Origin of the sequence: Aquimarina sp. MAR_2010_214 (assembly GCF_002846555.1) — a bacterium.
In the GTDB taxonomy this organism is placed as follows: Bacteria; Bacteroidota; Bacteroidia; order Flavobacteriales; family Flavobacteriaceae; genus Aquimarina.
Window position 1 is genome coordinate 2,941,244 of the sequence record NZ_PJMS01000001.1, and the last position, 57,671, is coordinate 2,998,914.

50 protein-coding genes (2 of these 50 running past the window's edge) are annotated in these 57,671 nt (G+C 32.4%); 13 read left to right on the top strand and 37 right to left on the bottom strand.

From position 1 onward, the window contains the following. The 3 genes from ATE84_RS12470 to ATE84_RS12480 all read right to left on the bottom strand — a co-directional run. Positions 1 to 286: the start of a redoxin domain-containing protein gene (locus tag ATE84_RS12470; protein WP_158237242.1), read on the bottom strand. Its footprint begins 518 nt before the window's first position; the window shows 286 of its 804 coding nt (coding positions 1-286); its start codon is at positions 284 to 286; its stop codon lies beyond the left edge, outside the window. Between the two features lie 150 nt (positions 287 to 436). Then, on the bottom strand, positions 437 to 952 hold the full coding sequence (locus ATE84_RS12475; protein WP_101448271.1) for a lipopolysaccharide assembly protein LapB: 516 nt from the start codon (positions 950 to 952) through the stop codon (positions 437 to 439). 8 nt (positions 953 to 960) lie between these two features. Next, complete coding sequence (locus ATE84_RS12480; RefSeq protein WP_143273620.1) at positions 961 to 1,845, bottom strand: DUF6263 family protein; 885 nt, start codon at positions 1,843 to 1,845, stop codon at positions 961 to 963. A 175-nt stretch (positions 1,846 to 2,020) separates the two neighbouring features. On the opposite strand from ATE84_RS12480, the gene rpmH reads away from it, so the two are divergent. After that, entirely contained in the window at positions 2,021 to 2,179 is a 159-nt protein-coding gene (gene rpmH, locus ATE84_RS12485; protein ID WP_074410140.1) for a 50S ribosomal protein L34, read from the top strand. A gap of 100 nt (positions 2,180 to 2,279) precedes the next feature. Then, positions 2,280 to 5,132 (top strand): carbamoyl-phosphate synthase large subunit, encoded by a 2,853-nt coding sequence (gene carB / locus ATE84_RS12490; RefSeq protein ID WP_101448273.1) that lies wholly within the window; start codon positions 2,280 to 2,282, stop codon positions 5,130 to 5,132. Positions 5,133 to 5,311: 179 nt separating this feature from the next. Here the strand turns inward: carB and ATE84_RS12495 are convergent, their stop codons facing one another. Further along, positions 5,312 to 7,564: a TonB-dependent receptor gene (locus ATE84_RS12495; RefSeq protein WP_101448274.1), complete on the bottom strand. Its 2,253-nt coding sequence runs from the start codon at positions 7,562 to 7,564 to the stop codon at positions 5,312 to 5,314. A 701-nt stretch (positions 7,565 to 8,265) separates the two neighbouring features. Here ATE84_RS12495 and ATE84_RS12500 point away from each other — a divergent pair. Further along, on the top strand, positions 8,266 to 9,483 hold the full coding sequence (locus ATE84_RS12500) for a S8 family serine peptidase (RefSeq protein ID WP_101448275.1): 1,218 nt from the start codon (positions 8,266 to 8,268) through the stop codon (positions 9,481 to 9,483). A 106-nt stretch (positions 9,484 to 9,589) separates the two neighbouring features. Here ATE84_RS12500 and ATE84_RS12505 read toward each other — a convergent pair whose 3' ends face one another. The 13 genes from ATE84_RS12505 to ATE84_RS12565 all read right to left on the bottom strand — a co-directional run bounded on the left by ATE84_RS12505 (position 9,590) and on the right by ATE84_RS12565 (position 20,480). Continuing rightward, positions 9,590 to 9,970: a hypothetical protein gene (locus tag ATE84_RS12505; protein ID WP_101448276.1), complete on the bottom strand. Its 381-nt coding sequence runs from the start codon at positions 9,968 to 9,970 to the stop codon at positions 9,590 to 9,592. A gap of 72 nt (positions 9,971 to 10,042) precedes the next feature. Beyond that, the gene (locus ATE84_RS12510) at positions 10,043 to 10,585 is read right to left on the bottom strand and encodes an acyl-CoA thioesterase (RefSeq protein ID WP_101448277.1); all 543 of its coding nucleotides are present in this window, start codon (positions 10,583 to 10,585) and stop codon (positions 10,043 to 10,045) included. Positions 10,586 to 10,628: 43 nt separating this feature from the next. Then, complete coding sequence (locus tag ATE84_RS12515) at positions 10,629 to 10,997, bottom strand: 6-phosphogluconate dehydrogenase (protein WP_101448278.1); 369 nt, start codon at positions 10,995 to 10,997, stop codon at positions 10,629 to 10,631. Between the two features lie 2 nt (positions 10,998 to 10,999). Beyond that, on the bottom strand, positions 11,000 to 12,160 hold the full coding sequence (locus tag ATE84_RS12520) for a serine hydrolase (protein WP_101448279.1): 1,161 nt from the start codon (positions 12,158 to 12,160) through the stop codon (positions 11,000 to 11,002). 13 nt (positions 12,161 to 12,173) lie between these two features. Further along, positions 12,174 to 12,527: a hypothetical protein gene (locus ATE84_RS12525; protein WP_101448280.1), complete on the bottom strand. Its 354-nt coding sequence runs from the start codon at positions 12,525 to 12,527 to the stop codon at positions 12,174 to 12,176. 9 nt (positions 12,528 to 12,536) lie between these two features. Beyond that, positions 12,537 to 12,875 carry a hypothetical protein gene (locus ATE84_RS12530; protein ID WP_101448281.1) on the bottom strand — a complete coding sequence of 113 codons (339 nt, stop codon included), beginning with the start codon at positions 12,873 to 12,875 and terminating at the stop codon, positions 12,537 to 12,539. A gap of 25 nt (positions 12,876 to 12,900) precedes the next feature. Next, positions 12,901 to 14,247: a DNA recombination protein RmuC gene (gene rmuC, locus ATE84_RS12535; protein ID WP_101448282.1), complete on the bottom strand. Its 1,347-nt coding sequence runs from the start codon at positions 14,245 to 14,247 to the stop codon at positions 12,901 to 12,903. An 82-nt stretch (positions 14,248 to 14,329) separates the two neighbouring features. Then, positions 14,330 to 14,686, bottom strand: coding sequence for an MmcQ/YjbR family DNA-binding protein (locus ATE84_RS12540; RefSeq protein WP_101448283.1), 357 nt, complete (start codon positions 14,684 to 14,686; stop codon positions 14,330 to 14,332). A 122-nt stretch (positions 14,687 to 14,808) separates the two neighbouring features. Continuing rightward, the gene (locus ATE84_RS12545) at positions 14,809 to 15,831 is read right to left on the bottom strand and encodes a hypothetical protein (protein ID WP_101448284.1); all 1,023 of its coding nucleotides are present in this window, start codon (positions 15,829 to 15,831) and stop codon (positions 14,809 to 14,811) included. A 162-nt stretch (positions 15,832 to 15,993) separates the two neighbouring features. Continuing rightward, entirely contained in the window at positions 15,994 to 16,788 is a 795-nt protein-coding gene (locus tag ATE84_RS12550) for an ABC transporter ATP-binding protein (protein WP_101448285.1), read from the bottom strand. A 55-nt stretch (positions 16,789 to 16,843) separates the two neighbouring features. Next, positions 16,844 to 19,243 carry a gliding motility-associated ABC transporter substrate-binding protein GldG gene (gldG, locus tag ATE84_RS12555; protein ID WP_101448286.1) on the bottom strand — a complete coding sequence of 800 codons (2,400 nt, stop codon included), beginning with the start codon at positions 19,241 to 19,243 and terminating at the stop codon, positions 16,844 to 16,846. A gap of 55 nt (positions 19,244 to 19,298) precedes the next feature. Then, the gene (locus tag ATE84_RS12560; protein ID WP_101448287.1) at positions 19,299 to 19,583 is read right to left on the bottom strand and encodes a putative quinol monooxygenase; all 285 of its coding nucleotides are present in this window, start codon (positions 19,581 to 19,583) and stop codon (positions 19,299 to 19,301) included. Between the two features lie 66 nt (positions 19,584 to 19,649). After that, complete coding sequence (locus ATE84_RS12565; RefSeq protein ID WP_101448288.1) at positions 19,650 to 20,480, bottom strand: S-adenosyl-l-methionine hydroxide adenosyltransferase family protein; 831 nt, start codon at positions 20,478 to 20,480, stop codon at positions 19,650 to 19,652. A 265-nt stretch (positions 20,481 to 20,745) separates the two neighbouring features. Between ATE84_RS12565 and ATE84_RS12570 the strand changes: the two genes are divergently transcribed. Next, positions 20,746 to 21,702, top strand: a complete 957-nt coding sequence (locus tag ATE84_RS12570) for a PhoH family protein (RefSeq protein WP_101448289.1) — start codon at positions 20,746 to 20,748, stop codon at positions 21,700 to 21,702. A gap of 58 nt (positions 21,703 to 21,760) precedes the next feature. Next, positions 21,761 to 22,708: a phosphoribosylaminoimidazolesuccinocarboxamide synthase gene (locus ATE84_RS12575; RefSeq protein WP_101448290.1), complete on the top strand. Its 948-nt coding sequence runs from the start codon at positions 21,761 to 21,763 to the stop codon at positions 22,706 to 22,708. Positions 22,709 to 22,779: 71 nt separating this feature from the next. On the opposite strand, the gene ATE84_RS26180 is transcribed toward ATE84_RS12575, so the two are convergent. The 4 genes from ATE84_RS26180 to ATE84_RS12590 all read right to left on the bottom strand — a co-directional run bounded on the left by ATE84_RS26180 (position 22,780) and on the right by ATE84_RS12590 (position 27,554). Then, positions 22,780 to 22,944, bottom strand: a complete 165-nt coding sequence (locus tag ATE84_RS26180; protein WP_158237243.1) for a hypothetical protein — start codon at positions 22,942 to 22,944, stop codon at positions 22,780 to 22,782. A gap of 111 nt (positions 22,945 to 23,055) precedes the next feature. After that, positions 23,056 to 23,460, bottom strand: coding sequence for a glyoxalase (locus tag ATE84_RS12580; RefSeq protein WP_101448291.1), 405 nt, complete (start codon positions 23,458 to 23,460; stop codon positions 23,056 to 23,058). 221 nt (positions 23,461 to 23,681) lie between these two features. Beyond that, positions 23,682 to 26,750: a hypothetical protein gene (locus ATE84_RS12585; protein ID WP_101448292.1), complete on the bottom strand. Its 3,069-nt coding sequence runs from the start codon at positions 26,748 to 26,750 to the stop codon at positions 23,682 to 23,684. 66 nt (positions 26,751 to 26,816) lie between these two features. Continuing rightward, entirely contained in the window at positions 26,817 to 27,554 is a 738-nt protein-coding gene (locus ATE84_RS12590; RefSeq protein WP_101448293.1) for an outer membrane lipoprotein-sorting protein, read from the bottom strand. Between the two features lie 157 nt (positions 27,555 to 27,711). Between ATE84_RS12590 and ATE84_RS12595 the strand changes: the two genes are divergently transcribed. The 3 genes from ATE84_RS12595 to ATE84_RS12605 all read left to right on the top strand — a co-directional run bounded on the left by ATE84_RS12595 (position 27,712) and on the right by ATE84_RS12605 (position 30,402). After that, positions 27,712 to 28,602 carry a DUF72 domain-containing protein gene (locus tag ATE84_RS12595; RefSeq protein ID WP_101448294.1) on the top strand — a complete coding sequence of 297 codons (891 nt, stop codon included), beginning with the start codon at positions 27,712 to 27,714 and terminating at the stop codon, positions 28,600 to 28,602. Between the two features lie 211 nt (positions 28,603 to 28,813). Further along, positions 28,814 to 29,203, top strand: a complete 390-nt coding sequence (locus tag ATE84_RS12600; protein WP_101448295.1) for a hypothetical protein — start codon at positions 28,814 to 28,816, stop codon at positions 29,201 to 29,203. 89 nt (positions 29,204 to 29,292) lie between these two features. After that, the gene (locus tag ATE84_RS12605) at positions 29,293 to 30,402 is read left to right on the top strand and encodes a DEAD/DEAH box helicase (protein WP_101448296.1); all 1,110 of its coding nucleotides are present in this window, start codon (positions 29,293 to 29,295) and stop codon (positions 30,400 to 30,402) included. A gap of 26 nt (positions 30,403 to 30,428) precedes the next feature. Here the strand turns inward: ATE84_RS12605 and ATE84_RS12610 are convergent, their stop codons facing one another. The 4 genes from ATE84_RS12610 to ATE84_RS12625 all read right to left on the bottom strand — a co-directional run bounded on the left by ATE84_RS12610 (position 30,429) and on the right by ATE84_RS12625 (position 34,964). Further along, the gene (locus tag ATE84_RS12610) at positions 30,429 to 30,818 is read right to left on the bottom strand and encodes a response regulator (protein ID WP_158237244.1); all 390 of its coding nucleotides are present in this window, start codon (positions 30,816 to 30,818) and stop codon (positions 30,429 to 30,431) included. Further along, positions 30,815 to 33,019, bottom strand: a complete 2,205-nt coding sequence (locus ATE84_RS12615; protein WP_101448298.1) for a PAS domain-containing sensor histidine kinase — start codon at positions 33,017 to 33,019, stop codon at positions 30,815 to 30,817. Before ATE84_RS12615 ends, ATE84_RS12610 begins: the two co-directional genes overlap by 4 nt. Before the next feature lie 75 nt (positions 33,020 to 33,094). After that, on the bottom strand, positions 33,095 to 33,964 hold the full coding sequence (locus tag ATE84_RS12620) for a sensor histidine kinase (RefSeq protein WP_158237245.1): 870 nt from the start codon (positions 33,962 to 33,964) through the stop codon (positions 33,095 to 33,097). Positions 33,965 to 34,172: 208 nt separating this feature from the next. Then, a complete protein-coding gene (locus ATE84_RS12625; protein WP_101448300.1) occupies positions 34,173 to 34,964 on the bottom strand; it encodes a LytTR family DNA-binding domain-containing protein in 792 nt (263 codons plus the stop codon). A 249-nt stretch (positions 34,965 to 35,213) separates the two neighbouring features. Here ATE84_RS12625 and ATE84_RS12630 point away from each other — a divergent pair, with 249 nt between their 5' ends. Continuing rightward, complete coding sequence (locus tag ATE84_RS12630; RefSeq protein ID WP_101448301.1) at positions 35,214 to 36,452, top strand: hypothetical protein; 1,239 nt, start codon at positions 35,214 to 35,216, stop codon at positions 36,450 to 36,452. 1 nt (position 36,453) lies between these two features. After that, complete coding sequence (locus tag ATE84_RS12635) at positions 36,454 to 36,894, top strand: GNAT family N-acetyltransferase (RefSeq protein WP_101448302.1); 441 nt, start codon at positions 36,454 to 36,456, stop codon at positions 36,892 to 36,894. A 234-nt stretch (positions 36,895 to 37,128) separates the two neighbouring features. Here the strand turns inward: ATE84_RS12635 and ATE84_RS12645 are convergent, their stop codons facing one another. The 3 genes from ATE84_RS12645 to ATE84_RS12655 form a co-directional block, all read right to left on the bottom strand. Beyond that, positions 37,129 to 37,965 (bottom strand): NmrA family NAD(P)-binding protein, encoded by an 837-nt coding sequence (locus ATE84_RS12645; RefSeq protein WP_101448303.1) that lies wholly within the window; start codon positions 37,963 to 37,965, stop codon positions 37,129 to 37,131. Between the two features lie 20 nt (positions 37,966 to 37,985). Beyond that, complete coding sequence (locus ATE84_RS12650) at positions 37,986 to 38,480, bottom strand: DUF1772 domain-containing protein (protein ID WP_101448304.1); 495 nt, start codon at positions 38,478 to 38,480, stop codon at positions 37,986 to 37,988. 90 nt (positions 38,481 to 38,570) lie between these two features. Further along, positions 38,571 to 39,425 carry an AraC family transcriptional regulator gene (locus ATE84_RS12655; RefSeq protein ID WP_101448305.1) on the bottom strand — a complete coding sequence of 285 codons (855 nt, stop codon included), beginning with the start codon at positions 39,423 to 39,425 and terminating at the stop codon, positions 38,571 to 38,573. A gap of 109 nt (positions 39,426 to 39,534) precedes the next feature. Between ATE84_RS12655 and ATE84_RS26740 the strand changes: the two genes are divergently transcribed. Beyond that, positions 39,535 to 39,660, top strand: a complete 126-nt coding sequence (locus ATE84_RS26740; RefSeq protein WP_255412021.1) for a hypothetical protein — start codon at positions 39,535 to 39,537, stop codon at positions 39,658 to 39,660. Between the two features lie 79 nt (positions 39,661 to 39,739). Here ATE84_RS26740 and ATE84_RS12660 read toward each other — a convergent pair whose 3' ends face one another. Together ATE84_RS12660 and ATE84_RS12665 are read right to left on the bottom strand one after the other, a co-directional pair. Beyond that, entirely contained in the window at positions 39,740 to 41,851 is a 2,112-nt protein-coding gene (locus tag ATE84_RS12660; protein ID WP_101448306.1) for a TonB-dependent receptor, read from the bottom strand. Between the two features lie 306 nt (positions 41,852 to 42,157). Continuing rightward, positions 42,158 to 42,529, bottom strand: coding sequence for a hypothetical protein (locus ATE84_RS12665; protein ID WP_101448307.1), 372 nt, complete (start codon positions 42,527 to 42,529; stop codon positions 42,158 to 42,160). Positions 42,530 to 42,875: 346 nt separating this feature from the next. On the opposite strand from ATE84_RS12665, the gene ATE84_RS12670 reads away from it, so the two are divergent. Continuing rightward, positions 42,876 to 44,207 (top strand): cytochrome ubiquinol oxidase subunit I, encoded by a 1,332-nt coding sequence (locus tag ATE84_RS12670; RefSeq protein WP_101448308.1) that lies wholly within the window; start codon positions 42,876 to 42,878, stop codon positions 44,205 to 44,207. 2 nt (positions 44,208 to 44,209) lie between these two features. Continuing rightward, complete coding sequence (gene cydB / locus ATE84_RS12675; protein ID WP_101448309.1) at positions 44,210 to 45,286, top strand: cytochrome d ubiquinol oxidase subunit II; 1,077 nt, start codon at positions 44,210 to 44,212, stop codon at positions 45,284 to 45,286. A gap of 38 nt (positions 45,287 to 45,324) precedes the next feature. Here cydB and ATE84_RS12680 read toward each other — a convergent pair whose 3' ends face one another. The 7 genes in view from ATE84_RS12680 to ATE84_RS12710 are tightly spaced (at most 44 nt apart) and all read right to left on the bottom strand, a layout consistent with a single transcriptional unit that may run on beyond the window. Next, positions 45,325 to 46,626: a patatin-like phospholipase family protein gene (locus ATE84_RS12680; protein ID WP_101448310.1), complete on the bottom strand. Its 1,302-nt coding sequence runs from the start codon at positions 46,624 to 46,626 to the stop codon at positions 45,325 to 45,327. Between the two features lie 17 nt (positions 46,627 to 46,643). Then, on the bottom strand, positions 46,644 to 47,711 hold the full coding sequence (locus tag ATE84_RS12685) for an RICIN domain-containing protein (protein WP_101448311.1): 1,068 nt from the start codon (positions 47,709 to 47,711) through the stop codon (positions 46,644 to 46,646). Between the two features lie 44 nt (positions 47,712 to 47,755). Continuing rightward, the gene (locus tag ATE84_RS12690; RefSeq protein ID WP_101448312.1) at positions 47,756 to 49,123 is read right to left on the bottom strand and encodes a tail fiber domain-containing protein; all 1,368 of its coding nucleotides are present in this window, start codon (positions 49,121 to 49,123) and stop codon (positions 47,756 to 47,758) included. 33 nt (positions 49,124 to 49,156) lie between these two features. Beyond that, entirely contained in the window at positions 49,157 to 51,217 is a 2,061-nt protein-coding gene (locus tag ATE84_RS12695; RefSeq protein ID WP_101448313.1) for a DNRLRE domain-containing protein, read from the bottom strand. 24 nt (positions 51,218 to 51,241) lie between these two features. Then, the gene (locus ATE84_RS12700) at positions 51,242 to 53,011 is read right to left on the bottom strand and encodes a kelch repeat-containing protein (protein WP_101448314.1); all 1,770 of its coding nucleotides are present in this window, start codon (positions 53,009 to 53,011) and stop codon (positions 51,242 to 51,244) included. 5 nt (positions 53,012 to 53,016) lie between these two features. Then, positions 53,017 to 56,610 carry a hypothetical protein gene (locus ATE84_RS12705; RefSeq protein ID WP_101448315.1) on the bottom strand — a complete coding sequence of 1,198 codons (3,594 nt, stop codon included), beginning with the start codon at positions 56,608 to 56,610 and terminating at the stop codon, positions 53,017 to 53,019. Positions 56,611 to 56,620: 10 nt separating this feature from the next. After that, positions 56,621 to 57,671: the final stretch of a hypothetical protein gene (locus ATE84_RS12710; protein WP_101448316.1), read on the bottom strand. It continues 1,175 nt past the right edge of the window; 1,051 of the gene's 2,226 nt are visible here — the last part of the coding sequence; the start codon falls outside the window, past its right edge; the stop codon is at positions 56,621 to 56,623.

Sequence of the window (57,671 nt, forward strand, 5' to 3'; positions counted from 1 at the left end):
TAAGAAAAATTGGCTTTTCGTAATCCCTTAAAAGAATAGGATCTCCTTTTAGTGGATATACATTAAAGTTATCCATATAAGTTCCGCTAAGGTGATTAGTTACCAAAGAGTCAAATAAGAATTCAGCACGTTCCAGATCTTTATCTTGATAAGCAAGATCAATTTTTTGGTTATATTTTACGATATGCGCCGAAATAGCAACCGAAAATGGTATTTGTCTTTCTTCTTGAGCAAAGGAATTGCTAAAATATAAAGAGAGTATTCCTAATACTAATAATTTCTTCATTATAAATAGATTACGGTAGCTAATGTAATATAATGCCACCAAAAAAAACATTTTTTAGCTGCAAAACTTCAGCTGTTAACTTAATTAAAAAACGTTCTAAAGATTGCATTAAACTATCATTAAACGTAATTTTATGTACAATTAGTATGCCTAAATTTTCTTCATTTGCTGTTTCATCATTGTTATTTGATCTTTAAGCATATTGTGTTTGTCTAATTTTTTGGCCTCTGTAAGCAGTATTTGAGCTTCTCTTTTACGACGTTTGGTCATCGCAATACCAGCAAGGTTTAATTTTGCCACTGCAAGATCCTGATTCATCGATAATCCTAGTTTAATTGCTTTCTTAAGATACTTTTCGGCTTGCGTGATATTGGTTTGCGATAGCATAATACCAAGAAGATAGTTGTAATACCCTTGTTGTTTTACAGTAAGAGCACTTTCAGGGTTTTTGATTTTATTTAACCATTTTTTGGCGCCTTCAAAATCTTGTTTACGTAATCTTAAGAAAGCCAGGAGAATTAATTCATTTTTAAAATATAAAAAGACAAAAATTGCAGCTAATAAAATAAGCATAATTCCATTACCTACATATCCTTCTACTATCTGCCATATTGCTACTCCGGTAACGATTACTGCGATTACTAATTTTATATTTTTATTGTACATTTTTAACCTTATTTTATTGTTTTGTAGTTATTTTTAAATTCTATTGTTGTTGGTATTTTGGTATCTGGCATAGTAGAGATTAGTGTATTTCCTTTACAAATACCTTCTGCATTCCCTTCTAGCATAATTCCTGTTTTACTATTAACAGTTATCATTGTTTTTAGAGAACCCGATACAATCACAGTAGCACTAGCATTTATGTTTTCCATTTCTACTTCTGATGTGCCTGCAATTTTAGTATTCTTGTCAGTAATTGAAGTGATATTCCATTTATTTTTACTTTTCATTTTACCGGTATACTCATTTTCCCAGTTGTCACCAAGTGTAGCTTTATTTTTACCATATATGTAGGTCATTTGCTCAAAATTACCCAGTAATTGGTTATCTCCCCATTGTTGATCTAAACTGGCACGAACTTGTGTTATGGTATTAGGATCTGTAATACCGGCATTTTTAATCATATTATCGATAAGAACTTCTGTTCCTTCTAAAGCATTAATTTTACCATTTTTTTGCATTACCAAGGTAATAGGGGAGTTAATAAGTCCTTGAAAAATAAGTCCTTGCACATCGGTAGAATCTGGTGTTATAGAAGTATCCATGTCCATAAGAACTCCTAAAGAAGGAGAACTTGTTTTCATTTTTAATGTTTGGTATTTCATTTCTATATAAAACAGATTATTTTCTACTTTTTTCACTACAAAAGACATCTCTGCGCTAATATCATTTGTGATCGTTTGTTTGTTTCCAGAAATATCTTGCGTAATTATTTGTTCAGAATCCTGGCGAATTGCAAAAGAATCTCCAACATTTAAATTATATTGCAAAGTAGCTTGAGAAAAACCAGTAATTGATATTATCAATACTAATATATAAATGATTGTTTTTTTCATAAAAAAAGGATTGTGGTTTCCTTGTGCAAAGAAACTAATTTTTTTGGATAAAAAATATTTGATATTTACGTTTGTCAAAGTAAAAACTCTTTGTATATTTGCCCGCAGTTTTGAGAAGAAATTCTCAAAAAGATTAAATTAGATATTTCAAGAAGATTTATAAAGATATACAGCAATGAAAAGAACGTTTCAACCATCGAAGAGAAAGAGAAAAAACAAACACGGTTTCAGAGAGCGTATGGCTTCTGCAAATGGTAGAAAGGTGTTGGCTCGTAGAAGAGCAAAAGGAAGAAAGAAGATATCTGTTTCGTCTGAACTAAGACATAAGCACTAATGATAACGTTCATTAAAAATATTGAAGGTGTTACTTTATAGGTAACGCCTTTTTTTATATCTAATACATAATTTTTTAGGAAAAGCAATACTGTTACTACATGCCAAAAAGAGAAAAACTAAAGAGTATACTTATTATAGGATCAGGACCAATTGTTATTGGTCAAGCGTGTGAGTTTGATTATTCTGGTACACAAGCGCTGCGTTCTTTAAGAGAAGATGGGATAGAAACAATTCTGATCAATTCGAATCCTGCTACTATTATGACAGATCCTTCTATGGCGGATCATGTATACCTTAAACCATTAAATACTAAATCAATAATAGGGATTCTAAAAGAACACCCTCAGATTGATGCTGTATTACCTACTATGGGAGGACAAACTGCTCTTAATCTTTGTATTGAAGCAGATGAAAAAGGAATATGGAAAGATTTTGATGTAGAGATCATAGGAGTAGATATTGATGCTATAAATATTACTGAAGATAGAGAACAGTTTAGAGAACTAATGCTTTCTATTGGGATTCCAATGGCTCCTCAGGCAACTGCCAATTCTTATCTAAAAGGAAAAGAGATCGCCCAAGAATTTGGATTTCCTCTTGTAATTAGAGCTTCATACACACTTGGTGGAGCAGGCGCATCTATTGTTTATAAGGAAGAAGATTTTGACGAGTTATTAACGCGTGGGCTGGAGATTTCTCCAATTCATGAAGTAATGATTGATAAAGCCCTTATCGGGTGGAAAGAGTATGAATTAGAATTGTTAAGAGATAATAATGACAATGTAGTTATTATTTGTACTATAGAGAATATGGATCCTATGGGAATCCATACCGGGGATTCGATTACAGTCGCTCCGGCAATGACTTTAAGTGATAAAACTTTTCAACGTATGCGTGATATGGCAATCCATATGATGCGTAGTATAGGGGATTTTGCAGGAGGATGTAATGTACAGTTTGCAGTAAGCCCTGATGAAAATGAAGATATTATTGCGATCGAGATTAACCCTAGAGTTTCTCGTTCATCTGCATTAGCGTCAAAAGCAACAGGATATCCGATTGCCAAAATAGCTGCAAAACTGGCTATTGGATATAACCTGGATGAATTAGATAACCAGATTACCAAATCTACTTCGGCTTTATTTGAACCTACATTGGATTATGTAATTGTAAAAATACCACGATGGAATTTTGATAAATTCGAAGGATCTGATCGTACATTAGGACTTCAGATGAAATCTGTTGGAGAAGTAATGGCAATTGGTAGATCGTTTCAGGAAGCATTACATAAAGCTACTCAGTCTTTAGAAATTAAAAGAAATGGACTTGGAGCTGATGGAAAAGGATATAAAGACTATGATCAAATTATAGATAAACTTACCTATGCCAGTTGGGATCGTGTATTTGTAATCTATGATGCTATTCAGATGGGAATCCCATTAAGCAGAATACACGAAATCACAAAAATAGACATGTGGTTCCTAAAACAGTATGAGGAACTTTATAATCTGGAAAAAGAAATTTCGACATATACGATACAATCTCTTACCAAAGAATTAATCCTGGAAGCTAAACAAAAAGGTTTTGCAGATAGACAAATAGCTCATATGGTAGGGTGTTATGAAAGTGAAGTCTACAATAAAAGAGATGAACTGGGAGTAAAAAGAGTATATAAATTAGTAGATACTTGTGCTGCTGAATTTAAGGCAGAGACTCCATATTTCTATTCTACTTTTGAAGCCGAAATAGAAACACCAGAAGGAGAAAAATATGTGTCTAATGAGAGTGTTGTTAGTGATAAAAAGAAAATTGTTGTTTTAGGTTCGGGTCCAAACAGGATTGGACAAGGGATCGAATTCGATTATTGCTGTGTACATGGCGTATTGGCATCTGCAGAATGTGGATATGAAACGATAATGATCAATTGTAATCCAGAAACTGTATCTACCGATTTTGATACGGCAGATAAATTATATTTTGAACCCGTATTTTGGGAACATATTTATGATATTATCAGACATGAGAAACCAGAAGGAGTAATTGTTCAACTTGGTGGGCAAACAGCATTAAAGCTTGCTGAAAAGCTAGATCGCTATGGTATCAAGATTATAGGAACAAGTTACCAATCTCTAGATCTTGCTGAAGATAGAGGGCATTTCTCTAAATTATTACAGGAAAACAATATTCCTTATCCCGAGTTTGATATTGCAGAAACTGCAGATCAAGCACTTGAAGTGGCAGATCGTTTGGATTTTCCAATTTTAGTAAGACCATCTTATGTATTAGGAGGGCAAGGAATGAAAATCGTAATCAATAAGCAAGAATTAGAAGAGCATGTTGTCGATTTGTTACGCAAAATCCCTAATAATAAATTATTATTAGACCACTATCTCGATGGTGCGATCGAAGCAGAAGCAGATGCAATATGTGATGGAGAAAATGTATACATCATTGGTATTATGGAGCATATTGAACCTTGTGGAATTCACTCAGGAGATTCTAATGCTACTTTACCTCCATTTAATTTGGGAGAGTTTGTAATGCAACAGATTAAAGATCATACAAATAAGATTGCTCTGGCCTTAAATACCGTGGGATTAATAAATATTCAGTTTGCGATCAAAGATGATATAGTATATATCATTGAAGCAAATCCAAGAGCTTCTAGAACAGTACCTTTTATTGCTAAAGCATATGGAGAACCCTATGTAAATTATGCAACCAAAGTAATGCTGGGAGAAAAGAAAGTGACAGATTTTGATTTCAAACCTCATCTAGATGGATATGCAATTAAACAACCAGTATTCTCTTTCAATAAATTCCCTAATGTGAATAAGAAATTAGGACCAGAAATGAAAAGTACAGGAGAGAGTATTTTGTTTATAGATGATCTAAAAGACGATCAATTCTATGACTTATACTCAAGACGAAAAATGTATTTGAGTAAGTAGTAGGCTACAATATAGAGATTATAAAAAAACCAGATTGGCAAATACGCAATCTGGTTTTTTCATTTCTTTAACTCGTTTTACTCATAAGGTAATAAATAACGATAAACATTTGCTTCAATTTGTTCTTAGATCTAGATGTGTATTAGTAATATATACAGCTTTTGTAGTATGAAAAATAATTAATCTAATTTATATCTTAAACCAATAAATAAACGTCTGCCTTGGTTTGGTGCATAAATGTATGTTGGGTCAAAAGATAAGCCATAAGGGTTGTCTGCCGTAGGAATAACATTTCCGTTAGTATCAAAAATCACATTCTCATCAAAAGGATCATCAGCTCTTGCTATGATAAAGGGATTCCCTTTATTAGGTGTCCAGTTTAACAAGTTCTTTACTCCACTATACAATTCAAAATTCTTCAAACCATCATAGGTAAATTGAATATTCTGGATACTCCAAACTTGAGATTCATCTTTTCTGGGATCCAATTCACCCAAAACAGGTAAGCGCATTGGGCCATATAGATTTCCCGTGTAATCAATCGTAAAATTATAATTGAAATTTTTATAAGAAACAGACCAAGTCCCTGAATACTTTTCAGTAAGTACTTGTTGTTCTTTAATACCATTTTCTTTTTGAGACACGTCTTGGATTGTAAATCCTGCTAAAGCTTTAAAATTACTTGAGAGAACAGCATCTAAATTAAGACTTAATCCCATACTTGTGGCAGAACCATCCAAGTTATCGTAGATAACTTGATTTGGATTGGTATCATAATCTGGTAAGATAGCATTGGTAAAATAAGTATACCACGCAGATGCATCAATACCAATAATCATGCTGTTTTTGGTATATAGTTTTTTTAGATAATTAATATTAACATTATAAGATTTTTCAGGTCTTAGTTCTTCTTCTATTATCACATCCCGTGAGCCTGTTAGTGCAGCGTGTTCTTCAGCAAATAGATTTACAACTCTAAACCCCGTTCCGGCATTTAGTCTAAAAATATCATGTGCTGTAGGGTTAAATTTATAAGCTAATCTTGGAGTAAAAATATTACCATGCCTTTTGTCATAGTCATATCTTGCTCCAAGTAACAGTTTATGTTTTTCGCTTATTGCTATTTCGTCTTGAGCAAAAAAGGAAGGAATTACAATTTTATCCGATTTTTCTGTAATAGGGGTATTGTCATCATAATAATTGTAACGCATTGCCGCTCCAAAAAGAAGATCGTGATTTTGTTTGGATTTATCCCAAGTTAATTGCCCAAAACCAATACGCTGTTTTGCCAGATAAAAAGTATCTCCATAAGCAGAATTTTGATCGTGATCTGAGTATGAAAACTGAAACATCATATTTTCTTCTATTGGTAATTGATATTTACCAATTACTTCGTAACGTGTGGTATAAATACTTTCTCCATATATGTCATTACGACCTCTGAATTCTGGAGTCCATTGCATTTCGCCACCCCAACGATCTTCATAAAAGAAACGACCGGCTACTGAAAACACGCGATTGCTTTTTCTGAAAAAATCCCATTTTTGAAAAACAGAAATTCTATCTTGCAAAGTGACATCCGTAAAGTTGTCTTTATTATTATCAATTGGATTTGAGTAATTAAAGTAATTAGCTCCGAAAAGCATATTGGATTTTTTACCAATTTTGGTCTTAAACCCTAAATCTAGATTTAATTCTTCCCAATCTGTTACATAACTATCTGCAAAAAAGATGGGTGCGTTTTCTGGTAATTTTGTAATTACATTAATTAATCCACCAACAGCTTCACTACCATACAGAGAAGAAGCAGGACCTTTAATTATTTCAACTTGTTCGATTAGAGAATTTGGTATTCCAGAAAGTCCATAAACAGTAGATAAACCACTTACAATAGGCATACCATCTATTAAAACCAAAGTATAAGGGCCTTCTAAACCGTTTATATGGATATCACCAGTGTTGCATACACTACAATTGATTTGTGGTCGTACACCATTTACATTTTGCAGAGCCTCAAAAATATTAGGAGCAGGATTCTTTTTTAAGAACGTTGGTGAATATACTTCTACAGGAACTGGACTTTCAAGTCTTTTTACGGGTTTTAAAGTTCCGGTTATTACAATTTCATCTAGAATTTCAACCTCTTCAAGATTGATATTAATTATAATGTTCTTTCCTTGTAAAGAGATTTGTTTTTGAAAAGTTTTAAAACCTGTAAAAGACGCTATCAAAACATAATCACCTTCAGGAATATTTTCAATTATAAAATTTCCGTTTTCCTGACTTACTGTACCTGTTTTAGTCCCTTTTAAGTATATATTCACAAAAGGTAAGGATTCGTTATTTGTTGTTACTTTTCCCGAAATATCAAATGTATTGTTGGCTAGTAAAATATTTGATAATAATAGTAGAAGAATAAAAATGTGTTTCATTTTTTGGATAGTTGAATTATTAAGGCAAATATTTTATTTTAATTTAATCTAAATAATGATAATTATCATTATTTAGATTAAAAGCTAAGATGTCAATGCAATACAAAGGCAAGAATAATAAGAAGAGTAGGAGTTACTTTTAAAGGAAATGGAAATGAGTTTATAGAGGAAAACCTATAAAGTGTTATTTTTTAGGTTCTTACAAAGAAATTACATGAAATCTAATATTCGATCGTAAGTGAAAGTGTTGAACAGTGGTTTTTTTGTTTCAATGTATAAATAAATGATTATAAACTTGAATGTAATATTGATTTGTGGAATAAGAATATCGTAAAAATAGTGCTGATTTATTTCGAATATGCTTCAATTAATTGTTAATTAAAGGTTAATTTGTGTTAAAAATAGTTAAATTTCATTAAAATATCATTGTCTTTTTTCTTCTGAATTTTTCTTCTTTTTACACATTACTTTTTTGGGTTTAACCCCTTGATTTTCAATAATGCAACAATGTTGCATTAGATGATTTTACTCACTTTTTATTAATAAGAAAAGGGTGTGTTTGTGGTGTAAATAGTTGTTTGTTATGTGTTTACCGTATTTGTTTATTTGAATTAATCTTTACTTTTGAGCAACAAATTTTAGTGAAGAGCTCAACATTTTAATTTAAAACTAAAATTAAATTTTAACAAAAACAAATAATAATGAAAACTCAACTTAGAATTTTAAGCACATTAACAGTCTTTTCTTTCCTCTTTTTTAGTTGTGAAAAAGATGTAGATGAGGTTACTCCTATAGAAACAGGAATAGATACTACAGAAACTGTAGGGGCAGACCAGGCAGTACCTGGTGAGTATATTGTAATTTATAAAGAAGATAAATCTTTGTATGGTAAAAGTGGAGGTGTGAAGGCTAAATCACAGCAAACCTTATCTAAGTATGCTATACAAGAAAATAATATAAAACAAACCTATAGTAATGCTATCCAAGGTTTTTTTGTAAAAAACTTATCAGAAAAGCAGGTAGAAATGCTTAAAAGTGATTCTGAAGTAGCATATGTGCAGCCTAACTATATTAGAAAGTTGGATGTTGAAATGGGAGAACCTGTAAGAGAACTTCCTGCAACTGTACATAATAAAGCAACTACTAATGATTCTTGGCTACCGAGTGGAGACTTTTTACCTTGGGGTATAAACCGAGTAGGTAGAGCAGATGGTTCAGGTAAAACTTGTTGGATCATCGATAGTGGTGTTGCACCACATAGTGATTTAAATATTGATACTAACCGAAGCAGAAGTTTTGTGGGTGGATCTTGGCAAGATCAAAATGGTCATGGTACTCATGTAGCAGGAACTGTTGCTGCAAAAAATAATGGTTCTGGAGTTATCGGTGTAGCTTATGGTGCTACTATAGTATCTGTGAGAGTTTTAAATGCACAAGGTAGTGGTAGTGATGCCGGAATTCTTGCCGGAATAGACTATGTTGCTAGAAATGCAAGCAACGGAGATACTTGGAATTATAGTGTAGGGTATCCATACCGTCAAATTAATAACGCTGTAGATAATGCGTTTAGAAACCTAGAACAAACAGCTTATGGTGCTATGGCAGCGGGTAACAGTAATGATGATACTCAATACTATTCTCCACAACAATTATCAACTGCTAATTCATGGTGTATTGGTAACATGACAAGGACAGATAGTCCAGCATATAGCTCTTGTTATGGTAGTAGTGTAGATAGATGGGCGCCAGGGACTAATGTATGGTCTACTTGGATCAACGGAGGATTTAATAAAATCTCTGGTACTTCTATGGCATCACCACACGTAGCAGGAATATTATTATTAAGAGGTAATAGTACAGGAACAGATGGTTCTGTAAGTAAAGGGGGATATACGGCTCCTATAGCTACCGTTAACTAACAGGTAGTCCATATATATTTTGAGTTTGTAAGAGGCTGGATAATCCAGCCTCTTCTTTTTGTTCTAAATAATACGTTAGGATACTATTTTTTTGACCGGTATCTTGTTATTTCTCTTTAAAACCATCGGCTTCCCAATCTAGGATGATATCAATAGTTGATTGTGGTAACCGACCTTCTGGTGGCATTACGTTAACTCCTGTGGATTTAACTCTAAGAACAAGATCTCTATTTACACCTACTATAGTTTCAGCATAATTACGCATAGGAAAAGGAGCGCCATCCGTAAGAGGTATAGTATGACACCGTAAACATTGCTCATCTATAATGGCTTTAACATCAGCATCATAAGTTGTGATTTTATTTGGGTTTGGATCAGGATCAGGATCAGGATCAGGATTAGGTTGAGTACCATCATCACTACTGCTACAATTAAAACAAAATACTACGATAAGTAGTACCACAATTTTTTTGAATGTGTTTTTCATAAACGGGGTTTTTTATATGAAATATACAAAGATTTTGCTAATAGATGGTATAACGTAGTAATAGTGATCTAATTATAAATTGATCTTCACGTTATATTTATTGAGAATTTCGAGGTGGGATTTAAGCTCAAATTCTGAATCTTTGAAACGATTATGTCTTGTAACTGCGTCTTCTTTACGTATAATACTTCTTACAAAACGACGAATTGCAGTTTTGTTTTCTAAGATCAATCCTGGTATAGGTACACTTTTACCTTTGTCATTTTTGGCCACCATAGTAAAATAACTAGAGTTGCAATGTTTTACTTTACTTGTTTGTATATTCTCAGATTCGACTCGTACTCCTACAACCATAGAGGTGTTTCCTACATGATTAACAGATGCTTTAAGAGTTACAAGCTCACCTACTTCAATAGGCTTTAAGAAATCTACCTTATCTACACTAGCAGTCACGCAATAAGTTTCAGAATGTTTGGAAGCACATGCAAAAGCAATTTGATCCATCAGAGACAAGATATAACCACCATGTATTTTTCCACTAAAATTAGAATGGGAGGGAAGCATAAGTTCTGAAATAACTACTCTGGATTCGGTATTGGTTTTATACTTTTTCATTCTAGTATTTATTTAGTTGATGCTATGTAGTTCAAAAACTACACTACTTATTTCTGAAGTGAGGAGAGTCTTCTTCGACGACATCGATCACAAAATACTTTGTGTCTCCAAGCCAGGAAACTTTACCAAAACGCTCCTTATATTTTAATTTTACATATCTGCCCTGAAATTTTTCAAGTTTCTTAATAATATCTTCTTTTTGACTTTCAACAGAAAAACTAAATATTTGTGCTCCAGAAATCCCCTGACTTATTTCACCTTCCCAGGTTTTGAATAGCACTCCTTTATTGCTGAATTTTATAAGTTCGCCACTCCGGGTTCCTTCACTGTAAGACGCATAATATATAAATACATACCATGCTGCAAAAAGAGTTAAGATAACAATGATGAGTATTGCGAGTGTTTTTTTCATATTTAGAAAGCGTTATATACTTTGGTCATAAACTCATCGATCTGATTGGGTTCGAGCCATCGAGTAACTACCACTAAGTTTTGTTTTTGGTCGATTACAATAAAATTACCGCCAAAACCTGCAGCGTAGTATAAATGTTCTGGTAACCCTTCCCAGTGATTTGCCCCTTTTTGGTTAAGCCACCACATAAAACCATAGTTGGGATTTGCTTGCGAAGGCTTGACAGCTTCTTCAATCCATTCTTTAGAAAGTAATTGTGTTCCGTTCCAGTTTCCATCATTAAGAAAAAGTAATCCAAATCGGGCGTGATCTAATGTATTAATGAATAACCCACCACCAGAGTGACCACCGCCACTTACAGATTGCATATTGATACCATCGATAGTAACCCAAGAGTTTTTATATCCATACCATCTCCAGGTAGTTGAAGCACCGATGGGGTTCATTATTTTTTCTTTTAATATTTGTGGTAGTGGTTTTCTCCAAACATTTAGTAATGAATATGCTAATACGTTAACACGAATATCGTTGTACTTAAAAACAGTTCCAGGTTCGTTTAATTTTCTATATTTCCAATCGTCAATACCGCCTTCTCTTGGAGGTCGATCTGCCCAGTCGTATCCTCCCCATAGTTGCCCAGACCAATCTGAAGATTGTGTGAGTAAGTGTCGCCAGGTAATTTTCTTGTTATGCTTTCCATCAAATGTATGATCCCATATAGTTTTATAAGTATGATCATCAACAGAATGTATTAATTTATGATCTACGGCTAATCCTGCCATAGTAGATAAATAACTTTTGGTCCCACTAAATGTCATATCTACTCTATTAACATCTCCCCACTTCGATATAATATATCCATCTTTAATGATAAGACCGGCAGGGCCTCCTCTTTTTTTAGTAGGTCCCAGGATTTTATGATATGGCTCATGCTTAAAACCTTTTACGATGGCTTCACGTAAATCTTTTGATCCTGAATATTCATGGTCTTGAGCAAATTGTATCGCTTCCTGAAGTTTTTGTGCATCTATTTTAAATTCGGTCGGACTTTTTTCTTGCCAGCTTCCCTGCTCAGGAAAATAAACCTGCTGTGCAGTAGTAATATGAAAAACATTTCCGAAAAGAAATAGAAAGAAATATATTTTTATAAGTATAGATTTCATGTGTTTACATCTTTTAATTATTTGTTCTAGTATTAGACAAGTATACTTTATTCTTTATTATTTTTCTTATTAGAATAAAAAAGCCAATTGCAAAAAGAATTGACCCTAGAATAGAAAAACCTTGTATGATATATAAATAAATTACATAAGAATCTACTCCTAATGTACTGATGTATACAGCACCTACCACATTCGAAATATTACATAATATTGAAATAATACTACCAATAGTTAATAATACCCCATCTATCTTTGATCCTACTTTAATTAGGTAATAGATGCATAGTATAACGATAACTAATTGTGGTATAGAAGTTAAAACACCCTGAAAAAGGTATTTAATAATCTCTGTAATGTCTAAGCCCATAGTTATTATTTATTCTGAAACCTTGTTTTTGATAATTTTCTGGATCATCATATAGAAACCAATTAAGAAAAGTATGGACCCAATGAATGAAATAGTACTTATTCCAGAGTTGATAATAAGGTATATGTCAAATCCCCATGAATCTACAAATATATAGATAAATTGATGCAAGATTGCTACTATCAAGATCAGGATATTGCCGATAAGTATAAGGACTCCTTCTTTTGTTGTCCCTTTTTTACTTATATAATAAATTGTAAGGATTATAAATGTCAGGATGGGTAGGATATAAAACAGCCCTCCAATAATCCTGTGTATGATTTCTGATAAATTTGAACTCGATACCATAAGTACTAATATATGTTTTTATAGATTATTCATTTTCTTCAGTTGCTCTTTTGATTATAGCTTCGGGTAATGATTTTTTGGCTTTAGCCCCCATTTTTTTGAGTTTTTCGACACTTGTAATCAAATTTCCTCTACCTTCTACCAGTTTATTCATTGCAGCAGAATAATCTTTTTTGGCATCATCTATTTTTTTGCCTACACCGGTAAGATCTTTTACCAATCCTTCAAATTTATCATATAAAGCTCCAGCCTGTCGTGCAATCTCGATTGCATTACGTTGTTGTTTTTCATTATTCCACATGGTGTCAATCGTACGTAGGGTTGCCAAAAGAGTAGAAGGAGTAACAATTACTATATTTTTCTCGAAAGCCTGATTGTATAATTTGCTATCCTGGTTAATTGCTATCGCGAAAGCAGGTTCTATAGGAACAAACATTAAAATAAAATCTGGTGATTCGATATCATACAGATCTTGATAGTTTTTTTCTGAAAGTTGATCTACATGGCGTTTTAATGACGTAATGTGTTCTTTGAGATGAGTAGTTTTTAGCTCTTCATCTTCTTCATTGACATAACGCTCGTATGCAGTAAGCGCTACTTTAGCGTCAATAACCATCTTTTTATTGTCTGGTAGGTAAATCACTACATCTGGCATTACTCTTTGTCCGTCGTCCAGAGTAAAACTTTGTTGTACAAAATACTCTCTATCTTTCTCTAATCCAGATTTTTCTAATACACGTTCCAGTACTAATTCTCCCCAGTTACCCTGCATTTTACTATCACCTTTAAGAGCCTTGGTGAGATTAGTAGCTTCCTTACTCATCTGTTCATTAAGATCTTTAAGGCCTACTATTTGCTGGCGCAGTGCTGCATGATAATCGATACTTTCTTTATGGGTTTGTTCTACTTTTTTCTCAAAAGTATTGATCTTTTCCTGTAAAGGATTCAGAATACTTTTAATATTCTCTTTGTTCTGTTCGGTAAATTTATTAGACTTCTCTTCCAGGATTTTATTGGCTAGATTTTCAAATTCTTTGGTGAATTTTTCCTGAAGTTTTTCTACTTCTTCTTTTTGTGATGCATTTTTAAGTTGAAGATTTTCGTATTCTGCATTACGACGGGTAAGTTCGGTATTCAGAAAATCTTTTTCTCTACGAATCTCTTCACGTTCTTTAATCAATTCTGAAAATTGTTTTTCGGTATTGTTTTTATGCTCATCAAATTGTGATTGAAGCAAATTTGCTCTTTCATTAGTAGCGCTTTTTTCACTTTTATGTTGTAATGAAACTACATATTTACCAATAAAAAAACCTACAATAATTGATATGATGATTACCCCAACGGCAATGATAATCGGTGTGTATTCTGACATGTAATCTTTTGTTTACTCAAAGATAAAGATAAGCAATGAAAATTTGGATGAAGTATTCGAAGTTTTCATATTTATAATACTACTATTCTTTTAGCTTATCTCGATCCCGAACAGGTAATTTTTTGATTACCAGATTATAAGAATCATCTATCCATTGTTTGATTAGCGTATCAGGAATAGAGTGATCCATTAGTATTTTATTCCAGTGTTTTTTACTCATATAGGATGGAGGTGCTACGGCGGTATAGGTTTTTCGAAGAGTATCAACATCATCGGGATCACATTTTACACTTATCGCCTTAAAAGATGCTATATCTGTAGCGGTAAACATTTTTCCTAATACCTTAAAAACTAAAACATCAGGAAGTTTTCCGAAAGGAAAAGATTCGGTTACTCCTTTTTTACTAATGCAGTATTCTCTGTATTCTTCAATATTCATCACTATGTGTTCTCTGATCTGATACAGTGAAGTTACGAAATGTAATGTAAAAGAATAATAAACAACAAAGCCAGTCTTTCTATAACTATGAGAGACTGGCTTTGTTTATGTGAATCTAGATTCTAGTTTTGTACTTTAATATCTAGTTTAATGAAATCTCCTGTTCCGTCAGTACCAGAAATTTCTACTACTTTTATAAGTCCTTTGTTCCCATAATTATCGACAAAGTCAATAATATTGTTAACAGCTAAATTATTAATTCTTTGGTTTGCTGGTTGTACAACAAAATCTAAATCACTTCTACTACTTATAGCATCAAATTCTACTACAGTTTTAGAGGATAGTCCAAAATATGCTTTGTTTAATTCATCAGCAGTAACACCTCCTATGGTTGGTACATTTATAATATTTGTAGGATAGTTGTTAGAAGATGCCAAAGATGCTTTTCCTGTTAGTCCGTAATAATATCCAAAATCCCATAAAGCTGCAAATTCTTCTCCTTGGTTTATTTTATATACCGTTTCATTGAATAAAGAAATAAATGTTTTAGAAGATCCGTCTGCAAGAGGGGCAGATAATATCGTTTGTGTAAAAGATTTAATACCAGAACCAGTATTTGTACCAGAACCATATTTAATGGTAATTGTACCTACAACATTATCACCTAATGCATTTCTTTTTGTAATATTTCTAAAATCACCTCTTCCTGTAGTCGCCCAGAATTTATAAACAATAGTACCATTGGTCATACTTGGGGTTGGTAGATCGATCTTAAATTCGAAATCTTTTTTATCTCCACCCACAAGATCCAAAGATCCATCAGGTTTTTCGTCAACTTCTTGTGATGTAAATACATAAGGCTCTTCTCCGGCACCATTAATATCCTGAGTGATATATAATCTTCTCATCGATTTGGTGGTAGAAGAAAATTTTACTTTTGATTTTATACTTGTTTTGGTAACACCGCCAGTGACATTAACTGTGCGATTATCACCAACACCAGATTCTGATACAATAAGTTCTGCATCAAATATTTCACCATCAGTAGGGATAAGATCATCATTATCGTCTGAGCTACAGCTAAATGTAAAAGCTGCGATAATTAATAAAGTTACAATTGATTTGAGTTTTAGCATGGTATTCATAGGTTTAATTTATAATTTGGGATAAAATTATAGCTTTCCATACTAACTGTACGAGGTTAGCAACTTCAAATTTTTACAGTTTTCCCTTGATAAGCAGATTTATTCGATAAAGTGTAATTAAAAACAAAGAAAAGGAGGAGAGAAGTGGTGTTTTGCAAGAATTTAGTTTCTTACTTTATATCTTCCTGACTTTGAGTCAAAAAGAATCAGGTCTTCGGGGAAAAGAGAGGAAAATGCACGACATTGTACTAATTCTTTGGGTCTTCCAAATTCGAAACCATCTTCATTCATTACAATCATTTTATCGCATAACTGTATGGCAAAATCGATTTCATGAGTTGAAAAAAGAATAGTTTTTCTGGTCTCAAAGGCCAGGCGTTTTAATAGTTTCAGGATATAGGCTTTGTGATATACATCTAGATGAGTTGTAGGCTCATCAAGCATAATAAAAGGAGTATCCTGTGCAATAGCACGAGCGATAAGCGCCTTTTGTAACTGTCCGTCACTAAGTTCAAAACATCTTTTAGCCACCAAATCATTGATATGGGTTACCTCAATTGCTTTTTTTATTTGTTCTATATCTTCATCTGCCATTTTACCAACCCAGTTGGTATAAGGCTGTCTGCCTAGGGCTACTAATTCCTGTACAGTAAGGTTTTTTGAAGCAATTTGTTCTGTTAATACAATGCTCAATTGAGAAGCCAATTCTACAGATTTATATGATTGAAGCTCTATATCAGATAACATGATTTTGCCATGTAGAGCGGGCTGTACACGTGACAGTGTGCGTAGCAAAGTAGATTTTCCGATCCCGTTGGCACCCACTAATCCTACCAGTTCTCCTTCATGTAATTTTAGATTGATATCAGCAGCAATAACATTGAGTTCTTTTTTGGTACGATAACCAATAGAGAGATTTTCTGTCTTAAGAACGATATTTAGGGCTTCGTGATTAATAGATTTATGGTTTTAAGTTCTGAGATTTTCTATATCAAATATAGAGAATAGAATTTTAAACAGCTTTTTTATACTTTTTCTTTCTGATAAATGAAAATAAGAACCCAAAAACTATAAGGATAAGTAATGGAATTAGAATATTGATAATTTGCCATTGGATTTTGCTGTTAACAACTTTTTTGACATTCAGAAATGAAATCTTGGTTTCTTTACTTCTAACTTCGATAAGACCAGAATCGTCTAACAGATAATTTACTGCATTTAATAGAAACTCTTTATTTCCGTATTTTAAATTCATGGCAGGATCAAAACCTAATTCTATTGGTTGCCCTTTTCGTGTTTGGTTTTTAATAATATCACCATCAGCGATAACGATCATTTTTGTAGAGGTACTCTTATCTTTGTGATCTGCAATTTTATGAGGTTTTATTCTGCCTTCATAGGTAGATTTAAAACTCCCTTCAAGTAGTACAGCTAGATTTTGAGGCCCTTCACTATAACTTGCAATATCTGGTTTTTTTCTAATGATATTTTCTAATCGTATTTCTTTGGGAACCCCTTCTATTTTTGATTTATCAGAACTTGTGAGCAGTATCGTCTTTTTGATACTGTTTTTTAGGGTATCAATCTGGTTCGAAAATTCAAATTTTACAGATTCTGTATTTTTAACAATAGGGTGGTTGCTGGTACTTTTGGTTAGTGATCCATAGAACCATGGATACGGGGTGAATTGAGTTTCACTACCTTGCCCAGAAGCTAATACCAATGGGGCAGAATATAAATCATTCACCAAAACGGGATTAACTCTTACTCCATAAGAGAATAAAGCATCTCCTAATCTTAGATCTTGCATGATTGCAACAGAAGAACCTTCAGGATTCATTAAACTATCGATTTCCATAGTAACAGATTCTAATAACCATAATGATTTTCCTCCATTCATTACAAATTGATCCAATACATATTTTTCTTTTTCAGAAAAAGCTTTTGTAGGCTTAGCATTGATAATCATATCAAAATTTTGCAACTCTTGTAATGTTTTGGTAGTATTACTAGATACCGAATCCAAGGTAAATGCTCCGACAAAGTAATAGTCTTGCAACGTTTTAATGAAATCTGCAATTTTGATATCGGGTAATTGTCCATTTCCTTTAAGCACTGCAATTTTGTGCTTTTTAGGATGTAGTAACTTGGTTAACCCATCTGCAAAAGCATATTCTAATTGTTGAATAGAACTGTTTACTCGTTCTTCGGAAGTGGCTCCAATAGTATTTTTGATTAAAGAAATTTTTACACTTCGGTTTTGATAGCTTAAGATCGCCCAGGGAACTACAGTTTCAATTTCGGTTTTTCCGTTTTCCTGTACGCTAACTTCCATTGGGGTTAGGCCAAATTTTTGTAGTTCTGTAATTGTTTGTGCCCGTATTTCTTCTTCCTCTAAAGGATTGGTGAAAATGTGCTGAATATTAGGGTTTATGGTATTAAATTCTTCTAATATTTGTTTGGTTTCAGATTGTAAACGTCTAAACTCTGAAGGGAAATCTCCCTCTAGTAGTACATCAATAACAACAGGAGCTGTTGCTTCTTTTACCAAGTTTTTTGTAGCTTCAGAAAGTGTAAAACGACCATCCTGAGTAAGATCAAAACGATTATATAATGAGTTTCCGATCAAAAATAAAATAATGGTAGAAATCAGTGTAATGCCAATAGGTTTGATTTTTTGCTTTGTAGCACCTTTTTTAAGAACGATAATGGTAAGAACTACAAATAGAAGAATACTACTTAAAAAATAAAAGATATCTCTGGTATCCAAAATACCTTGACTCATACGTTCGTAATGCAATTGCATTCCTAGTTGTTCAAGGAAAGTATGTATTGCCCCTGGCAAGTTATAATTTGCAAGTCCGCTAAAACCAAAATAGAAAATGAAACATAGAAATAGCGAAATCAAGAAAGCAACAATCTGATTGTTGGTAATTGAGGAAGAAAATACCCCCATTGCGGTATATGCTGCTGCAAGTAATAATAGTGCAATGTAGGAGCCCATAGTACTTCCTATATCGAGGCTACCTATAGGATTCCCTAATTGATAAATAGTGATTATATAAAGAAGACTGGGGATTAAAGCAATTAGGATTAAGGATAAGCTACCCAGATACTTTCCTAATACCAATTGCCAGTTTTTGATTGGTTTTGTAATCAATACTTCCAAAGTTCCTTGTTTTTTTTCTTCTGCAAAACTCCTCATGGTTACGGCAGGGATGAGAAATAGCAATATCCATGGTGCAATCTGGAAAAAGGGCGCAAGATCAGCAAACCCACTATCTAGAATATTAAATTCCCCTTTAAAGACCCATAAAAAAAGTCCGTTAAGGATTAAAAATATAGCAATCACCAAATATCCTACAGCAGAGGAGAAAAAGGTGTTGATTTCTTTTCGTATTAATGCAAACATAGTTTTATTTAGGATTGAAGTTTTTTTAAGTTCATGAAATCATGTATCATAAACTTTATGCCTCGATTACACTCCATGCTTCTGGTCTTTGACTAAACTTATTTTTGGTATTTGCCCAAACTCCTTTGAATAACGCAGAGTTTCTATAGTTATTGAGATGCTCTTCAGATTCCCAATGACTATAGGTGAAAAATTGATTAGTTTGATGGGTGTCTCTTAATAACTTGAGATGACTACATCCTTCAAAATTTCTGATCTTCTCTTTATTCTGCTCAAAGTTTTCTAAAAAGGCATCAATTTGATCGGGTAAGAATCCCATTTTTACGATTCGTATTATCATTTTTTTATTTTCAAAAGTATCCCTACAAGGTTTTTACAGTTTATTCTCGCTTTTTTTAGGTATTAATTATTCAAAACTAATGCTTACCGTATCCCTGTAATATAATCCAAAGAGACTGGAGGCTCCTCCTACAGTTTTAGGGTTACTCTTATAGATAGCTAGTTCTAAGTACCCCGAAGAGTTAAAGACAGCTAATTTTTTACCATCTTCTTCGCGTTTACTTTTTTCAATATCAAAATTGATAGCATCACTATATCTATTGTATACATTTTCAAATACCGCTGTACGTGCTGTGATTTTAAATTTACGTCCTTTACCAATCTCATCAAATAGCTTACGTGTAATGTTAGTAACCAAATTACCATAATTATCGATATAAATAATACTTCCCACGATCTGCTTATCTCCAAGATTTACAATAGGGGTAATTCCTTTTATTGTTTTAATTTCTGAGATTGTTTTTCCAATAACTTCTAGTGTACCACCTCTAGCAATATGACAGGCCACAGCCACAAAAACATCTAACACAGGAAAATTAGAAACAATGGCATCATGAATATTTATTTCTACAATCTTCTCTGGATTAAATTCTGATGTAATTAAACTTACCAGTCCATTATTAGCACATATAAAATAATGATCATCTAGTTTTACAGCAATATGTTTATTTTCTGGATTAGGTTCACTATCGATTCCTATAATATGAATACTTCCTTTTGGAAAACTTTTATAAGCATTTTGTATGATATATGCAGCTTCTGTTATATGAAAAGGTGAGATCTCATGAGATATATCAACAACTTTGGCATCTGGCAATTCTGTATAAATAGCCCCTTTAACCGCAGATACAAAATGATCCTTGATTCCGAAATCTGTAGTTAAGGTGATTATTGGCATGTATAAGAATTGTTAATATCTTTTAGTTGTAAGCACTTAAAAATATGTAAATTTGTTTTGAAGTTATTCAAAGTTTTTCTTTGGACAACAAAATGATGATAAAACCATCGTATTTACTGTTTTTTTGATCACTAATTTATATAGTGATGATATAAACATTTTGCGTCGTTTTAAATTTCTATTTTGTTTTCCCGACAAAAACCTGAACAACTTTAGCAAACTTAGTCAATCCTAAAAAAAAATCATACTAAAATTCGTATAGCTTTTGAACGAACTTATTATAGAACTTACAGAAATCAATCCGAGAGAGTTTTTCGGACTTCAGAATAGCAATATTCAATTACTAAAAAAATACTTCCCTAAGTTAAAAATTGTTGCAAGAGGTAGTAAGATAAAAGTGTATGGAGATGATGACATGCTCAAAGAGTTTGATATGCGTCTTAATATGCTTCTTGAGCATTTTGGTAAATACAATAAGCTGGATGAAAATGCAATAGAACGTGTACTTACCAGTGTGAGTAAGGCAGATTATGAAACATCACCCAACAGTGGAGAAACTTTAGTGCATGGTGTAGGAGGTAAACTGATTAAGGCCCAGACGGCTAATCAACGTAAACTCGTAGAGACTTGTAAAAAAAACGATATGGTTTTTGCTATTGGCCCAGCAGGTACCGGAAAAACGTATACCAGTGTTGCACTTGCTATTAAGGCACTTAAAGAAAAAGAGGTGAGACGTATTATTCTTACACGTCCTGCAGTAGAAGCTGGAGAAAACCTTGGATTCTTACCAGGAGATCTTAAAGAAAAACTGGATCCGTATATGCAGCCTCTGTATGATGCTTTACGGGATATGATACCTAGTGAAAAACTAGATAGTTATATTGAAAAAGGAGTTATCCAAATTGCACCAATGGCATTTATGAGAGGTAGAACACTGGATAATGCCTTTGTAATCCTTGATGAAGCGCAAAATACAACACATGCGCAGATGAAAATGTTCCTGACACGTATGGGGAAAAATGCTAAGTTTATTATTACGGGAGATCCCGGACAGATAGATTTACCAAGAAGGGTTACTTCTGGACTTAAAGAAGCTCTACTAGTGCTTAAAAACACACAAGGGATAGGTATGATTTACCTGGATGACAAAGATGTGATTCGTCATAAATTGGTAAAAAAGGTAATTGCAGCTTATAAAGAGATAGAACATAGAAATGGATAAATAGTTTCAGGTTTTAGTTTCTAATTGAAATTAAAGCCAGAAACCCGAAACCTAAGTAATGAATACAATTGTTGATACAAACTATAATTTTCCTAATCAAAAATCGGTATACAAGGGAAAAGTAAGAGAGGTATATAGTATAAATGATGAACTTTTAGTTATGATTGCAACTGATCGTTTATCTGCATTTGATGTAGTAATGCCAAGAGGAATTCCTTTTAAGGGGCAGATTCTTAATCAAATTGCAACCAAAATGATGAAAGAAACCGAAGATTTGGTGCCAAATTGGTTAATAGCGACTCCAGATCCAAATGTAGCTGTTGGACATCTGTGCCAACCTTTTAAAGTAGAGATGGTGATTAGAGGGTATCTTTCTGGTCATGCAGCTCGCGAATACAAAGCGGGTAAAAGAGTATTGTGCGGTGTATCTATGCCCGATGGTATGAAAGAGAATGGTAAATTTCCTCAGCCTATCATCACACCTTCTACCAAAGCAGATAATGGAGAGCACGATGAAGATATTTCTAGAGAAGAGATTTTGTCAAAAGGAATCGTTTCTGAAGAAGATTATCTTATTCTGGAGGATTATACACATAAACTTTTTCAAAGAGGAACAGAGATCGCTGCCAAAAGAGGGTTGATCCTTGTGGATACCAAATATGAGTTTGGGAAAACAAAAGATGGCAAAATTGTATTGATTGATGAAATACATACTCCGGATTCTTCTCGTTATTTCTATGCTGAAGGATATGAAGAACGACAACAGAATGGAGAATCACAAAAACAATTGTCTAAAGAATTTGTAAGACAATGGTTAATTAGTAATGGTTTTCAAGGTAAAGAAGGTCAACAGATTCCTGAAATGACAGATGAATATATTAATTCTGTCTCTGAGCGTTATATCGAATTATATGAAAATATAACAGGAGTATCTTTTATAAAAGAAGATGTCTCTGATATACAAGGAAGGATAGAAGAGAATGTATTAGAATATTTGAGCAAATAGAAAAACGATATTATCGTATTAAAAAAAGCTGTCGCTAATAAACGACAGCTTTTTTGATATAAAATACAGAATTAGTCGATTATAAGGACACATTCGAGTTCTGCACAATGACGCCCATAATCTGTACACAAGCCAGTTCTGGGGTCAATGCATTGTTTTCTTCCTCCATTAACAGATAATTGTTGTTTTCTGTTTAATTTCTCAACACCATTAAGGTTCATAATGTTATTTAACATGATATAGGTTTTAAAAGTTATTATACTTTTAAAGATATATGAAATGTCCTGTTTTCTACTACGGCATTACCACAATTAACAGTGTGTTATGATATGAAGAAGAATCATCAATTATGCTACCTTATACTCTAACAATTGTATATTATCTTGTAGGCGCTCTTTTACGATACTCATCATTCGTTTGTTTAATGCAGAAGAATTTTCCATATAGACCTGGTATTCTTCTACAGTAAATTGACCTATAATCATTCCTTTTAAACTATTCCTGAATTTCATATCCTTTTGGATAGCATTCTCAATAAAATCAAAACGTTTTTCTAAGGATAATTCGTAGAAAGTATTCTTTCTTTTTTTGATATAGTTTTTAAATACTTCAATCAACAAATCTCCTTGTAATTTTATGATAGGTCTAATTGTTTTGTTCTGAAATTGTTCATCATTAGACATGTTTTCAGAAACTCTTGCATTTAATAACTGTGGTCGTATTGCCAATAAATTTGATTCCCTGTTTTCCATAATAAAGAATGTTTACTAAAAATAAGTATTTGTTGTACTCAAAAATCAAGACTATGACTAGAGTTTTAAACGACTTATAAACAATAAAAATGTTACATATATGTGATGTTTTATGCTAATCTAGCCTTTTTGTTTTTCTGCGACATTACCTAAATAATAAGTTTTATATAATAAAAGCCCTCTATTATAGAGGGCTTTTATGCAACAAGATGCTTTTCAGTTTATTTTTTTATGAATTCTTCTTTACTTAAAATTTTGACAGGAGTGTTCCCTGTTTTTTCAAGATATTTATTAAGTTTAGCTACCTGCTTACCATTGATTTTTTCGTATGCAGTTTTAGCTTCATTTAACCTTGTTTCTAATACTTCCTGATTTTCTAATTGAGCAAATGAAGGTTTCTCGAATTGCTCTGCCACTTCACCATATAAATCAGATAATTTCTCTCTCAATTGTGGTTCAGCTTCATCAACATAATTATCACCAGTGGTTACTACGAGAGTTTCTTTTAAGGTATTGAGCTCCTTAATAACGGTAGAAGTAACTTTTTGCGAGGCTGGATCTTTTTTTGATACTGCTTCGGCCTTCTTTATATTTTGATCAATTTTATGAACCAGATATGCCAGATCTTCCATGTCATTAAATAACTCTTGCGTCGTTTTATTATGAGTAATTCTGTCTTTTTCTAAAATTAATGAGGTGGGATCATTTAATAATGTTATCGCACTTTCATATTGTTTCTTACCTTTTTTGAGTACTATTTTATAAGTCCCTGCAGAAACTCTTGGAGCAGTGAATCCCCCGAAGGTAAATGTTTTTCCAGCAGCTACTTTAGGTCCTTTTTTTCTGAAGTTCCAGGTTACTATATTAATTCCTTTAGCTTTTCCAGGGACAAGGCTTACTATCTCATTACCATTTTGATCCTGGACAGATAGTGTCATTTTTCCAAAAGTATGTCTCTTTTTGAGATAGTAGATAACTTTTGCAGAAGAGCTTGGGTTATCACCTGTAAATTGAAGTTCTGTGCTTCCGCCACCAAAACCACCTTCTTCTTTGATTATTGAAGGTTTGGTATCAAAAAAGTGAACATCTTTGACAAGAACTTGTTGGTTTATTTGCCTTAGAGGAGAGATATCATCAATAATAATAACACCTCTACCGTGGGTTCCTAATACCAGGTCATTAGTTTTTTTCTGTAGATCAATAAAATGCACCGCAGCAGCAGGCATATTATTGGTAAAACGAGACCAGTTTTTACCACCATTTATGGATATAAACAATCCAAATTCGGTACCTAAGTATAGTAAATCTTCATTTACATAGTCTTCCTGAATGTTTCTTGCAAATCCTATAATCTCATCTGTCACCAAGGATTTCCATGTTTTTCCAAAATCTGATGTTTTATATACATAGGTATTCATATCTCCCGATGCATGACCATCAAACACAGCATATGCTGTCCCTTTATTATGTGAACTAGCTTCTATGTGATATACCCAGGTATTTTTTGGTACTCCTTGAATATTAGCTACTGTATTGGTCCAGGTCGCTCCGCCATCCTGTGTAACCTGTACATTACCATCATCAGTTCCTACCCAAATTACCTTTTGATCAATTGGGGATTCTGCAATTGTAAAAATTGTAGTGTGAGTTTCGGCTCCCGATTTATCTGTAGAGATACCTCCTGATTCTTTATCTTGCTTTGCAGGATCATTGGTAGTTAGGTCTGGTGATATTTTTTTCCAGTTATTGCCCATATCTTCACTTACATGAAGGAATTGGCTACCCATATAAAACCGATCTGGTTGATGATTACTTACAGCCATTGGAGCGTTCCAGTTAAAGCGTAAATCGGCCTCTCCCTTAATAGGTAAAGGGGCAACATTTTTGGTGTAATTCTTGTCTACATCATATCTCCAAACATTTTGTGCTCCTTGCATTTCAGAATATATAATATTCTTAGCTGGGTGTTTTAATACTCTAAATCCATCTCCATATCCAACACGGTTCCAGTCACGAGCTTCTATACCTCCCGGAGAAGAAGATGGCCCCCACCAGGAACCATTATCTTGCAGACCACCATAAATATTATATGGCTCTTCATTATCTACACTAATATGATAGAATTGAGAAATAGGTAAATTATCCACCATATCCATTGTTGAGCCACCATCCCAGCTTCTGTATACTCCACCATCGGTTCCCACATACATTCTGTCTGAATTGTTGATGTCAAAAACAATATCATGTATATCTGCATGCATATTTCCCAAGTTTTTGAACGTCTTTCCTCCATCTCTAGAGATAGAACCGAACAGTCCTCCTTTAACTAGAATATCCGGATTTTTTGGATCTACAACTATTCTAGCGAAATAGAAAGGTCTCACGACTAAGCCAAAATCTCCATTTAATAATTTCCAATTGGCTCCTGCATCATCAGAACGATATAGTCCTTTATCTTCTTTACTTTCTACAACAGCATATACTATTTTAGAGTTTGAAGGGGCTATTGCCAATGCAAATCTACCCAGATCACCTTTAGGGAAACCATTATGGATTTTATTCCATGTTTTTCCTGCATCTGTAGATTTGTACAGTGCACTACTAGGTCCTCCAGAATTAAATCCCCATGCAGTCCTTCTAAACTCCCACATTGCTGCATAGAGGGTATTAGGGTCTTTGGGATCCATTATAAGATCATTGACTCCTGTTTTCTCATTAATATAAAGTATTTTTTCCCAGGTTTTTCCTCCATCTATTGTTTTGTATACTCCTCTGTCTTCACTATCTCCCCATAAAGCACCTAAGACTCCTACATAGACTTCATTAGAATTTTTTGGATTAATTTGGATACTTCCAATTCGTTCTGAATTTTCAAACCCCATTTTTTTCCAGTTCGCACCACCATCTGTAGATTTGTATAAACCATCACCGATAGAGACACTGTTTCTGGTCCATATTTCACCTGTTCCTACCCAAATGGTATTGTCTGGATCGTTGGGATCAATCTTTACTACTCCTATTGATTGTGCATGATCATCGAATACAGAGGAAAAGCTTGCTCCTCCATTCGAGGATTTCCAAACCCCACCACCAGCAGTACCGGCGTATAGTATTTTATCATTAGTAGGGTGATTTTCTAAGTCTATAATTCGGCCACTCATGAGTGCGGGTCCGATTTGTCGTGCTTCAAGGTTTCCGAATAATTCTTTGCCTTTTAGAACAACTTCTTGTGCTTGCAAGTGTATGGAAAAGAGTATAGCCAAGCTTGCAATTATAAATTGTTTGTTCATAATTACTGGTTGTTAATTTAGAATAAAAAATCCCCAAATTTTTAATTTGGGGATTATGATTTGTGTTTATTTTCCTTCTGGGAAAGCGAATAATGTAGCTTCTACTTCTGGATTGAGATTAAACTCCTTAAAATCCATACTTTGAAATTGACTACTTTGTGAGAAAGGGAAGTATAATCCTTCTACTTCCTGGTAATCGCTAATAGACATTTTTATTTTCTGACCTTTCATTGGACCTTCCTGAATTTCTTCTTCAATTATAATAGGTACAAAATTTTCGGTATCAAAATAGTAATGAGAAATATTTGGTTGTGATTGACCATTAACCGTAATAGGGTCTTTGGTTACCTTTATTTTAAAGGTATCGGTTCCATCTACAGTTTCATTACCTATAAGTTCTATGGCATATCCTTTTTCTTTATAATTTAAAAATGGAGAAGGCCAATCTTTCATTTGCTTCTTCATATTTTCTGTAGCTTCATTGTCGCTTTTTTCAGCTTCCATAGTTTGCTGATTTCTAGACCATGAGACTTTTCCGTCATATGCTGCCCAGATCATCTTGTTTCCTTGTAATTCAATAGTGGTAGACTGGCGCCCATCTTTCATCATAACTTGTTCAAAAGGAATTTCCATCCCCTGCATTTTCATTACTCCTTTCATAGTAATGCCCTCGAGTTTTTCCCAATTTTGTTTTCCTCCTGTATTTTCGAAGTAATTATTGACTATTTCATCTGCTGTTTGTGCATAAAATGATGTTGAGATAGCTAATACAAGAGCTACTGTAATAGATTTTAAAGCATTCATTAGTTGTAATTTTTATGATGTTGTTGTAATAATTAGTCAATCGAATTATATTTTTGTTACACTTTTTTGATCTTTTTATAGTAATATGAGCACAGTAATTACCCGTAGTTTTATTTTTTTAATTAATTTTCATTAAATAATTATAGAAATCTGATGTATGCAATTTGGCAAAGTAGACCATCCCGAACTTATTGATTATATATTACCACAAGATCATGAGGGTACAGCAAGCGTTTTAAAGAAAACTTCTGCAGAAAAATTTTCTGTATATGTAGGTTGTGCTAAATGGAATAGACAAGATTTAAAAGGATTTTATCCCAGAGGAACCAGGGATGAACTGGAATATTATTCACGACAGTTTAATAGTATTGAATTGAACGCCACATTTTATAGGATTTTTCCAGAAGATCAATTTAAAAAATGGTACGATAAAACTCCAGAAGGATTTAAATTTTTCCCAAAACTTGTACAAAATATTTCTCACCTAAAAAGATTAAATGAAGGTGTACAGCCATATGTTGATGAATACTTATCTCATGTAATTCACTTAAAAGAAAAGTTAGGAACTATATTTTTACAGCTACATGGTAATTTTGCTCCTAAAAATTTTGATAGAGTTATTCGATTTATAGAAAAATGGCCTAAAGAAATACGACTAGCGGTAGAATTTAGACACACAAATTGGTTTAATGATATAACGGTTGCTGATGAATTATATAGCCTTCTTGAAAATAACAATATATCAAATATCATTACAGATACTGCAGGTAGAAGAGATTTACTTCATATGCGTCTAACCAATGATGAAGCTTTTGTGAGATATGTTGGAGCAAATCATGAAACAGATTATACAAGACTAGATGATTGGGTAAAGAGGCTTTCTATCTGGAAAGACAAAGGAATTAATCATATACATTTTTTTGTACATCAGAATTTGGAAGTAGAATCACCTTTACTTTCTAAATACTTTATTAAAGAATTGAATGATCAGATAGGAACACAATTGGTGCTACCAAATCATTTATCAGACGATCTCAAATTATTTTAGTCCAGAGATATAAAGCTATCGGATAGGTTTACTTATAATTTGGCGGTATTACCTTCTTTTATAAATGTTAAAAGTTTAATTTCTGTTGCTTTTTAGCGAATATATATGTATTTTGCCGATGAATTTAAAGATGTTATTGTAGGAAAACACTTAATATCATTGCTTTAAATTTGAGTGTGATTATCTAATGGCCCCTTTAAATATCAACTGTATGAATAAATTTTTACGCTATCCTCTTATACTGGTTTTTTTGTTAATTGCTAATCTAGCTAATTCTCAATCTAGTACTACCATCAATCATTCTAATCACGAACAGGAAAATATATTTTCTTTTCTTTCTGATCACCCCATTTTGATCCAAAACCAAATGTTTACTAAAAAGAAAGTTTTTTCTTACGATTTTAGTATCGTTGAAACCGAATATCATCATTTAGAGCATGATCATGCTAATGAAGTGGTTTTGTTAGATATCATATTCTCTGATGAAGGATTTGATTTTAACTGTTCAGGTGGGTTTTGTATGAATAAATCTCATTTTCATAAAAAGGGATTAAGTATCAAAAAACAGCTCTTTGATTATTTTATGAGTATTGCCTGTTAATAGGATTTAATAATTATGCTGGTTATTTTCTGATTAAGTTGAATTATGAATAGATATTCAATTACTTTTGCAACTTAAATCAGATATATATGACGTTTTTAGAGTTAGGAGTACCCAAAGATCTTGATAAAGGCCTTAAGGAAATGGGAATTACAGTTCCTACAAAGATTCAAGAACAGGCAATTCCTGTTTTAATGAGTCAGCGGACCGATTTTATTGGGAAAGCTCAAACTGGAACAGGAAAAACTGCAGCTTTTGGAATTCCATTGTTATGTCAAATCGACCCTTCTAAAATACATGTACAGGCTTTGGTTTTAGCTCCAACTCGCGAATTGGGTCAACAGATAGCGAAACAACTTTTTAAGTTCACGAAGTATACAGATAAGATTTTTACCGAATCGGTATATGGTGGTGAAAAAATTGAAAGACAGCTTTCGAGATTAAAAAGACCTACACATATCATTGTAGCAACCCCCGGTAGACTTATAGATTTAATTAATAGGAAAGCGGTTGATATTTCTGAGATCAAGACATTGGTCATGGATGAAGCGGATGAAATGTTAAGTATGGGGTTTAAGAAAGATCTTACCACAATTTTATCCAAAACTAAAGGAAATAGAAATGTTTGGCTTTTTTCTGCAACGATGCCATCTTCTCTCAACGAAATTATAAATTCTTATGTCAGTAAAAGCGCAATACAAATAAGTATTGATAAGGATGACGCTGTTAATAAAGGTATAGATCATCAATTTGTAGTAGGTGATGAGGTTAACAAATTAGATACGCTTACGTATTTTCTGAAAACGCAAAAAGAGGGTAGAGGAATTATTTTTACAAGAACTAAAGCTGCTGCCCGAATACTTCATAAACAACTGAAATCTAAAAATTATGAAGTAGGTCTCCTCGAAGGAGAAATGACACAGAAAGATAGGGATAAAGTAATGAGGGCTTTTAGAAAAAAAACACTACAATTGTTGGTTTCTACAGATGTTGCTGCAAGAGGTATTGATGTTGCTAACTTAGCTTTTGTTGTGCATTACCAATTACCGGATCAAATAGAATATTATACACATAGAAGTGGTAGAACTGCTAGAGCAGGAAAAACGGGGCTGTCTTTGGCTTTAATAACTAAATCAGAAGTGCAGGTTTTAAGAGAACTGGAAAAACAACTAGGAATACGATTTAATCAAATTAGATAGGTTTCTAATTCTTATTATACTTGGAATTATGTAGTTTTTGTTTTACCTAAAGATGTGCCTATTTTTGATATTACTGATAAGAGTTGGTCAAAATTTACTGGTTTAGAGAAATAATTATCAAATCCAACATTAATAAAACGTTGCTCATCACCTGGCATTGCATAAGCAGTTACTGCAAAAACAGGGATGTTTTTGAGAATATCCAGTTTACGGAATCTTTGAAGTAACTCACAGCCATCCATTTGATTAAGCCCTAGGTTAATATCAACCAAAATAAGATCCAGAACTTCTTCTTTCACAACCTGAAGTGCTTGCGAGCCATTTTCTGCAATGATAACATTTGAATCATTTTTGGATAACATTTTATCCATTACCATTGCGTTTATTTTATTATCTTCTACGTAGAGAACATTCATAGGCATTTTGGAATTATAATATTAAATTCGGTACCCTTACCTATTTTACTTTTTACTTTTATTTTCCCATTCAGGATTTCAATATATCGTTTAGATACACTTAATCCGATACCAGTTCCTTCATATTTACGACTCATACCAATGCTTTCTTGTATAAAAGGATCAAAAATTTTCTTAAGATTTTCTTTGTCTATTCCAATACCGGTATCAATCACTGAAATATAAACATTATTTTTTAAATTTTTAGAATTAACTTTAATAATTATATTTCCTTTATTGGTGTACTTAATGGCGTTATGGATAATATTATTGATTGCAGCTCTAAATAAATCTCTATCAATGTTAACCTTGGGACTAGTTGGATCAAGCTCTAATTGATAGGTTAATTCCTTTGCTTCGGCCATATGTTTATATTCTCTATATGACGTTTCTATGGTATAATTGATATCAGATTCTTGTACGTTTATGTTCTTTTTTATAGCTTCTATTTCGCTAAAATTTGATAAATTATTGATTGTATCCAGAAGCCTCTTTTTACTTTCTTCCAGGTACTTCAGAAGTTTTTCTCTTTCCTCAGAACTTTCTTCGTCTAATAGTAGTTTACTAATAGTCATTATACCATTTAATGGAGTTCTAATTTCATGACTAAAGTTGGATAATATGTTTGACTTAAGGCTATTTAGTTCTTGCTCTTTTATATGAGATTCTTTAATTGCTATTTCTGCTAATTTTCGTTCAGTAATGTCAAGAAAACTAACAAGAACAGAGTTGACTCTCTTTTCTTGATTAAAAATGGGTATGTATCTTGCTTCTAACCATTGCAAATCACCTTTATGTGTAATACGTTCTATTTCTTTTTTTACAATATTCCCTTTTAGGGCTTCATTAAATTCGTGCGCAAAAGAATTCTTAAAATTAAGAGGTGTTACATCTATAAAACGACAGGATACCTGTGTAGGATCGACATTAAAATCCCTTTTTATGATTTCTACAGATTTTTCATCTGTCATTAAAATTATTCCTTCGGTATCTAATAAAATTGTATACGTAAACCCATTATTTACAATAGCTTGCAATCTGTTTTTGCTTTCTGCAATAGTTTTTTCATTGGTCTTTTTTTGATGAACATCGATCAGGTTACCAATCATTCGGACTATTTTTCCTTTTGAGTTCTTTCTTTTGAAACCATAAACCTCATAATGTCGATACCCTTCATTAATATGCTTAAGCCTATAATAATTATAATAATAGTTACCGTCCTCATTAAAATTATTAAATCGCCTTTCAAGCATTTGTTCTACATCGTCTGGATGTATCATTTTTCTAAATTCCTCTTCTGCGACAAAATCTTTATCTAAAGGAAGCCCCAGCATTTTTTTAAAATCTGACCCATAAAAAACTTCGTTTTTTTTAACATGATAGTCAAACAATCCAGATTGTATTCCTTTTAAAGCTAAATGCTTAGTCTCTTCACTATATTTGAGTTTTTCAATGTAATTGTATCGATCAGTAACATCTGTGATTGTCCCGTTTACATATACAACCTCATCTTTATAAATAACAGGTTGTCCTACAACTTTAACCCACTTTTCATTTCCTTTCTCAGTAATGATTTTTTCTGTATACTCATAAGTTTCTTTACCTTTAATAAGGTTATCAAGGAATTTTTTTATTCTGGCTCTAGTATCTTCGGGGTAAAAACTAATTTCTTTTTCTCTTGTTATAGGAGTACAAGGACTTAGTTCATTTATTTGGTAACAACCATCTGACCAGTACATTTCATTATTCTTGGGATTAAAATACCAGGCACCAGTTTTGGCTAGTTTTGAAATGGTCAATAAAGCTCTATGTTCTTTGTATTCTTCTGTGGTATCTATTCCTGTAGCATAAATCAAATTGTTATATAGTTTGAAATCAAATTTTATAGACACTACCCCTTGTTTTTCTGTAGGGAAACTTAAAGATAGGTTGATAAGTGGATTCTGATCACATAAACTAGATACCGAGTTTAAAAATACAGATACATCTTTATCAATAATGAAATCGGTAATAAATTTTCCTCTGATTTTATTTTCCTCTATAGGAAACAATAGTTCACATCTAGGATTGAAAGAAATTATTTCACCATCTTTTTTTAGAATGAAAAGAAAGAGTAATGTTTTTTCTGATGAGATTCCAAATTTTTCTAAAGTATAAGACATACATACTGGTTAATTCTACTTAAAGTTACAAAATGATTTGTAATTCTTTAACTAATTCTTTAGATATGCTATTGGCTAAGTAGTTGTTTGAGAGATTCTGGGTATTTTGATGATATTGATTACTCCTAAATCTCTATTATTTCTAATATCAAAAGAATAATTACCATGATATAAGGTATCTATTCGCTCTAAAACATTACTGATACCATTACCAAAAACAACCTCTTTTACTTGTATTTGCATACCATTATTAGTGATTTCGAATACTATTTGATTGTTATAAACGAAAATTTTTATGTTGATCATAATGGTATCATGCTCATAAGAAAAACCATGCTTTATAGAGTTTTCTACAATAGGTTGTAAAATGAGTGGAGGGATTTTTTCTAATAATGTAATGTCAGTTGTGTCAATATCAAAGTTGAGCTTTTCTCCAAATCGTAATTTTTCAATACTTAGGTATTTGTTTAAAATAGAAAGCTCTTCTTTCAAAGTAATATACTTTACATCTTTAATACTTAATGTTTTTCTCAACATTTCGCTCAGGTCAGCAATAGCATCTTGTGATTTTTCAATATTTATATCCATTAAGGAAGAAATATCGTTTAAAGCATTGAATAGAAAATGCGGTTGTAATTGTGATTGTAAAACTTTAATTTTTGAATCCAATAATTGTGCTTTTAAATTAGATTCTTCTATTTCCTGATCCTTTTGTTTTTTTAAATAGTAATAGGCATATAGAATAGTGATTAATGTGAAATAAACAAAAAAGTTAAAATTCGAACTATAAGCAACTCTAGATAGAATTACTTTGATAGTTATAGGATCATCATAACCAAGAAAAATCTTTTCATATCCTAATAGTAATATTGAACTGTATAACGATAATAAAACCGAAATTAGAGTATGAATAATAATACTAATAGGCAGCGAAAACTTGTTCATGATATAGGCCCTTGTGAAAATGATTGACAATACAATAAATATAAATTTGGTGCCATAATTAAATAAGTAGCTCATAATAAGCTGAATCCAGGTGAAGGACTTAAAAGAAACCCCACTTATCTTTTGAAAGAGTGCAATGATAAGAGCAAAAAGACATGCTAGGATATAAAAGAGGATTATAAATCTAAAAAGTTTTTTATCTAGCATTTTAAGAATTCTTAATGTCAATTTTCTTTAGAAAAGACGCTTTATAGGTTTTCGTTAAAGAGAATGATTTACCATCATTCATTGTAATACTATAACCTCCTATACCTTCGGTGATAACTTCTTTAATTTCTTTTAATCTAAGGATAGTTGACCTGTTAATTCGTATAAATTCTTTAGGATCTAGTTTCTTAATAAAATCACTCATAGAAATACGATAAATATGTTTCTTACCCGAATAGGTATAAATTTCAGCATAGTATGCAGAAGAAGTAATGTGTTTCACATCTTTAGTTTCAACAAAATAATACTTCTTTCCTAGTTTTAAAACAATACGTTCTAAATACTTATGTTGCTTTTCTAATAAGCTTGTTTCTTCATTTTCTAAAAACTGAATTAAATTATTTATTTTTGATGCAAAGGCTTCTCTTTCGTTTAATCTAATGCGATTGATACCTCTGTGTAAAGCTTCAAAAAATCGATCTTTTTTAAAAGGTTTTAGTAAAAAATCAATAGCCTGTACCTCAAATGCTTTTACTGCAAAATGATCAAATGCAGTTACAAAAATGATAGTAGGAATATATGGTGTTTGGATTTTTTTTAGCACATCAAAACCAGTCATGTCTGTCATCTGGATGTCTAGAAAAATGATATCCGGCTTTAATTCAAGAATAGATTGTATAGCTTCTTTACCAGAAGATGCTTCAAAAATATAATCTGTTACTTTGGCTTCTGTAATTAATTTTGAAATTCTTTTTCTGGCCAAAGCTTCATCATCAACAATCAGTATTTTCATAATAATGAATCTAGGTAAGTATACCGTTTTAAAGATGCATATAATGTAAACTTTTAATTTATAGTATCAAACCATTTTTAAGGTGTCAGGATATAAAAACCGACCTAAGTAAACGAAACGTTGAGTAAATTGTCAAAAAAATGATAATTATAACCTATTTCATGATATTTTGACTCAATTATTTACATAGTAATTTATCATATTTGATGTATAAACGATCATGAAATAACTTCTTAAAATATAACGATCATGAAATTTAAAATATTTATAATTCTTCTTTTAACAACTTTATCTGGCTATACACAAAGTTTAAATGAACTATACAAAAAAAGTATCGAAGCATATAAAAGTAAAGATTATAAAACCTTCGAGAAACTTAATTTAGAAGCCTTAAAATTACATCCTTCGCAGCCTACAATATTGTTTAATTTGGCAGCTTCCTATGTTCTTAATAGAAAGAATGAAAAAGCTTTTGAAGTTTTGAGTGCTTTACAGAGTTGGAATGCCGAACTAAAATTCGAAGATGAAGATTTTAAACACCTTTTGGAAGAAAAGAAGTTTATAAACGAATTACAGAAAAAAGCATCTTTTTTTTCAGCACAAAAAGAATCAAGCTCTATTCTTTTTGAGATATCGAACAAATACCATATCGAAGATGTTGTTGTGATAGAAGATATTGCTTATCTAACCGATATAAGAAATGGAGTTATCATTACATATAATCTAAAAACCAAAAAATCTGAAGAACTCCTATCTTTAGCAGGGGCTGCTTTTGCAATTATAAAAGGAGTAGATAAGAACTTTATTTGGGTGTCATCATCTATGTTTCCGAACTATAGTAAATATGATAAAGAGCAAAATAATAAGGCATTTGTTTATAAAATAAATATTAAAAATAGAAATATAGTAACCAAAATAGAGATACCAGAAGAAGCTGTTATTGGGAGTATGGTTTTAGCTAAGAATAATAAAATATATGCAACTAATTCTGTATCGCCAAAAATATTTGTAATAGATGCCAATAAAGGAATCCTCGAAAATTCTTTTGAAATCAAAGATGCTTTTAATCTACAAGGAATAACTTTAGATACAGCACAGCAAAATATATTTGTCGCCGATTATATAAAAGGAATAATGAAATTGAATATAACTAACTTTTCTGATCCCATATGGTATACATCTGATGCATATTTATTAAAAGGTATCGATGGTTTGACTTGTATTAATAATAAAACGCTAATAGCTATTCAAAATAATTCGAACCCTAAAAAAGTAATAAAACTTACTATAGATACTAATACAGTAACTAAGATTGAAATTTTGGATAATGCATTACCTTCTAAAGGCGAACCTACGAATGGTAAATTATATAAAGAAAAAAAATACCTTTATATTTCAAATAGCCAATGGCCCTTTTATGATAAAAAGAATGCTCCATTAATTGATAAATGGGAACCGCAAAAAATTAGAATTTTTAATACGCTCTGAAATGTCTAAAGAGAAAATTATCAGATATTCAGAAGAACAACTATCAGAAATTAAGAACATATTTTTTCTAAACGTTCCTGAATATTTTGCAGAAAAAGAATGGTACGATCTTACAAATTACTTAAAAATACATGGTAAAACGTATTTTGTTGTGAAAAATGAGAGGGAGATAATCGGTTGTGGGGGGTATCATAAAAGTAATGATACTACAGCAAGGTTGTCGTGGGATTTTATTCACCCTGAGTTTAAAGGAAAGGGGATAGGAAGAAAAATGATATTACATTGTATAGAAGAGATAGAAAAAGATGTAAGTAATGATAGTATTGAAGTATGGACTTCGCAGCATGCACATCAGTTTTATGCCAAATTTGGATTAAAAACTTATGATATCAAAGAGAATTATTGGGAAGAAGGTCTGCATCTTTATAAAATGAGATCATGACTGTTTGTAAAATTTCTTTCTTTGAGATTATATGTACTAATTTAAATGCATTTTCATTCCTTCATGAGAATCTATAAAACCAATTGATTTATAAAATTTAAGAGCTTTTGGTCATTTTTTATCGGTCGTTAACTGCTATCACATCGTTTTTTATAGCTTTTCTGAACTTCATGATTTTTTAAAGTAAGAATATTTTCTGAACAATCTATTATGAAATGTGGCATGATACTGATTTTAGTTATTTAATCTGGAGTTCCAAATACCTGTAATTGCAGTTTCTTTTACATATGCTGAAAAATCTTTGGGTTTCCTGCCTAATACTTCTTCTATATCATTGGTAATTTCAGAATTAGTTGGATTTCCTAGAACTTCTGAGAACAAATATTCGATTAACCAGATAAAATCAGCGGGTACTCCCTGTTGTTTCATAACATTTGTATAGGCAGGAAGAGCTATTGGGGTAAAGTTGATTTTTCTTCCTGTGGCTTCAGAGATCTCTTGAATTACCTCTTTAAACGTAAGTTGTCTTGAGCCAGTTAATTGATAAATTTTACCATTGTGTTTCCTATTTAATAAAGCCTCTACTACAACATCTGAAATATCATCAGTATCCACATATGGTACTTTGATTTCTGCTTGTGGTAATGCAACAAAACCTTCAATAATTGGTTCTAAAAAAAAGCTCTCGCTAAAATTTTGATTAAACCAACTTGCTCTAACAATAGTATAGTCTATTGCAGAGTGGATAACAACTTGTTCGCATAATTCGGCTTCTCGTTCACCTTTTCCTGATAGAAGGACCATTTTTTTTATGTTACTTTTTTTCGCTTGTTTGGTTAATTCTTCAATAGCTTCCAAAGCTCCAGGTACTGCCAAATCTGGTTGAAAAGTGATATAAACTTTATCCATACCTCTTAATACTTCAGACCATTCTTCAGGTTTTTTCCAATCAAATGGAGGGGATGCTGATCGCGAGCCAATTCTAACATGGTGTCCAATTTTAACTAATTTATTTGCTACTTTTCGACCGGTCTTTCCAGTTCCGCCGATTACTAAAATATTTTCTTTCATAATTTAATTTTGTGTATAGATTAATCTTTTATTAAAAATGTTATTGTTAGTAATAGAAATGAAATACTAGAACTAATCGTTCTTATTAGGTGTAAGCGATTCCATTTAATTTCAAATGAGTCACGTAGGATTCTTAATTCTTCAATATTTAGAGTATTTAAGTCAGATTTATCTAGCACTTCGTTTAGGGGTACATTTCCGAAAATGGTTATCAGTACCACGCCAAAAAAGTATAGTAGAGTAGATGAAATAAGTAGCCATATTAGTGTGGTTGATACGTTTCTAAAGACATATGTATTGATTAGATTTAGAAAGACAGGACCAAAAAAGACAATAAAAAATGCTGGATTTAGTATTGTTCTATTCATTTGTTGAAAGGCTTGTAAATAGCTGAAATTATCTAATTTACCTATCCCAGAAATAACCGTGTTAGACCATGTAAAACATAAGCCTGCTGATAGTCCAGTTAATAAAACAGTTAACAGGAGTGAGGTAAGTTTTAATGAAAGTTCCATAGTATTTCCTATTATTTAATGAATCAAAGATGCTTCAGAATAGGGAATAGAACTTGTTGCTAAAGGATAATTATTTGTTCGAAAAGAAATTTACTTGATTTGGCTAGGGCGATATCCAAACTTTTTTTCAAAGGCATTTGAAAATGAACCAAGACTTTCATAACCAACATGCCATGCAGCTTCCTGTACTGTAGCTTCTTGATTTCTGATCATTTTATGTGCTAGAGTAAGTCGTTCATTTTGAAGATATTTAAATACAGGAACCCCAAATAACTCTTTAAAATTTTTCTTTAGTTTAAATGTGTTCAGACCAATCTGTTGAGAAAGCTCTGATAATGATGGTGGTGTGTCTATGTTTTCTGAAAGAATTTTTTTAGCCAGTTGTAATCTTTCTCTTTCTTGTTGAGGAATCGATGATTTAGATGCTATAGAAAGCTGACCAAAGAAATGAGCCAACAAAGAAGTCATTTGACTTTTAAAAAACATCATTTTAGCCTTTCCTTCATATCTGGTATGAAAAACTTGCTCTACAATAGATTGCATTTCAGGAGTCATTAAAAAATGAGGGCCTTCAACATAATGATCTTTTGGATGTACTAACTGGTGAAGCATTTCACCAAATAATTCGCCTTCTTGATTTGGTAGTTTATCAAGATTACTGGTAGATGTTGCAATTACAATACACTCTAGTGGTTTAGAAGCAGAAACTGTGTGTTCGAACTCTACTTTTTGATCTGCATAAAATGAAAGTGCTAAACCTTTTGTATGGTTAAATATCTTTTGTTGATCACCATATTTAACTGCCAGATCAACGTTTCCTGAACCATAGAAAGCAACAGCAATAACAGATTCATCAAAAAGACATGAATCAATCGAAGGTTCATTTGAGTTGGCTGTCTCTACCAAAATGGTAAAATCATTGATATCAATTATATCCCTGGTCATGACATCCTGTTTTTAGGATTGATTAAACTAATAGCTACTTCAATTTTTCAATAGAAGAAGCAAATACGTTCATTCTTTTTGATTGTTGAATTTCAAAAATTAATTCGAGATGCTCCAGAACAAAGTTATATCAATTTATTGTGTAATAGATAATCCATTAGAAGAAATGAATTTTGAAAAATACCACATACATACGTTTCTAGATAATGAGGAGTTGATTGCAGTACAGATGTAATAGGGTTGTTGCTGCTGTTAAGTATAGGTTTGGTTAAAAAAAAGGGATGAATCTTTTAAAGATTCATCCCTTTTTTGTGTTAAAATCGGTATTGAACAAATGCCGAAAAATTCCTTCCCGGATCATTAATTGGTACTCGTTCAAAACCAGCTTGATTTTTAAAAGAAAAATTCAAGTGATTATTATAGGTAACATCAAAAACATTAAGCGCAGCTACACCTATTGTAATGCTCTCTATTGGTTTTACACCGAGTCGTATATCCAAAGTAGTATATCCTTTGGTTTCTTGCTCCCTAAACGAGGTAGCAATTTCTTCTTGTTTAGCAGTTAATGTATAATTTACATTTACCCAAAACCTCTCTTTCTCAAAACCTAAATCCAAACGTGTAACAAGTGGAGGTGTGAGAGGTAGAGATTCATTAAGATCTTTATTTTGGGTATATGCATAGGATAATTCAGTTTTAAAACTAAAATCCTGAAGAAACCCTATTTTTGCGAGCACTTCGAATCCTGTTTTATAAGATTCATCAGTATTTACAAAACGTTTTACCTCCTGTGGTTGGGCATTAGGCATGAATTTTCGCTCTAAAGTAGGATCAATAACAGGAACAATATAATTTTCATAGATTGAATAGTAAGTTGAGATACCATATTTGAATGTATTGATAAAGCTATGCTTTATATCCCATTTTCCCTTAATTCCTATTTCAAATTGATTGTTAACTTCTGCATCTAAAAAAGGATTTCCTACATATTCATAAGGATCTTGCCCAACTGTAAAGTGATTAATGTAACGTTCTATCATATTTGCCGAACGTACTCCTCTTCCGTAAGCAAATTCTATCATAAAATTGCTTGTTGGAATATACTTTACAGAAGAAGTCACACTAATATTATTTTCTGTTCTTTTACCTAAATCAGGATATAATATATTAAAATCTGCTTCAGGATCCTGGATGTTAGAAGCAATTAAGTCGTACCTAATCCCTGCTGTTAAGAGGGTTTTGTTAGAGATAGCATATTTTCCTTCGGTAAAAACACCGTAATCATTTATATATGAATCTTGCCATACCTTGTCATCAAAACTCATAGGGTTATCCAATGGTTCTCCCATCATATTACGTTTAACTAATCTGGTTCTTAAGCCATCCCGAGCGACTAAGAAAGCATCAACTCCAGAGTAGATGGTTAGCTTATCTGAAGGAATGAGCTTGAATTCAATTTTTCCTCCAAAAGTAGCTGCATCAATTGTAGAAATGGCTTCGGTCATCCTAAAACTAGGTCTATTAGTATTAGACATAATATGATCTACATAAGAATAGTAACTCTTAGCATTTATCTCTTTTAAAAGACCATCTGAATTAGTGAATCTATAGTCTAGAGATAATATAGAGCTATTATCTTCATCGGTATCCATAGGTAAACCTGCATGTAATACATCTCTACCAAAAGATTGTCTCCAGCCTGCCTGAAGTCTTTGGTTATCACTAAGATCGTACCCTACCTTTAAACCATAATCGATACTTCTAAATGATGAGGGGATTTCAGTTTCATCTCCATCTTTATAATTTCCAAAATCTCTAAAACCAAAGTTTCCTGTAATATCAAACTTAGAAGATACTTGTTGTAATTTTAGCATAGATACAGATGAATTACCATTGCTTTCATATCCAGAATTTACACTTCCATGAAGTCCTTTTTCGGCTAAATATGTCTTTTGTGTCACCAGATTAATAATTCCGGCAAAAGTGGCTCCATAGCGTACCGAATATGGTCCTTTTATGACCTCAATTTTTTCAATTTCTTCAGGGATAACATGAGTAGTTATTGGATCCATCCTGTTGGGGCAAGCATGCATCACTTTTGTTCCTCCATCAAATTGAATATTTAACTGCTCATATTGCGAGGCTCTAAACGATGGATCAATCGCATAGTTGCCTCTCTTTATTAATGAGAACCCATTTAAGTCTTTGAATAGATCAGCTACATTTCTGGGTTGTACTATTTTTTTTGCTATTTCAGTTTTTACGCTTGTCATTACTGGATCTGTATTAGTTTGACCAGTAATAATTACGGTACTTAGTTTTATGGGTTTTGTTGTTAATGTATCGTTTTTTTTCTCTTTGTTTTCCTGCCCCAATAATGCGATAGGGAACAGGGCGCATATAATTGCGATGTGTTTTAGTTTCATTCTTAAATAAAAAATAATAGACAATAGTTTAACTAGAATCACTTAAAAGTGTTCTAGAGTTATCATTAGTAACCTGAGTGTGATGTAAACTAAAATGTTAGACAAAGTGCCAATTCAATTGGTTTTTCAGAATAACCTCTCGATTTCGCTCAATATGATATAGAGAAAAACTGTGCTTCGGCAAGTTTAGTAAGCTTATAGAGAACACTTCTTTTTGAATAAAAAGTAGTATTCTCGATACAATCCTACTTCGTTGGATTACTCGAATTAAGATGATGTTTTACATCAAATACAGGCTAAAAAGGTCTATATTTCTCTAGGTGGATGAAAGACATTAGATGAAACACCTTCTGTAATAAAGGCTTGATAATAAATTAATTTCTGACTATTGTATAAGTGTGCAGTTGGTGCCAGTGATAGATCCAGATAAGAACAATAGAAGGTTTCCTTCCAATTTACAAAATGAGTTGGTAGTTGTTTCTGGTCATTAGAAGGCTCAATAGTTATCTTGGTAAGATAACACTTGCCATTACATTGAAGTTGTGGTCTCTCTTTATTTTCACATAATTGCTCTACAAAACTATCTATGTCTAAATAATACCATCCGTAAATAATAGAAAGTTGGAGGCTATTGCCTAGAAGAAGGAATGATAATAGTATAGAAAATACATACTTCATATTACAAAAATAGCACACCGCACGAATCTATTTAGTAACATATGTTACATATAAAAAAATGTGTTTAAAAAATACTAATATGTAACCAAGGTTACCAAAAATTTAAGCAATCAATAGTAATTTTGAAACAGAAATTTTTCTTGTGATTGATAAAAAATTATAAGAAAAAACAACAAAAGAAACCTATAGCGACAAAAACTTCTTTAATAAAACTATGAGTAGTACAAAATTGTTACTATTATTATTAAATATGAGTAATTATAGGTTTAAATAACACTTCTAAATGTTAAAGATTATACGTATTGTATATCTTTGCTAAAGCATTTGCATAATTTAAATATTTAGTATGGAAGATATGCTCTTTTATGACAGAATGCAGTTTGCATTTACAATTACTTTTCACTATTTATTTCCGCAATTAACTATGGGATTATCATTAATGATAATCTATTTTAAATGGAAATTCCTAAGAACACATCTTGATAAATATAATGATGCAGCAAAGTTTTGGATGAAGATTTTTGCGTTAAATTTTGCTATGGGCGTTGTAACCGGGATTCCGATGGAATTCCAATTTGGAACTAATTGGGCAAAATTCTCTGAGCTTACAGGCGGGATTATAGGGCAAACCTTAGCAATGGAAGGGATGTTCTCTTTCTTTTTAGAATCGTCTTTTCTTGGGTTGTTTTTATTTGGCGAAAAATTGCTTGGACATAAACTACATTTCTTAACAGGTTTTTTGGTATTCTTGGGTTCTTGGGCTAGTGGTTATTTGATCATAGCTACGCATTCCTGGATGCAACACCCTGTGGGATATGAAATATTGGAAAACGGAAAATTTGTTCTCAATAATTTTGGGGCTTTATTTTCTAACCCCTGGTTATTGCCTTCGTATTTACACAATCAATTAGCTTCGGTAATTACTGCTTCATTTGTGGTTGCTGCTATTGGATCATTTTATATTTTAAATAATAAACATAGTGAGTTTGGGAAACTTTTTGTGAAAACAGGTGTTATTTTTGGGTTTGTATCTAGTGTTTTGGTAGCTTTTCCTACGGGAGATTGGGCTGCAAAAAATGTAGTAAAACATCAACCAGTAACCTTTGCTGCAATGGAAGGGATCTTTGAAACAGAAGATGGTGGCTCTGAGATTATCTTAATAGGCCAACCCAATATGATAGAGAAGAAGTTGGATAACAAAATAGCTGTTCCTAATATATTAAGTTTCTTAACATATCAGAATTGGGATAAGCAAATAAAGGGGTTGAATGAATTTGATGAATCAGTATATCCAACTAATATACCCGGTTTATATTACGCATACCATATTATGGTTGGTTTAGGGACTATTTTTATTGGTTTGATGTTATTAGCTGTTATTCAGTTGTTTCGAAAGAAATTGTATAGAACAAAATGGATTTTATGGTCAATAATGTTTATGCTACCTTTCCCTTATATAGCCAATACAACTGGTTGGTATACAGCAGAATTAGGAAGGCAACCATGGTTGGTTTATAATTTATTGCGAACAATAGAGGGGGCTTCTCCAACAGTATCTTCTGGGAATACACTATTTACTTTATTAGGGTTTATAGGTTTGTATTTATTACTTGGATTGTTATTCTTAATGTTAGCAGGAAAAATAATAAATAAAGGACCTCAAATGATAAAACATTAATTATGGAGTTATTCTGGTATATCGTTTTAGTAACAATGCTAGCTGTTTATGTGATTTTAGACGGCTATGATTTTGGAGCAGGAATTATTCATTTATTTTTTGCAAAAAGCGAGAAGGACAAAAAAGCTATTACTAATGCTATTGGACCCTTTTGGGATGCAAACGAAGTTTGGTTAATTGCCGTAGGGGGTGTGCTTTTTTTTGCATTTCCTACATTGTATGCTTCGTCTTTTAGTGGCTTTTATTTACCATTAATTATGATTCTGTGGTTGCTCATTTTTAGGGCAATTGGTTTAGAACTAAGAGGACAAATTCATAATAAAATTTGGGAGAGTATTTGGGATAAGGCTTTTGGGATTTCAAGTTTACTTTTGGCACTTTTCTTTGGAGTGGCACTAGGAAATATTGTGCGCGGTGTGAATCTAGGAAACGTAGTTAAAGGAGTCTCTACTCAGGAAGCTCATTATTTCTTTTTACCACTATGGAATCCTACCTTAAGTCCACAAGCAGAGGAATTAGGCGTTATAGATTGGTTTACTTTGTTATTGGGCGTTATAGGTGTAATTGTATTAACAATTCACGGAGCCAATTGGATTATTTTTAAGACCAATTCTAATATAAATGAGAAGCTTAAAAAAGTTGTTTTTAATCTAAATTTTGTTCTAGTAGCACTAGTGGTTACTTCACTATTTGTTTGGCATATTATAGAACCACAACCGTTTCATAATTTTTTTGATATGCCTTGGTTGTGGTTTTTTCCTTTACTGGCTTTAGTTGGTCTTTTAGGGTTGTTTAAAGTAAGAACGTTTAAAAAAGATGGATTTGGATTTCTATTCTCTTCTTTGTTCTTGTTTGGTGGCCTTATGTCAACTGTAGCTTCAATTTATCCAAAGGTATTGCCTTCTACTAATTCGGTAAATCCTTCGCTTACAATACATAATGTAGCTGCAGATGCGTATGGATTAGGGGTAGGTGTCATATGGTTTATTATTGCAGCTATTTTGGTAACCGTCTATATGATTATACAATACAGAGTGTTTAAAGGTAAAATGGATGATGTAGGCTATGGTGAGCATTAACATTCTTCCTCTTTGGTTTTGTTTCCTCGGTATATTTTCTAGTCAATAAGTGTTGGACAATACAGGCGCACTTGTATTTCTGTAATACATGATGCATGTCTGATCAGAGCATCAATTTCTTTTTCTTTTAGCGCCACTAGATTTGTTGATACGCTTCTGGCTATAGACAACTCCTCTTGTGTATTAGATTCTTCTAGTATTCTATTGTATTGTATATTTTCTTTTAATTTATTCTCGATTACTCCCCATCGTTTTTCTTCGATATCTTCTTTTGTTATCGTATGGTAGTCGAGCACATGATCTAGTATAACTCCTTTTTTAATTCCTTTAATAAAATTAGGAATTGCATTTTCTAAATCCCACCCCAAAGACTGATAAGCAATCTCCTTTTTATCTGCTTTATTAACTTGATAAAGATAATTAGACATCTGAATATTTTTAATTCTATTCATAAAAATGTCACTGGTTCTGATCAGTAATGTAAGGGTATTTCTAAATCGATGTTTAAAAGGGATCACATTACCCGCATCGCTGATAACGACAATATCACAGGCATAAGAACTATTAGATTGTGTTATTTTGTGCGCTCCCTGATTATCATAGACCCCTCCATCAACCAGGCAAGGAGTTACTCTTTTAATATCTGTTGATTTTTTATAAAATCGATTAGCAATTTTAACAGGTGTAAATACAAAAGGGACAGAGGTAGAGGCAGCAACCGCGCGTGCTAGAGGGAAATTACTGTGTTCGAATTCGATAGCAGCGCCTCCATCTTTTGGGAAATCATAGGATGAATCAGTCATTTTTGTTCTTGAAAAAGTAAATAACCTTCCTGTTTCTAAATTGGTAGCATTAATTGCAATATTAGTTTTTTCTGATAAGTCTTGTAATGTTTTTCCTTTAAAAAAGAATTTAGAATACATCTTTTCATTCAACTTACTAATAGGAAATAGTTGAAACTGAAAAAAGAAAACAAACATCAAAAAACATACTAGCAATAGAAAACTAATCCATTCATGAGGAGTAAACAAGAAGTAGGTTATTAATCCTAAGGTTATTAAGGAAAAAGTAAATGATACTAAAAACCTTCCAGAAGTAAGTACTCCTTTGATTACGCTAGATTTTACTCCTTTAAGAATCACTTGCTCAAACTCATCATAATCATGACCATATAGGCCATAAGTAGCTCCGGTGATAGATCCTCCAGAATTGGTAGAAATGATATCTACTTTATCTAATACATTTAATTCTTTTAATTTTTTTAATGTGCCTAGATGATAGGCTGTGGCCCTGTAGCCTCCACCAGATAAGCTAAGTCCTATTTTTTTATTGTGTATCATTGATGTTGTTTTATATCTTATTTTGTAGGTTCTAATTCTCTAAGAAAGGCAGGTAAGTCGATTTCTCCGGGTTCTATAAACCATCTGGTATATTTGCTGTCTTTTTTATTCATAATAATTGTATTACCATTAGCCGGTACATTGAGATATAAATTACTTTCTATATTTTTTATATAAAAAGACCCGTCTGCTGCTATCTCAAATTCAAAATCTTGGAGTTGATTATTAGTTTTCTGACTCATTCTAGGAGGATTATATATTGAGCTTGCCTGTACGTAGGTGTTTGTAGCATCGTGATAGATTTTATAGTATTCTCCTTTTTTTTGAAATTCTAAATTGACAGGTCGTACGTTTTTAGTGTTTGATAGGTAAGTATATTTTTTAGCATTGGTGTCGTATACTTTATCTTCTGGGCCATATTCTAGAGTTAATTCTTTTTTTGAATTTATTGTCATATATAGCTTTACGACGGATTTATTTCCGTAATTATATGTATCTGGATATACATATGTGTAAATCTTCCAGGTAGGTTTATTTTTGATTTTAAATAATTTTAATTCTTCTTCATGTAACTCTACTGATCCTACTTTGAGTTTTTTTTGATCTGGATCTAGTATTATTTGTGCCTTGTCATTTTTATCATGTAATTGAAGTTGTCCTTTAATCTTAGTATCCCCTTTAACGTGTAATGGTTTTTCAGGATTGGTAGTTCCAATACCTACATTTCCTTCAGTACCACCGTATTTACCAACTAATGTTATTGTAGGGATTGAGGGGGAATAATTCGTTGGCGCATAAAGATGAACCAAACCTCGAGATTTACCTTCTTTATCGTTTTTTTCAAATGAAATGAGTTTGTGAGCATTTTCAAACCCAAAGTCTACCACTATTTTTTGAGAGGATTTAAGGGATAAATCACCATCAATCTTAACATCTCCATCAACATGTAAGGTTTTCTCTGGTGTTGATGTTCCTATACCCACGTTACCATTAGAAAGAATTTTTAATGCTTCTTGTTGTCCCATTACTGTAGTTACAGAAATAAGTACCATTGCAAGTATGATTTTTTTTGAAAAAGTTGTCATTGTTTTCTGTGTTTATTAATTTGTTATTATTTCTTATCAGGCATTTATTCTAGATGAGAAGTAGTAATCATATTCTGATGTGTTATTCGATCCATTTTAGCTTCTAGAGCTTCTATTTTGGTAAAAAAGACACTCTTGATGGTTTCGTTTTCTTTTTTTAATGCTTCTATCTGCCGTATAAGCTCTTGGGTAGCACTTACATTAAGCATGCTAATCGCATCATAATCTACAGTATGAAAATCATGCACCTGTGTACCATATACAAATACTTTTCCTTCTTTTTTTGAAGCTACTTTGATTTGCTTATCTGTTACTTCTAATACTTCGACAAGCTCAGTGGTTTCTGTAAAAATGAGTTTTACTTTGTCACCTATTTTAATGTTGCTATCTGATAATGATACCCACCCCTGATTGATCTCAGATGCCTGATAAATATTAGGAACTATTTGTGTGATCGTATTGTTTACTGCCTGTGGGAACACTTTCTTGACCTGTTGTGCAATTACCTTTTTATATTGTTGTGTGCCTTTTTCTATTGTATCTTTCATTTGGTAATTAGTCACTTGTATTTTGGACAAGGTTTCCAAGTCTTTTTTAGCATTACTGACTCCTTTGATGGTTTTGATACGAGCATCGGAGTGTGCATTAAATTCTTTTGCTGCAATGCGACTCTCTGCATAGATTGAATAATTATTAGGATGTTTATGATATACCTTACCAACTGGTGCGGTATAATATTCAAGGCCAAAACCCTTACCAATATTAGTGACTAATTGTGTTCCTGAATCTCCATTACTAAGGTATCCGTAATAAGGTAGCTCATGTGTAAAAGCAGATTTACCTACATATAATGAAAAATGATTGTAGTCTTCTGTACTCGTTGAGGTATTTATATAAACAGAATTTGTAAATAATTCTCCTTCGAATTTACTACTCCCTTTTACATGTAATTTTTTTTCAGGAGTAGAAGTTCCTATACCTACATTTCCAGAGTTTTTATTAACACCAACCAATGTCATCGTTGGAGTACTTTCAACCGAAATTGGAGCGCCTGAAGGGGCGTAAAAATTAATCATACCAACATAACTATTATCCCCAATCTTCTTTTTCTGAAATGAAATAATACCAGGTTTTTTAGAATCAAGCCCAAAGTCGACTGCTATTTTTTGAGAAGGTTTTAGCCATAGGTCTCCTTTAACATGCAAGTCTTTTTCAATTTTCACTTCATCATTTACAAGTAACATTTTTTCGAATGCTACATCTCCATTAACATGTAAGGTCTTCTCTGGTGTTGATGTTCCTATACCCACGTTGCCATTAGAAAGAATTTTTAGAACTTCTTTTTGCCCAAAAGAAGTCCCTGATATGCATAAAATGACTGCAATTATTATAGTTTTATATAGTGTTGTCATTGTTTTTGATTTTAAGTTTATAAGATGATTATATTAGTGCTTGATTTTACCTGTTTTACAAGTAAGTTGAGCCCCTTTGGTGACACCAAATCCTGATTCAAAAGAAATACTACCATGACTATATAAAATGGTGTTTACTCTCTTTTCTATTTGAACATTTTTTTCTACCATTATTTTTTCTGAAGCTCGGTATGTACTTTTAATATGTATACTTTTTAACTTGAGTTCCTTTTTTAATGGAACAGGAGTGATTATCGAGAGATTATTTTTTCCTGTAGCATATAATGTACCATCGGGAGCCAAAGCAAAATTTTCATTTACCCCCTCCAAACCAGATAAAGGAGTGGTATATGTCTGCTTAAACTGGTTTTGGTAAGTAAAACCGTATGCTTTTTTAGATTTCTTAACATCAAGTACATATATATTGTTAGACTTATCTGTCAATAATGTAGAAGCATTATTTATTTTATCTGCCGCCTCAAACTCATGTACTTTTTTGGGGCTTAAACTATCATAGCGGGCTAATTTTTGATTGTATATAAAAAAGACATGATCAGCATTTTTACCCAGAACAACTGGTTGCGATATTTTTTTATTTACAGTATTTCCAGATGAGATAGTATCACTTTTCGTAATTTTTCCTTTATTACTTATATCAAAAATAAACAGTAGATTAGAAGATCGATACCCATTAAGCACAAAAACCCTAGCGTTATTCTGAATCACGGGGTGTGGAACTAAATATGAGTCTTTAGAATCTTTTTTCTTATATCCATCTAGTACATAATCAGATGTAGATAGCGTGGTTCCATCTATATTATCTAAAACAATAAGACGACTATGTCCTTTATCAACTTCTATAAAAAAAGCTTTGCTTTCATCTGGGCTTAATGAAACCGAACCCAATAATTTTTCTTTTGTTGTCGAGTTGTATATCCATTTAATTTTTAGTTCGGGATATGCAGAAAGAGCAATTATTCTATGTTTTTCATCTGTACCTTTTCCCACTATATATAGTGTGCCATCGTACCCTAAGGTACTTTTATTGCTACTCGTTACTATTTGCTTGTTGGTAAGTTCTGATACTGTTTTAGAAATGAGTTCATTGCCCCATTTTTTGCTGGTTAGATCTAGCAGTGTAAATTTTTTGAGAGATAAGTAGTGTAGCCTACCATGTTCATCTATTACGGGGTTACATATTGCAATATCATCAACAGGAACACTATTCCATACCGCAGTATCCCCTAAATTTAATTTGTTTACATAAAAATTAGGAGTATCTATGGCAGATTGAGTAAGAACGATAGGTTTGTTATTATAAATTGAAATAGCACCTATCTGGTCTGCCCCAACAATTTGATGTCCTTTAGGAAGTTTTATATTTTGTAGTATAGCAGTTGTACCAATTGGACTCGTAGTCCAGTCATAATAACCGTTATGCTGAGCGTTGGCAAAAGATTGCGCCCAATCTAACCTATGGGGGCTATTTTCAATTTCATAGGTTACCAGTAATTTAGGTTTTTTAGAAAACTCATCCGTATCTTCGGCTAATTTGGTAGAATAAAATTTACTAGGTTGATCCTTTTCTGTAGCAGATTTTATTACTAAAAACAATATTCTTTTTGTAGTATCTGTTGAAATTTCTTTTACCTTTTCCTTACTAAAATTCATTTCGATAGTACTAGTCTTCTTTTTTTTCGAAGGCATCTCATATACTGCAGTACTTTTATTTTTTATATTGTCTAAACTGTCTAAACTTAATTTAGAGTTGATTTTTTCTTTTACTGTATACAGATAGATTCTTTGCCCTGGGGGATTATCATTCCCACCAGAAGACAGGTATAACTTCAATTTTAGGGATGTGATTTTTATATTTTTAGGCAGATGATTTAAATTGAATTTTAATAAAGCTCCTAACGTTTCATTTTCACTTTTAGATATTTTTAAATAATGATCACCCTGTGTTTTGGGTATAGTAATATCTTCTTCAGGAAGAATAGTAGTGGTATACCGGTCTTGAGAATAAATACTACCCGCAATTAACATATTAAAAACAAGGAGTATAATTTTATGATATTTATAAGAGATATGCATAGGTGTTGGTTTTTAAAAAGATTGTTATAAGATCAATGTTTTACTATTTAACGGGGGAACCCAATAATATAGTTTCGAACAATGCACTCCTTCATCCTTACTAAGCACTATGTACCATAGGCACCCCTGAAAAAAAACAGTACGTATTACAGCAAGGGAGCGAGTATCAAAACTATCTGTGTTTATTGATGTATTATGCTGGATAAGGGTATACTTTTGATCACTTTTAATGACCTTATTAAAATAGTTACCCATTATCTGGGTATGCTTAAGCCCTCCCATTATGTATAGGTCTGAAGAATTGTTGTTTTCATTACTAATAGAGATCATGCCAGAAGACATATAATCAGGCGGAAAAGACAAAGAGGGTATCTTACTCCAGTTATGCTTATCGAATCGCCAGATATCAGGTCTTTGTTCTTCGTTCATGGGGTTAAATCCTCCTCCAAACCATAACGCATTTTTTTTCTTTGACACATCTAATTCTATAGCAATACTAGCCATGAATCTTGCTTCCCAAGGGGATTTGTTTTCGTTTTCAGGTTTTTGTCTCCAGCCTTTCCAAACTTCTCCGTTTTCGGATACCCATATATCATTTAATGCATTTCCACTTTCATCAGCCCCTCCAATTACCCAAATACAGTCTTTTTCGGCAAATGGAAATACCACACACGTGTGTCCCATGCGTGCTTTCCAACCTATGTTTTTAGAATGAATAAAAACTTTTGAATCATCTGTATCATCATTTTTGATTTTTAGATCAACAGCAGCAATGGCATTAGATGTTTTATTAGTTTCCAAAGAACTACCTCCTACAAAGAAGAGTTTACCAAGAGAGTTTTTATCAGAATCATTAAACTGTAGATGTACTAAAGGAGATAATATAAAGGGTTGTAGACTTTTTTTCTCTTCTTCAGAAAGTTCTATCCTAGACCATTCACCAAAAAAAGCATTTTGGGTATACCCTATATGATCTATTTGAACAACTCCATTTTCTGTTTTTAACATTAGACAAAAAAGGTAATCTGATTTTTGAGCAGCACATATATTTGCAATAACAAAAGGAGGTTTGGGGTTGCTTTTTTCTGATAATAAGGAACCATCTACTCCTTTAACTCTAATTTTTTCTGATACACAAACATCATCATTTTTTACTTCTAAAGTATAGGTGTGATCTCCTATAGGAGGTATGGTTGCATAGGATTGTTTTTTATTATTTTCGCTATTTCCCTGATCTATTTTTTTATCACCTTCCCATAGGGTATAGGTATACTTATCTCCTTTTATCTGCCAATTTAGTTCAATAGGAGTTGTATTTCCTTGTAGTACTGCTGGAGTAGCCGAAAAAGAAAGAATTTTAATTGATGAGGTTACATTCTGAATGGTCAGTGGGAACTTTTTCTCACTCCCATTAGTTTTATCGTTTAGTATGATTTCTAAATTGATCGTAGAAGTTTTTGTGGCTTCTTTTTTTCCTCTTATTTTTAATACGATATATTGAAATTCTCGATCATTTTTCTTGAAATCATAATACTTTTTACTCCGTTGGTGACGATTGGATTCTAATAGATATGTGCCATCTGAGTCAATATCAGAAAAATCGTTATCAGGAATGGTATTTTCGAATACATATAATGTATACGTAAGGTCTTCTCTATCTTTTGAATCTAATTCTTGTATTGTAAACTTTTCAATAGGTTGTATTTTACCTTCAGAAACTTTTGATATTTTTACTGTAAAATCAATAGCTCCTCCATCAGTTGTTTCATTTTTTTTTATAATTTGATATTCCATAATATCTATATCTTAGTTTTTATATTACTTAGTCGAATCCATCCTTCATAGGCCTGCTTTGGTGCAAAACGAGGATCTATATGTCTTTTTTGTACTATTTCTTCATCATTTTGCAAAGTGTTTATGTCTTTTTTGTTACACCATTTCCAGTCAGCATTAATACTTATGGGTAAAGGGATACCCGGAGCGGTTTTATTTCCAATAAAAGGAGCGATCATAAAACTAATATCTATTTTAGATAGTAGTTGCTCTACATGATAAGATGATAATTGTATACACTTGGTAGGTAGAATATCGGTTGCCAAATGAACACCTGCAGTTGGATCCATTAATAAGGTGAGCTTTATTTCTTTATCTATAGATAGTTTTAGCGGTTTACTCTTTTTGAAAAAACTTCCTTTCTTTTGATGATTAAAACCTTTTATATTTGGTGTAGTATAAAAGGTGGAATACTCATCATTTATAAAATAGCCTAGCAAGCCATCGTTTTCGATATTGTAATTACCTACATAAAGTGGAAACTCTTGGGATGTAATCCCTCCATTATTTTCTTTTTCTGATTGATCCCATCTTTGATTATTTGCAGGAAGTCCTAATAATTCTAGAGAAATAGAGCAGCATGCAACGGCAATAGGCTGTCCATAGATTAATGCCGAAGTATTATTCTTTATTTCTGCAACATCAGTAAGATTAGAATAGACTTTATCTGCAAGTTGGTTGATTCCTGAAATATGTTCTTGTATAGTACTCAGCATTTTTTGCAGAACTGTATCATCCTCACTAAGATTTTTTATAAATGGAGGCAGTTCTAGGTTTAAAAGCTTTTCTTTAGTACTATTTTTATCGACATGAAGAATGTCTACTCCATCTCCATCTCTATCATATATCATAATACTATTGTCCAGATAATTAGGGATTAACCAGCCTAATACAGGATTATGTGATTTCTCTCCTTCTTGATAAATAGGATCATTATTTACAGAAAGCCAGTTACATTGTAATCTTGCCGGTTGTAATATTCTGGCAGGAAGTGGTATGAAATTATCAGAAGGTTTTTCTGTGTCTTTGAGTGATCTCGAACATATAATTTTGGTAGTATTAGAATCCTTTAAAATTACTTTTTTCTCTTGTCCGAAAGCATCTACTATAGAAAGTTTTGTTATCTCGATGGTTCCTCCTCTCAAAGGATAAAATAGATTTCCATCCTCAATATCTCCTGGGTCGCAACCAATGCTATATCCGTTTTCTCCCATACGCCTCATTTCTTCGAGATCAATTTTATATTCATTAGAATTGGAACGATATTGAATAGGAGGAAGTTGAATACCCGTTTTTTGCATTAATAAAGATTTATGTAAGCCACTTAATGACTGTGCGATTACATTTTCTTGGTCATAATTAGCTGTAATCTCATCTGGTAAAGTTTCCTTTAGATTAGAAAGTACAGAATTAGAGAATGGACTAATTCCTTCTATAGTTATAGAAGTATTATTAGCATCGGTTTCCTTTTCAAAAAGAAATGAATCCTCTGGTTTGCGAGAATAAGAATCTTTTAATAATCCTATATCTCTAATCTCAGAAACATTATGAGTATACTTTACTTCCCAAGCCATAAATAGAGGAACCCAGGCTTGTTGCCATTTTCTTACCGAAAAGGAAGCAGGTGATTTATAATCTATATGCGGATTTTCTAAAAGAAGTTGTGATTGGATATTGATTATCTGTTGTGCAAATTCTTTTACTGTAGCACTATCTTTATCTATTTGCCCTCCTGGTGTTACCATTTCATAAGCTATTTTAGATATATCTACCGACAGAGAATGGTCTAGCAATACTGTTTCATAAACCAGAGCTTTTATTTCTTCTACAGGTACTTTTCCTTTTAGTGTATCGAGTTGCAGAATTGTAAACGAAGTTTTTAGAATTTCTACCAGCTCTGGAGCTTCATTAGAGCTAGTAGGCATATTCAATGAGAGCTTGTCTAAAACTTGACTTTTATTACGGTAGTTAATTTTAAGATCTGCTGACTGAAAATGTTGTATCTCTGTATTTCTGATTCCTTGTCCACATAATAGCAATACAGGTTCATTAGGTTCCCAAAAACGGTCTTCGAGCTTTTCTTTAAGCTCTAGTTTGATATCGGATTTTTTATTGCTTTCGTCTATTTTATTTTTTATACTTTTTACTAAATCACTAATTTCTTTCTTAATACCATCAGGTTTACTATTAATCTCATCAGTTTTCTGTTTAATCTTATTAGTGATTTTTATTTTTAAATCCTCATAATCAATTTTTTGGAAATCTAATTCATAGATAAAAGTACAGGCCTCTTTATACCACAAACAATAATATTGGTGATGTAAGCTCTCTAATTCTTCTTTTAGACTGTTGTATTGAATCTGTTTGTGATTAAGTCTTTTTAAGTTTTCTAATATTGTAGGTTCATCCTGTAAAGAATTTTGGGATTGTTTTTTTGTGTTATCCAACGATGGTTCTCTGGTATCCTGTTTAGAAATTTCCCATGTAATACCTCTGTTTCTGGGAGAAAAACCTCTTTTATGGTTTTCTGATTTTATACGTTCCCAATCTGGATAGGTATAATAATCCTCTAGAAGCTGGTATTGTAATGCACTTATTAATTCTTCGTCTTCGGGTTTGTTAAAATTAAAAGTTCTTGCTATTTGTGCACTTAGGGATTCTACCGAAGAGTTTCCTGCATATACTTGTATGTCTCCTTTTGGGATAGCAGTTTTAATTTTATTATCCCAACGAATACTTTGTATTGAGCTATGGTAAATACTAGGAAAATCAGGAATATTATTCTTCGACTTAATTGATTGATCATCATCTTGTTTTATAGCCCATTGTTTCCTGATCCATTCTCTTTCTTCTTTAATACGCTTTCTTTCAATATATTCATTCTCCGTTATATTACTAGAAGTAGTATCTGGGATATTGCCCAAAGGATCTTCATTATTGTCACTGTACCACCCTGTAACGACATATGTTAATGTGCATTTTTCTTTTGAATTAATTACGTCATCCAAATCTTTTAGATCATCATGAAAACCAAAAATATTTTTACAACTATGGTAGAATGAAGAGAAAAATGGATTGCCCACCCCCACGGCACTTACTGTTACTTCTGAAGAACTCTCATTAAATCCAGCATCCCATTCGGTTTTTTTTCCAATATTTTTAAAATCAAGTTTATTATCTTTTACCAGAAGCCAATTAGGTGTATTGTTACTATTAATAGCATCGCTTTCTATGATCCATATACGAGAGGGCATATTTTTTACCCCTTTATCTGTTCGAATCCTGGTTATCATCCATCTATTAGGAGCTATCGGGAAGCGAGTCTCATTAGTTTTGTTAGTCACAAAAGAGTGTCTGAGAGCTTTTGGTAACGACCAATGTAGATGTATTCCTTTTTCTAATCGGGTCTTATTTTTGATCTTAGGTTGTAGCTCATCTTGAAGAAAGACGCCTCCTGTATTGTTAAAATTAGGGCGTAAATCCAGACAATCTTCTTTGTCTTTCTTTAAAACTAATGCTTCCATATGTATGGGAACTAAAACGCTAGAATTATTGCTCATACCTTCTTTCTTAATTAATTTCTATTTTTACATTTATAGTTGCCTTTATAGGGCTATTTACCATTTGAAAGGTAAATTCTGAAGAGGTAAAATAAATAGTGTTACTCCCTTCTTGACTTTTTAACCAGTTCTTTTTTTGGAGCTTTTCTTGCATAGTACTTGCCAAACCAGCGATATCTAGAACATTATCTTTGATTAATTTTTTGGTCAGTTCTTCATTAATATTGAGCGTTTCACTGGTAATTATTCTATTTCTCCCATTGTCATCGTGTTTTTTGTTTTCATTTTTTAGATTCTTATGATATTCATCATTTACCTTGTTAACACCAAAATGAAGTCCTTCGTAGGGTTGTTTGATTTCTATAGTACTTATAACTCCATGAAAAACCCCAAGAAAAATGTCTTTATCAATTCGTTGAAAACGAAGAGCAGGTAATATATTTTTATGATTATCATATGCTTTAATTTCGATGCCACGCCAACCCGAAACGAGATCTGACCTTAAGAGAAACCCAGTAGTATTTAATCTCTTAACTTCTGTACCTTCTATATCTTCTTCTGTTTTTGATACTTCTTCTAAGATCTGTTCAGTATATTCCTTAATGAATGTACCAGACATGGCTTCTGTGAGTAGCTCTTTTCTGTTATTTATTCTCCCTATACTTAGCGCCCCATCCAATAGTGCCTCAACCCAATAAGGATCTACATAAAAAAGAGAAAGTGTTTCAGAAGAAAGGTTACCTTCTTTTATTAAGTACTTTTCATGAGGTATTAAATAAGAAAAAGGAACCCCTTTTAGCTTATATAATTCTCCTAAAAAATCAGTTATCTCTTGTGGTTTATTATCTAGCTTTGCTTGTTGTAACACCGTCTTAGGTTTAACTATTTCTACGCCAATTTTTTTTGCCAGATAATTAACTGCCATTTCTTTAGGAACAATTGGTGTTTTTGTACTTTCATCTTTATGCTCTAGTATTTTTTTGAAAAAATCTTCTTTTTCAGCATATATCTGTTGCTTTTTTTGCTGTGTAACCAAAGTAAGCATAGCATTAGAGAATCCC

Coding starts and splice junctions, on each gene's coding strand:
- ATE84_RS12475 (WP_101448271.1), bottom strand. CDS start 952: ATGTACAATAAAAATATAAAATTAGTAATCGCAGTAATCGTTACCGGA.
- ATE84_RS12480 (WP_143273620.1), bottom strand. CDS start 1,845: ATGAAAAAAACAATCATTTATATATTAGTATTGATAATATCAATTACT.
- rpmH (WP_074410140.1), top strand. CDS start 2,021: ATGAAAAGAACGTTTCAACCATCGAAGAGAAAGAGAAAAAACAAACAC.
- carB (WP_101448273.1), top strand. CDS start 2,280: ATGCCAAAAAGAGAAAAACTAAAGAGTATACTTATTATAGGATCAGGA.
- ATE84_RS12495 (WP_101448274.1), bottom strand. CDS start 7,564: ATGAAACACATTTTTATTCTTCTACTATTATTATCAAATATTTTACTA.
- ATE84_RS12500 (WP_101448275.1), top strand. CDS start 8,266: ATGAAAACTCAACTTAGAATTTTAAGCACATTAACAGTCTTTTCTTTC.
- ATE84_RS12505 (WP_101448276.1), bottom strand. CDS start 9,970: ATGAAAAACACATTCAAAAAAATTGTGGTACTACTTATCGTAGTATTT.
- ATE84_RS12510 (WP_101448277.1), bottom strand. CDS start 10,585: ATGAAAAAGTATAAAACCAATACCGAATCCAGAGTAGTTATTTCAGAA.
- ATE84_RS12515 (WP_101448278.1), bottom strand. CDS start 10,997: ATGAAAAAAACACTCGCAATACTCATCATTGTTATCTTAACTCTTTTT.
- ATE84_RS12520 (WP_101448279.1), bottom strand. CDS start 12,160: ATGAAATCTATACTTATAAAAATATATTTCTTTCTATTTCTTTTCGGA.
- ATE84_RS12525 (WP_101448280.1), bottom strand. CDS start 12,527: ATGGGCTTAGACATTACAGAGATTATTAAATACCTTTTTCAGGGTGTT.
- ATE84_RS12530 (WP_101448281.1), bottom strand. CDS start 12,875: ATGGTATCGAGTTCAAATTTATCAGAAATCATACACAGGATTATTGGA.
- rmuC (WP_101448282.1), bottom strand. CDS start 14,247: ATGTCAGAATACACACCGATTATCATTGCCGTTGGGGTAATCATCATA.
- ATE84_RS12540 (WP_101448283.1), bottom strand. CDS start 14,686: ATGAATATTGAAGAATACAGAGAATACTGCATTAGTAAAAAAGGAGTA.
- ATE84_RS12545 (WP_101448284.1), bottom strand. CDS start 15,831: ATGAATACCATGCTAAAACTCAAATCAATTGTAACTTTATTAATTATC.
- gldG (WP_101448286.1), bottom strand. CDS start 19,243: ATGTTTGCATTAATACGAAAAGAAATCAACACCTTTTTCTCCTCTGCT.
- ATE84_RS12560 (WP_101448287.1), bottom strand. CDS start 19,583: ATGATAATACGAATCGTAAAAATGGGATTCTTACCCGATCAAATTGAT.
- ATE84_RS12565 (WP_101448288.1), bottom strand. CDS start 20,480: ATGCCAATAATCACCTTAACTACAGATTTCGGAATCAAGGATCATTTT.
- ATE84_RS12575 (WP_101448290.1), top strand. CDS start 21,761: ATGAATACAATTGTTGATACAAACTATAATTTTCCTAATCAAAAATCG.
- ATE84_RS26180 (WP_158237243.1), bottom strand. CDS start 22,944: ATGTTAAATAACATTATGAACCTTAATGGTGTTGAGAAATTAAACAGA.
- ATE84_RS12580 (WP_101448291.1), bottom strand. CDS start 23,460: ATGGAAAACAGGGAATCAAATTTATTGGCAATACGACCACAGTTATTA.
- ATE84_RS12585 (WP_101448292.1), bottom strand. CDS start 26,750: ATGAACAAACAATTTATAATTGCAAGCTTGGCTATACTCTTTTCCATA.
- ATE84_RS12590 (WP_101448293.1), bottom strand. CDS start 27,554: ATGAATGCTTTAAAATCTATTACAGTAGCTCTTGTATTAGCTATCTCA.
- ATE84_RS12595 (WP_101448294.1), top strand. CDS start 27,712: ATGCAATTTGGCAAAGTAGACCATCCCGAACTTATTGATTATATATTA.
- ATE84_RS12600 (WP_101448295.1), top strand. CDS start 28,814: ATGAATAAATTTTTACGCTATCCTCTTATACTGGTTTTTTTGTTAATT.
- ATE84_RS12605 (WP_101448296.1), top strand. CDS start 29,293: ATGACGTTTTTAGAGTTAGGAGTACCCAAAGATCTTGATAAAGGCCTT.
- ATE84_RS12610 (WP_158237244.1), bottom strand. CDS start 30,818: ATGAATGTTCTCTACGTAGAAGATAATAAAATAAACGCAATGGTAATG.
- ATE84_RS12615 (WP_101448298.1), bottom strand. CDS start 33,019: ATGTCTTATACTTTAGAAAAATTTGGAATCTCATCAGAAAAAACATTA.
- ATE84_RS12620 (WP_158237245.1), bottom strand. CDS start 33,964: ATGAACAAGTTTTCGCTGCCTATTAGTATTATTATTCATACTCTAATT.
- ATE84_RS12625 (WP_101448300.1), bottom strand. CDS start 34,964: ATGAAAATACTGATTGTTGATGATGAAGCTTTGGCCAGAAAAAGAATT.
- ATE84_RS12630 (WP_101448301.1), top strand. CDS start 35,214: ATGAAATTTAAAATATTTATAATTCTTCTTTTAACAACTTTATCTGGC.
- ATE84_RS12635 (WP_101448302.1), top strand. CDS start 36,454: ATGTCTAAAGAGAAAATTATCAGATATTCAGAAGAACAACTATCAGAA.
- ATE84_RS12645 (WP_101448303.1), bottom strand. CDS start 37,965: ATGAAAGAAAATATTTTAGTAATCGGCGGAACTGGAAAGACCGGTCGA.
- ATE84_RS12650 (WP_101448304.1), bottom strand. CDS start 38,480: ATGGAACTTTCATTAAAACTTACCTCACTCCTGTTAACTGTTTTATTA.
- ATE84_RS12655 (WP_101448305.1), bottom strand. CDS start 39,425: ATGACCAGGGATATAATTGATATCAATGATTTTACCATTTTGGTAGAG.
- ATE84_RS26740 (WP_255412021.1), top strand. CDS start 39,535: ATGCTCCAGAACAAAGTTATATCAATTTATTGTGTAATAGATAATCCA.
- ATE84_RS12660 (WP_101448306.1), bottom strand. CDS start 41,851: ATGAAACTAAAACACATCGCAATTATATGCGCCCTGTTCCCTATCGCA.
- ATE84_RS12665 (WP_101448307.1), bottom strand. CDS start 42,529: ATGAAGTATGTATTTTCTATACTATTATCATTCCTTCTTCTAGGCAAT.
- ATE84_RS12670 (WP_101448308.1), top strand. CDS start 42,876: ATGGAAGATATGCTCTTTTATGACAGAATGCAGTTTGCATTTACAATT.
- cydB (WP_101448309.1), top strand. CDS start 44,210: ATGGAGTTATTCTGGTATATCGTTTTAGTAACAATGCTAGCTGTTTAT.
- ATE84_RS12680 (WP_101448310.1), bottom strand. CDS start 46,626: ATGATACACAATAAAAAAATAGGACTTAGCTTATCTGGTGGAGGCTAC.
- ATE84_RS12685 (WP_101448311.1), bottom strand. CDS start 47,711: ATGACAACTTTTTCAAAAAAAATCATACTTGCAATGGTACTTATTTCT.
- ATE84_RS12690 (WP_101448312.1), bottom strand. CDS start 49,123: ATGACAACACTATATAAAACTATAATAATTGCAGTCATTTTATGCATA.
- ATE84_RS12695 (WP_101448313.1), bottom strand. CDS start 51,217: ATGCATATCTCTTATAAATATCATAAAATTATACTCCTTGTTTTTAAT.
- ATE84_RS12700 (WP_101448314.1), bottom strand. CDS start 53,011: ATGGAATATCAAATTATAAAAAAAAATGAAACAACTGATGGAGGAGCT.
- ATE84_RS12705 (WP_101448315.1), bottom strand. CDS start 56,610: ATGAGCAATAATTCTAGCGTTTTAGTTCCCATACATATGGAAGCATTA.